The 42698-nt window shown below is 52.9% G+C and carries 41 protein-coding genes and 1 pseudogene; 31 read left to right on the forward strand and 11 right to left on the reverse strand.

Features of this window, described 5'->3' with window-relative positions:
* The 4 genes from ACESNI_RS11775 to ACESNI_RS11790 all read left to right on the forward strand — a co-directional run.
* Nucleotides 1-1579: acyl-CoA dehydrogenase (locus ACESNI_RS11775; RefSeq protein ID WP_373086914.1), on the forward strand; the 1579-nt coding region annotated here is incomplete at its 5' end.
* Nucleotides 1580-1671: 92 nt separating this feature from the next.
* Complete coding sequence (locus ACESNI_RS11780) at nt 1672-2730, forward strand: MBL fold metallo-hydrolase (protein ID WP_373086916.1); 1059 nt, start codon at nt 1672-1674, stop codon at nt 2728-2730.
* A gap of 51 nt (nt 2731-2781) precedes the next feature.
* A complete protein-coding gene (locus ACESNI_RS11785; RefSeq protein ID WP_373086919.1) occupies nt 2782-3579 on the forward strand; it encodes an enoyl-CoA hydratase/isomerase family protein in 798 nt (265 codons plus the stop codon).
* Between the two features lie 26 nt (nt 3580-3605).
* Nucleotides 3606-4430 (forward strand): SDR family oxidoreductase, encoded by an 825-nt coding sequence (locus tag ACESNI_RS11790; RefSeq protein ID WP_373086921.1) that lies wholly within the window; start codon nt 3606-3608, stop codon nt 4428-4430.
* Between the two features lie 16 nt (nt 4431-4446).
* Here ACESNI_RS11790 and hemA read toward each other — a convergent pair whose 3' ends face one another.
* From hemA to pdxH, 4 genes are all read right to left on the reverse strand, one after another.
* Complete coding sequence (gene hemA / locus ACESNI_RS11795; RefSeq protein WP_373086923.1) at nt 4447-5661, reverse strand: 5-aminolevulinate synthase; 1215 nt, start codon at nt 5659-5661, stop codon at nt 4447-4449.
* Nucleotides 5662-5798: 137 nt separating this feature from the next.
* Entirely contained in the window at nt 5799-6683 is an 885-nt protein-coding gene (locus ACESNI_RS11800; RefSeq protein WP_373086926.1) for a universal stress protein, read from the reverse strand.
* A gap of 79 nt (nt 6684-6762) precedes the next feature.
* Nucleotides 6763-7728, reverse strand: coding sequence for a cation diffusion facilitator family transporter (locus ACESNI_RS11805; RefSeq protein ID WP_373086928.1), 966 nt, complete (start codon nt 7726-7728; stop codon nt 6763-6765).
* A 12-nt stretch (nt 7729-7740) separates the two neighbouring features.
* A complete protein-coding gene (gene pdxH, locus ACESNI_RS11810; protein ID WP_373086930.1) occupies nt 7741-8331 on the reverse strand; it encodes a pyridoxamine 5'-phosphate oxidase in 591 nt (196 codons plus the stop codon).
* 216 nt (nt 8332-8547) lie between these two features.
* On the opposite strand from pdxH, the gene ACESNI_RS11815 reads away from it, so the two are divergent.
* The 7 genes and pseudogenes from ACESNI_RS11815 (at nt 8548) to ACESNI_RS11845 (ending at nt 14629) form a co-directional block, all read left to right on the forward strand.
* Nucleotides 8548-9030, forward strand: coding sequence for an RT0821/Lpp0805 family surface protein (locus ACESNI_RS11815; RefSeq protein ID WP_373086932.1), 483 nt, complete (start codon nt 8548-8550; stop codon nt 9028-9030).
* A gap of 64 nt (nt 9031-9094) precedes the next feature.
* On the forward strand, nt 9095-10429 hold the full coding sequence (locus tag ACESNI_RS11820; RefSeq protein ID WP_373087004.1) for a hypothetical protein: 1335 nt from the start codon (nt 9095-9097) through the stop codon (nt 10427-10429).
* 106 nt (nt 10430-10535) lie between these two features.
* Nucleotides 10536-11447 (forward strand): DnaJ C-terminal domain-containing protein, encoded by a 912-nt coding sequence (locus tag ACESNI_RS11825; protein ID WP_373086934.1) that lies wholly within the window; start codon nt 10536-10538, stop codon nt 11445-11447.
* A gap of 160 nt (nt 11448-11607) precedes the next feature.
* Entirely contained in the window at nt 11608-12417 is an 810-nt protein-coding gene (gene fabI, locus ACESNI_RS11830; protein WP_373086936.1) for an enoyl-ACP reductase FabI, read from the forward strand.
* Nucleotides 12418-12448: 31 nt separating this feature from the next.
* Nucleotides 12449-13525 (forward strand): annotated as a pseudogene (aroC, locus tag ACESNI_RS11835) (chorismate synthase).
* A 36-nt stretch (nt 13526-13561) separates the two neighbouring features.
* Nucleotides 13562-14140: a peroxidase-related enzyme gene (locus ACESNI_RS11840; RefSeq protein WP_373086938.1), complete on the forward strand. Its 579-nt coding sequence runs from the start codon at nt 13562-13564 to the stop codon at nt 14138-14140.
* Nucleotides 14141-14239: 99 nt separating this feature from the next.
* On the forward strand, nt 14240-14629 hold the full coding sequence (locus tag ACESNI_RS11845) for a DoxX family protein (RefSeq protein WP_373086940.1): 390 nt from the start codon (nt 14240-14242) through the stop codon (nt 14627-14629).
* A gap of 56 nt (nt 14630-14685) precedes the next feature.
* Here the strand turns inward: ACESNI_RS11845 and ACESNI_RS11850 are convergent, their stop codons facing one another.
* The 3 genes from ACESNI_RS11850 to ACESNI_RS11860 all read right to left on the reverse strand — a co-directional run bounded on the left by ACESNI_RS11850 (nt 14686) and on the right by ACESNI_RS11860 (nt 16786).
* On the reverse strand, nt 14686-15468 hold the full coding sequence (locus tag ACESNI_RS11850; protein ID WP_373086942.1) for a thermonuclease family protein: 783 nt from the start codon (nt 15466-15468) through the stop codon (nt 14686-14688).
* 95 nt (nt 15469-15563) lie between these two features.
* Nucleotides 15564-16526: a tRNA dihydrouridine(20/20a) synthase DusA gene (dusA, locus tag ACESNI_RS11855; RefSeq protein WP_373086945.1), complete on the reverse strand. Its 963-nt coding sequence runs from the start codon at nt 16524-16526 to the stop codon at nt 15564-15566.
* A 29-nt stretch (nt 16527-16555) separates the two neighbouring features.
* Nucleotides 16556-16786, reverse strand: a complete 231-nt coding sequence (locus tag ACESNI_RS11860) for a hypothetical protein (protein WP_373086947.1) — start codon at nt 16784-16786, stop codon at nt 16556-16558.
* A 1-nt stretch (nt 16787) separates the two neighbouring features.
* Here ACESNI_RS11860 and metG point away from each other — a divergent pair, with 1 nt between their 5' ends.
* The 3 genes from metG (at nt 16788) to ACESNI_RS11875 (ending at nt 19865) form a co-directional block, all read left to right on the forward strand.
* Nucleotides 16788-18479 carry a methionine--tRNA ligase gene (gene metG / locus ACESNI_RS11865; RefSeq protein WP_373086949.1) on the forward strand — a complete coding sequence of 564 codons (1692 nt, stop codon included), beginning with the start codon at nt 16788-16790 and terminating at the stop codon, nt 18477-18479.
* 109 nt (nt 18480-18588) lie between these two features.
* Entirely contained in the window at nt 18589-19206 is a 618-nt protein-coding gene (locus tag ACESNI_RS11870; protein ID WP_373086952.1) for a TadE/TadG family type IV pilus assembly protein, read from the forward strand.
* A 29-nt stretch (nt 19207-19235) separates the two neighbouring features.
* Entirely contained in the window at nt 19236-19865 is a 630-nt protein-coding gene (locus ACESNI_RS11875; RefSeq protein ID WP_373086954.1) for a TadE/TadG family type IV pilus assembly protein, read from the forward strand.
* A 499-nt stretch (nt 19866-20364) separates the two neighbouring features.
* Here the strand turns inward: ACESNI_RS11875 and ACESNI_RS11880 are convergent, their stop codons facing one another.
* Entirely contained in the window at nt 20365-21981 is a 1617-nt protein-coding gene (locus tag ACESNI_RS11880; RefSeq protein ID WP_373086957.1) for a pilus assembly protein TadG-related protein, read from the reverse strand.
* A 483-nt stretch (nt 21982-22464) separates the two neighbouring features.
* Here ACESNI_RS11880 and ACESNI_RS11885 point away from each other — a divergent pair, with 483 nt between their 5' ends.
* The 9 genes from ACESNI_RS11885 (at nt 22465) to ACESNI_RS11925 (ending at nt 31417) form a co-directional block, all read left to right on the forward strand.
* A complete protein-coding gene (locus tag ACESNI_RS11885) occupies nt 22465-22692 on the forward strand; it encodes a Flp family type IVb pilin (RefSeq protein ID WP_373086959.1) in 228 nt (75 codons plus the stop codon).
* Nucleotides 22693-22802: 110 nt separating this feature from the next.
* Nucleotides 22803-23021 (forward strand): Flp family type IVb pilin, encoded by a 219-nt coding sequence (locus ACESNI_RS11890; protein ID WP_373086962.1) that lies wholly within the window; start codon nt 22803-22805, stop codon nt 23019-23021.
* A 242-nt stretch (nt 23022-23263) separates the two neighbouring features.
* Complete coding sequence (gene cpaB / locus ACESNI_RS11895; RefSeq protein WP_373086964.1) at nt 23264-24151, forward strand: Flp pilus assembly protein CpaB; 888 nt, start codon at nt 23264-23266, stop codon at nt 24149-24151.
* 11 nt (nt 24152-24162) lie between these two features.
* Entirely contained in the window at nt 24163-25587 is a 1425-nt protein-coding gene (locus ACESNI_RS11900; RefSeq protein ID WP_373086966.1) for a type II and III secretion system protein family protein, read from the forward strand.
* Between the two features lie 5 nt (nt 25588-25592).
* A complete protein-coding gene (locus ACESNI_RS11905) occupies nt 25593-26270 on the forward strand; it encodes a CpaD family pilus assembly lipoprotein (protein WP_373086968.1) in 678 nt (225 codons plus the stop codon).
* Nucleotides 26271-26283: 13 nt separating this feature from the next.
* The gene (locus ACESNI_RS11910; RefSeq protein ID WP_373086970.1) at nt 26284-27528 is read left to right on the forward strand and encodes an AAA family ATPase; all 1245 of its coding nucleotides are present in this window, start codon (nt 26284-26286) and stop codon (nt 27526-27528) included.
* On the forward strand, nt 27525-29417 hold the full coding sequence (locus ACESNI_RS11915; protein ID WP_373086973.1) for a CpaF family protein: 1893 nt from the start codon (nt 27525-27527) through the stop codon (nt 29415-29417). Before ACESNI_RS11910 ends, ACESNI_RS11915 begins: the two co-directional genes overlap by 4 nt.
* Nucleotides 29414-30424, forward strand: a complete 1011-nt coding sequence (locus ACESNI_RS11920) for a type II secretion system F family protein (protein ID WP_373086975.1) — start codon at nt 29414-29416, stop codon at nt 30422-30424. Before ACESNI_RS11915 ends, ACESNI_RS11920 begins: the two co-directional genes overlap by 4 nt.
* Nucleotides 30425-30433: 9 nt before the next feature.
* Nucleotides 30434-31417 carry a type II secretion system F family protein gene (locus ACESNI_RS11925; protein ID WP_373086977.1) on the forward strand — a complete coding sequence of 328 codons (984 nt, stop codon included), beginning with the start codon at nt 30434-30436 and terminating at the stop codon, nt 31415-31417.
* Between the two features lie 204 nt (nt 31418-31621).
* Here the strand turns inward: ACESNI_RS11925 and ACESNI_RS11930 are convergent, their stop codons facing one another.
* Nucleotides 31622-33379 carry a tetratricopeptide repeat protein gene (locus ACESNI_RS11930; protein WP_373086980.1) on the reverse strand — a complete coding sequence of 586 codons (1758 nt, stop codon included), beginning with the start codon at nt 33377-33379 and terminating at the stop codon, nt 31622-31624.
* Between the two features lie 227 nt (nt 33380-33606).
* Entirely contained in the window at nt 33607-33990 is a 384-nt protein-coding gene (locus ACESNI_RS11935) for a hypothetical protein (protein WP_373086982.1), read from the reverse strand.
* Between the two features lie 184 nt (nt 33991-34174).
* On the opposite strand from ACESNI_RS11935, the gene ACESNI_RS11940 reads away from it, so the two are divergent.
* The 8 genes from ACESNI_RS11940 (at nt 34175) to phoB (ending at nt 42424) form a co-directional block, all read left to right on the forward strand.
* The gene (locus ACESNI_RS11940) at nt 34175-34921 is read left to right on the forward strand and encodes an NAD-dependent deacetylase (protein ID WP_373086984.1); all 747 of its coding nucleotides are present in this window, start codon (nt 34175-34177) and stop codon (nt 34919-34921) included.
* Between the two features lie 66 nt (nt 34922-34987).
* Nucleotides 34988-36364: an ATP-binding protein gene (locus ACESNI_RS11945; protein WP_373086986.1), complete on the forward strand. Its 1377-nt coding sequence runs from the start codon at nt 34988-34990 to the stop codon at nt 36362-36364.
* 133 nt (nt 36365-36497) lie between these two features.
* Nucleotides 36498-37538: a PstS family phosphate ABC transporter substrate-binding protein gene (locus ACESNI_RS11950; protein ID WP_373086988.1), complete on the forward strand. Its 1041-nt coding sequence runs from the start codon at nt 36498-36500 to the stop codon at nt 37536-37538.
* A gap of 76 nt (nt 37539-37614) precedes the next feature.
* Entirely contained in the window at nt 37615-38856 is a 1242-nt protein-coding gene (pstC, locus tag ACESNI_RS11955) for a phosphate ABC transporter permease subunit PstC (RefSeq protein ID WP_373086991.1), read from the forward strand.
* Nucleotides 38849-40156 carry a phosphate ABC transporter permease PstA gene (gene pstA / locus ACESNI_RS11960; RefSeq protein WP_373086994.1) on the forward strand — a complete coding sequence of 436 codons (1308 nt, stop codon included), beginning with the start codon at nt 38849-38851 and terminating at the stop codon, nt 40154-40156. The genes pstC and pstA overlap by 8 nt, the downstream gene beginning before the upstream one ends.
* An 18-nt stretch (nt 40157-40174) precedes the next feature.
* The gene (gene pstB / locus ACESNI_RS11965) at nt 40175-40975 is read left to right on the forward strand and encodes a phosphate ABC transporter ATP-binding protein PstB (RefSeq protein WP_373086996.1); all 801 of its coding nucleotides are present in this window, start codon (nt 40175-40177) and stop codon (nt 40973-40975) included.
* Between the two features lie 31 nt (nt 40976-41006).
* Nucleotides 41007-41732, forward strand: coding sequence for a phosphate signaling complex protein PhoU (gene phoU, locus ACESNI_RS11970; RefSeq protein WP_373086998.1), 726 nt, complete (start codon nt 41007-41009; stop codon nt 41730-41732).
* 11 nt (nt 41733-41743) lie between these two features.
* Nucleotides 41744-42424 (forward strand): phosphate regulon transcriptional regulator PhoB, encoded by a 681-nt coding sequence (phoB, locus tag ACESNI_RS11975; RefSeq protein WP_373087000.1) that lies wholly within the window; start codon nt 41744-41746, stop codon nt 42422-42424.
* A gap of 57 nt (nt 42425-42481) precedes the next feature.
* On the opposite strand, the gene ACESNI_RS11980 is transcribed toward phoB, so the two are convergent.
* Nucleotides 42482-42698, reverse strand: a 217-nt coding sequence (locus ACESNI_RS11980; RefSeq protein WP_373087002.1) for a phospholipid-binding protein MlaC, incomplete at its 5' end; no start/stop codon positions are given.

The raw sequence follows: 42698 nt of genomic DNA on the forward strand, positions 1-42698 counted from the left end.
CCCGGATGGCTGGACGGAGGCCTATGCCCAATTTGTCGAAGGTGGCTGGAACGGGATTTCCGCACCAGAGAAATATGACGGCGGTGGACTGCCAAGCGCGGTGGCACTGGCAACCGTGGAGATGTGGAACTCGGCCAACCTCGCATTTTCGCTATGCCCGCTACTGACGCAGGGCGCGATCGAATCCATTCTGGCCCATGGCACGGCAGAACAACAGGCGACCTATCTTAAAAAACTGGTGAGTGGCGAATGGACGGCGACCATGAACCTGACTGAGAGTCAGGCCGGGTCTGATGTCGGCGCGCTCCGGACCAAGGCGGAACCGGCTGAAGACGGCAGCTGGCGTATTTCGGGTCAGAAAATTTTCATTACCTACGGCGAGCATGAGCTAAGCGAGAATATTATTCATCTGGTCTTGGCGCGCACACCGGGCGCCCCCGCTGGAACCCGGGGTATATCGCTGTTTATCGTGCCCAAATATCTCGTCAATGAGGATGGGACGCTGGGTGCGCGCAACGATCTTAAATGTGTGTCGCTCGAAGAAAAAATCGGTATTCACGCGAGCCCGACGGCAGTGATGTCCTATGGCGATGACGGAAATTGTATCGGCTACCTGCTGGGCAGTGAGAATAAGGGCATGGCCTGCATGTTTACAATGATGAACAGTGCCCGGCTCAATGTCGGGGTGCAAGGTTTGGCGATTGCCGAGCGCGCCTATCAGCAAGCGGTCGATTATGCCCGCGACCGGCGGCAGGGACAGGCCCCGGATATGCCCAAGAGCGAAATGACGACAATCGTCCATCATGCGGACGTGCGCCGGATGCTGATGACCATGCGCGCGAATATTGAGGCAATGCGCTGCCTGATCTATCTGAACGGTGAATGTCTCGACAAGGCCCATAACCACCCGGACGAAGACGTCCGCACTAACAGTATGGGGATGGCGGAACTCCTGACACCTTTGTCCAAGGCCTGGTCGACGGATTTGGGCGTTGAAATGGCGTCCCTCGCGGTGCAAGTTCATGGCGGCATGGGATTTATCGAGGAAACCGGCGTCGGGCAATATTATCGCGATGCCCGCATCCTGCCGATTTATGAGGGAACCAACGGCATTCAGGCGCTTGACCTTGTCGGACGCAAGCTGTCCTTGCAGGGCGGTGCCCCGGTCCGCCAGCTTTTCGCCGATATGGAGCAGACGATTGATCAGTTGCGACAGGATGGCGATGATCTTGCGGCCGTCTCGCGCCAGCTGAGCCTTTCCCTTGGTGCGCTGAAGGAGGCAACGGATTGGCTCTATAGCAATGCGCCGAATGACCCGAACGCAGCGCCCGCGGGGGCCACGCCCTATTTACGGATGTTCGCGACGACGGTGGGCGGATATCTTTTGGCCAAATCGGCACTGAAAGCCAGGAAAATGATCTCCGCCGGGGGCGGGGATACGGATTTCCTTGAAGCAAAAATAATTACATGCCGGTTTTTTGCGGCCCAGATCCTGCCCTCCGCGACGGCATTGCTGGCGGCGGTCACAGATGGCCCGGAAACGCTGTTCGCCATTGCTGAAGAGCGGCTTTCTGTCTAAAAATCAAGGCAATGTTTGACGTTAACGTAAACGTTAAATAAAATAGGTCACAAAGGATATTCTTTTCCTTTGTGAAATCACTAGGGTTCATAATGAAAAATCAAGAAATAGAATACCCGCTTGGCGCCAGACCTGGCGATGGCGAAATGCTAAAAATCCGCGACGGCCTGTACTGGGTTCGTATGCCGATCCCGATCGAAGGACTCGATTATATCAATCTCTACCTGATTGAGGACGATGACGGATGGACCATTGTTGATTCCGGGTTTAAATCTGAAAAAATCACGGAGCTATGGGAAATTATATTTAAGAAATTTCTTAAAGGAAAGCCTGTAACCAGATTAATTTGTACACATTTTCATCCCGATCATATGGGGCTTGCGGGATGGGTTACAAACCGCTGGAATATCCCGCTGACTATGACGTTCGGAGAATGGACATTCGGACGTATGCTGTATCTGGAGGCCTCGGAGAAAACCCCGGATTTCGTGGTCGACTTCTATGCTTCTATCGGCTTCAGTGAAAAGATGCTGGACAAAGTCCGAGCTCGTGGATTTAATCATTTCGAGCGTGCAATGACGCCCGTCCCCATGGGATTTAGCCGGATTGCCGACGGAGACGTGATCCGGATCGGCAAACGTGACTGGCAGGTCATCGTCGGTACAGGCCACGCGCCGGAACATGCATGCCTGTATGCGGCCGAGGAAGGTATTATGATCTCCGGCGATCAGGTGCTGCCACGCATTACACCGCATATCGGAGTATATCCGGCGGAACCGCTCGCTAACCCGCTTAAACAATTCATGCAATCTATTGATAAGCTGTCTAAATTACCGCGCGATACGCTTGTCCTTCCGGCCCATAATGACGTTTTTACCGGACTGCATAATCAGCTTGATTATTACAAATCACATCATACTGACAGGCTTAAAAAATTACTTGAAGCCTGTGATTCGCCGAAATCCGCCATCGACCTGTTGCCGGTTCTTTTCGATCGGGAGCTGACGGAATCGGATGTGAGACTGGCGATTTCCGAAGGGTTGGCCCATTGCCATTACTTGGTTGAGGAAGGCGATCTTGATCGCATCTGCGGCGAGGACGGCGTCTGGAAATTCCAGCGCCACGGGGCAAGACACAGGGCCGTTGCGTAAACAGGCGTAATTGCCGCTACTGAATTAAAAGCAAAAAGAAAGAATACTATCATGTCCAAAGATCTGCTCGTCACCCGCGACAACGGAATTGCCACGCTGACCATGAACCGCCCGGAGGCGCGCAACGCTCTCTCGCTCGATATGCGCGAAGGGCTGTTTCAGGCAGTGACTGAACTTGAGGTCGATGACGAGATCCGCTGCGTCGTGATCAAGGGCGCGGGGGAGCATTTTATGGCTGGTGGCGATGTCAAAGCCTTCAAGGACTTTGTCAAGATGGCCCCGCAGGAACGCCGTCAGAATTTCGAGCGACGCATTCACGGTTTGCATCCGACGATGTTTACACTCAGCCGCATGAAAAAGCCTGTGATTGCCAGTGTCCAGGGGGCCGCGGCGGGCTTTGGCCTTTCCTTGATGATGGCCTGTGACATGGTGATTGCCGCCGAAGATGCCTTTTTCACTCTCGCCTATATCAACATTGGCACGACCCCGGACGGGTCGGGGACCTACACCTTGCCGCGGATCGTCGGCATGAAAAAAGCCATGGAAATTGCGATGCTGGGGGATCGGATCAGCGCCCAGGAGGCGAAGGATATTGGGCTTATCAATTTTGTCGTCCCGACATCGGATCTTGCGGCAGAGACAGAAAAGCTCGCAAAGCGGCTGGCGAACGGACCGACGGTTGCTATCGGCCTGACAAAGCAACTTCTCAATACCTCCTTGAATAATGGAATGGAAGCGCAATTATCATTAGAGGCACAGAATTTTGCTGCCTGCGCTGCCAGCGACGACTGGGTGGAAGGCGTGACGGCCTTCGGTGAAAAAAGACGACCTGAGTTTAAGGGGAAATGACCAAAACTCTATAGGAGGAGATGGTGATGACTGATTTGAAAGGTAAAACGCTTTTTATTACCGGTGCGAGCCGGGGTATCGGTCTCGCCATCGGCAAACGTGCCGCCCGAGATGGCGCCAATGTGGTGGTTGCCGCGAAGACGGCCGAAGCGCATTCGAAACTCGCCGGCACCATCTATAGTGCGGCTGAGGAAATCGAGGATGCCGGGGGAAAAGCACTTCCCATAGTGGTTGACGTTCGGGATGAAGATACGGTCACAGCCGCGATTGAAAAGGCTGTTGAGACCTTTGGTGGCATTGATATCCTGATTAATAATGCCTCTGCTATCAGCCTGACCGGGACCCTGCAGACTCCGATGAAACGCTTTGACCTGATGCATCAGATCAATGTGCGCGGGACCTACCTCTGCTCGCAGAAGGCCATTCCATACCTGAAAAAGTCGAAAAATCCACATGTTCTCAACCTGTCGCCACCGCTGAATTTTGAAACTCGCTGGTTTGCGCCACATGTTGCCTATAGCATGGCGAAATATGGCATGAGTCTCTGTGTTCTCGGCATGTCGGAAGAATTCAAGCGCGACGGTATCGCCTTCAACGCCCTATGGCCGCGCACGGCGATCGCGACGGCGGCCATGGACCTGATCGGCGGCCCGGAGGTGCGGCGTAAATGCCGGAAAGTTGAGATCATGGCCGATGCAGCGCATATCATTCTTACGCGGCCAGCCCGGGAATTCAGCGGGAATTTCTGTATTGATGATGAGGTGCTGGCGTCAACCGGCGTATCCGACCTCGCTCGCTATCGCTTCGACAATGTCACCGAGCGTGAATTACTGCCGGATTTCTTTGTCTAAATGACGGGCTTCTCCGTCAGGCGGCCTGACGTAGGTCAAGCCGATGCCAGACATCTTTCAGGGCATTCACAAGCTCTGCCATCATGGCATCGTCATGGAATGGGGTCGGGGTGAGACGTAACCGTTCCAGACCACGAGGAACCGTCGGGTAATTGATCGGCTGGATATAGATGCCGTAATCATCGAGCAGCATATCGCTCGCCTGCTTGCAAAGCTCTGCGTTATATACCATCAGCGGTACGATATGAGTGACGGACGGGAGGATCGGTAGTCCGGCATCTGTCAGCAGGGATTTGAGGGTGGCGGCGCGCTCCTGATGCATGGCCCGCTCAAACCGGCTGGCTTTCAGGTGACGCACGCTGGCGAGCGCACCCGCCGACATCACCGGCGACAGTGTTGTCGTAAAAATAAACCCCTTGGCGTAGGAGCGAATGGCATCAATGATATTGCTGCTCGCGGTGATGAAGCCGCCGACGACGCCATAGGCCTTACCCAGGGTACCTTCGATGATATCGATACGGTCCATCAGGCCCTCCCGTTCTGCAACGCCGCCTCCCCGCAGGCCATAGAGGCCAACGGCATGAACTTCGTCAAGGTAAGTCATCGCCTTGTACCGATCTGCCAGATCGCAGAAATCACGAATGGGCGAGATATCGCCATCCATCGAATAGACCGATTCAAACGCAATGATTTTCGCGCGGGCCGGATCGATGGATTTTAGTTTGTCTTCGAGATCCCGCGCATCATTATGGCGGAATATAACCTTCTCACAACCTGCATGGCGCATCCCGTCGATCATTGACGCGTGATTAAGCTCATCCGACAGGATCACGCAATCGGGCAGTAACTTACCCAAAGTTGACAGAGTGGCGTCGTTGGAGACATAACCCGAAGTGAAAACGAGAGCGCTCTCTTTCATGTGTAGATCAGCGAGTTCCCGTTCCAGTTCGCAAATCATGCGGGTATTGCCCGAAATATTGCGGGTCCCCCCTGCACCGGCGCCGTAGGTGTCCGCGGCGTTCTTGATTGCCGCAACTACATCCGGGTGTTGTCCCATACCGAGATAGTCATTGGAACACCAGATGGTCACCTTCTGCTCGCTGCCATCTTCAAGAAACCGGGTTGCCATCGGGAAGTCGCCAGCATGGCGGCGGATTTCGGTGAAAACGCGATAACGGCTCTCGTCTTTCAAAGACTGAATGGCTCTTTCGAACATCCGTTCATAATTCATCGCGGTCACCTTACTTTTTGCGTTACATATACCGTTCTTTGCCAAGCTTGTTAAATATCCAAAATAACCATTCTCTGACAAGGGACAAATGGTCGCATTTATGCTTTCGCCGTCTGGATGGCGAGTCGTTTGGCCGCTTAATGGGCTAGCAGAACGGGAATAGGACAATGAGCAAGGATCTCCTCAGTCACCGCGCCAAAGAATAGTCTTCTCAGCCGACTCCGTGTATAGGCCCCCATGACAAGGAGGTCCGCATCACATTTTTTCGCCTGTGCCAGCAATGATTCGGCAGTCGATTTGCCGTTACTACCGGTTATTTCACACCTGTCCGCAGTTATGCCATGCATGGTCAGGTAGCGCAGAACGGCTTCAGGATGAATGTCCTCGTGCAGATCGTCGATGGCGGAAACCAGCATGACTTTTTCCGCTGCCTTTAAAAACGGCAATGAGTAGGTGAGGGCCCGGCTGGATTCGACCGATCCATTCCACGCAAGCACAACCCGTTTCCCGCAGTCCGCAGCAATCGCCTTGTCCATAAGAAGAACGGGCCGGCCAGTTTCGCGAAGGGCCGTGTTGATGATGAGGTCGTTGTTGATTTCCTCTTCGTCATTTTGTTTGCAAATGACAATGAGGTCGAACAATCGGCCATAACTATGCAGGGTATCCTCACGGTTGCCCTGCTTCTCGACAAAGCGGGCCGTGGCGCCGCCGGAGACCGGGCGGTCGGCAATGTCGTTAATCGCCGGGATGCTCATCCTGCTCGACATTTCATTGAACAGGGCATGGGCGCGTTGCCGGCGTTCTTCGCCGTCCTTTTCCGCCATTTCGATGACACTTTCAATCATTGTCGAGGTCATGCCCTCGCCAACGAAGGCCGCGGCAGTCCGCGGATCAATCTTGATATGCAGGGCATTCACATGGGCGCTGAAACGTGTTGCCAGATGGAAGGCACTCTCCAAGCTCTGTGCATCCGAATTATTTGCAGCGCCCGAAAGGGGAACGAGAATATTTTTAAAAGGCATATATTGTACTAACCTCCAAAGTTCCTTTTAAGTATAATGCTAACACCCTCATATTCAAAGAGTTCTTATTGAAAGACTGTCAATCGTCTTTTTCTTTTACACGCGGTACCTGTATGGGGTCCTGATGCACGATTGCCTCGGCTTCCGGATATTCCGCCATCAATCGGGTCTCAACCGCTTCCGAGATGGTATGGGCATCGCGAAGGCTGATCGAGCCATCCATGTCGATATGCATCTGAATGAAGACATGCTGGCCCGACCGGCGGGTTCTGAGGTCATGGAGACCGAAGACTCCTGCCTGTGCCATCACCAGGTTGGAAATATTGGCGCGTTCCTCCTCGCCCAGTTCCTCATCCATTAGCTCGGCAAAGGACGCGCGAATGATCAGAAAAGAATTATAAAGTAAAAACAAGGAGATGCCGACAGCAAATAATCCATCAACATAGGGTAAGTGAAAAATTAGATCGAGGATCAGGGCAACCATGACGCTGCCATTGATCAGGACATCGCCGAGGTAATGCAGGGAATCGGCGGTGATAGCCACGGACTTGGTGCGCCGGATGACATACCGCTGGTAACTCACGAGACCAATTGTCAGCAGGATCGAGATAACCATCACGATAATCCCGACATCGCTGGATTGAACCGTTTTAGGATTGTAAAGCCTTTCGGCGGCCTGAAACAGCAGAAAGACCCCAGACCCGGTAATCACTGCTGCCTGGAACAGCCCGGCGAGGGCCTCCGCCTTGCCATGACCATAGCGATGCTCCCGGTCGGCGGGGACGAGCGCATGGCGAACAGCAATCAGATTTATGAAAGAGGCGGCAAGATCGAGCATTGAATCGACAAGTGTCGAGAGTATTGCCACCGAATTGGTCATAAAATAGGCGACAAGTTTTATAGCAATCAGGACAATCGCCACAGCGACCGCGACCACCGTCGCCGAGCGCATCAATGCACCATTTTCGGTGGCCGTGTCATTGAGTGTGGCTTTCTCGAGCGTCGTGGTCACAGTTTCTGTCTTTCTGGTTTCGAACGCGGTCATTATGTTGGCATTTTAGGGGTAAAGAATGCTTTCTGTCCAACCTTCCGGCGTTTGCCGGTAAAGCCGCCGCTCATGCAGTCGGAACGGCCGATCGCGCCAGAATTCCATACGCGCCGGGATAACCCGAAAGCCGGACCAGTAGTCGGGCCGCGGGATTGAACTGACGCCGAATTTTGCCGCGTATTTAGCGACCGCCGTTTCCAGGGAAAACCGTCCGGCCATCGTCCGGGATTGCTGGCTGGCCCAGGCGCCAATGCGGCTGTCCCGCGGGCGGCTGTCAAAATATGCGTCGGCTTCGGCGTCACTGACCTTTTCGACGGTGCCCTGAATGCGGATACTCCGGCGCAGGGATTTCCAGTGAAAACACAGGGCTGCCTTGGGGTTTTCCTGTAACTCCGTCCCCTTTTGGCTTTCATAGTTCGTATAGAAGACAAATCCCCGTTCATCGGCATTTTTAAGCAACACCATCCGGACCGACGGCTGCCCGTCCTTATCTGCGGTTGCTAGCGACATGGCGGTTGGATCGTTGGCTTCGCTCTGCTCTGCTTCTGCCATCCAGCGCCGAAATTCGTCCAGCAATTCAGGGAATTTTTTCACAGTCATTTCAGCTTACTCGTCCTTAACCTGTCTCAGCACGTGAATTCGAATGAATTTAGACTGCTCCGACGGAATTGTCGATAAGGCTCGTATAATGGTCGTTATGAAAATATTCTGAAATTTAATGTGAACTGTGTTTTGCTATCATAGTTCATGTTGACCATATATACTGTTTTAAAAGTCTGTATTGGCATTTGCGTACAGGAAATGGATAAGGACGAGATGATGAAACGTGCGAATTACTTGGTAATGATCGTAGCCACGGCTGCCTTGGCGCTTGCCGGTTGTGCGGATCAGCAAAATAACCCGAAAACGACCGGTGGCAGCATTATCGGCGGTATTGGCGGTGCGTTGCTGGGGTCGGCATTTGGCAGTGGTACTGGACGGCTTGTTGCGGTTGGTGTGGGCACATTGGCCGGCGCCATGATCGGCCGCGAAGTCGGCAAGTCACTTGACGCAGCGGACCGCGCACAAATTGACCGTGCTGAAAACCAGGCAACGACGGCGCCGATCGGCCAGACAATTAACTGGAATAACCCGGACAGCGGAAATTCCGGCTCGATCACACCGGTTCGGGATGGAAATGCCCTAGATGGCCGTTATTGTCGGGAATTCCAGCAGACCGTTGAAATTGGCGGGAAACTCGAAAAAGGCTACGGCACCGCCTGTCGCCAGCCGGACGGGTCCTGGCAGATCATGAGCTAGAAAACCGGGTGACGAAACAGAGTATCCCTCACCACCAGCATATAGGAACCCGTTAACTATTGTGATGATTAGAATTAAAAGGTTAATAGGAGCCTCGACGCTCGGACTGTTGGTGTCGCTTGGCACTGGTCCGGTCGTGCAGGCAGGTTTCGGTGAAGGTGTTACGGCCTATGAAACGGGAAACTACGCCGCCGCTTTCGAGGAATGGTTACCACTGGCAAAGGCCAACGATCCGGCAGCAATGCGAAACGTCGGGCATTTATACCGTCGCGGCCTTGGCGTGGATCAGGACTATAAGAAGGCCTTTACCTGGTATATGCGGGCGGCAACTCTCGGCTTTGACCGGGCGCAGGCAAATGTCGCGGGAATGTATCTTGCCGGGGAAGGGGTCAGCCGCGATTACGGGTTGGCAGCCAACTGGTTTGCTAAGGCAGCCCAGCAGGGCCATGTCCTCTCCCAGTATCAACTTGGCTTGATGTTTGAAAATGGCGTCGGCGTCCAGAAAAGCGATGCCGCCGCGCTTGGATGGTACCGGCTTGCGGCGAAAGCAGGATATCCAGAGGCGCTTGACAAGGTTTCCCAACTGACGGCGGAACGCGATAATCCCGACACTATTGAGGCTAAACCAGAGATTGCCGCAGCGGAAGATACTGTAAAAACACCGACAAAAGCCGCCCCCGCCTCCGCTGCCTCTACCGCCTCCGCCAACTCCGCCGCCTCTACCGTTTCCACTGCGAGGGCCGCAACGCCTCCTGAAACGTCCGCTGCACCTGACACATCGAAAACATCGGTGACCGCCCCGACGAAAAAACCACAACCGATCCAGAAAAAGGGATTTTATGACGCCCTCAAATCCTTGGTGGTGACATCGACGGCAAACTCGGGCAAACCGGACGCGGCCACGGTGGATAGTGGAGAAGCGGCGACATCAGAAAACGAAGCGACGACCTCGCTGCAGAAGTCGCAAAGCCAAAAACAGGCGGCCACTACGCCCTCTGCACAAGCAACGACCCCCTCCAAGGCTGGATCAAAATCGACTGATCCGGTAAAAGTTGCTTCCGTTCCGACACCGGTGCAATCAGTGAAGGCGTCGGGCGGCGACGCAGGCCTCACCACGGCGGAAAGGCTGGAAATGGCGGATCTTTCCTATACCCTGAAGGAATATCAGCAGTCGCTGGCAATTTGGGCAAAACTCGCGACAGAGGGAAATGCTGAGGCCCAATACAGGCTGGGCATGCTGTTTGACAACGGGTTGGCCGTCCCTCTGGACCGTGTGCGGGCTCATTATTGGTGGGAAAAGGCAAAAGATAATGGATCGTCTGAAGCCGCGCTGGCGCTCGCTAGTCTCGAAAAATCCCTGACCTATGTAGAAAAAAGACAAATAGATAGGACAGATTAGTTAAATCCTGGGTGAAAAAGCATATATACTGGAGTAGATTGGTATTGGCGCCCGAGGGCGACGAGCTAAAAATTGAGTCAGATTTCAGGATCCAGTACGGCATAGAATGAAAAATTTATATAGCATTTTGGAAATAGAAAAGGGCGCAAGCCAGAAGGAAATAAAATCTGCTTATCGCCGTTTGGCGAAGAAGCATCATCCTGACGCTAACCCCGGCGACACCAAGGTTGACGAAAAATTTAAGGAAATATCCGCCGCCTATCACATTCTGAGCGACGAGACACAACGGGCGCGGTATGACCGCGGCGAGATTGACGAAAGCGGACAGGAGAAAATGTCCGGATTTGGCGGCCGGCGCCAGACCTCCGGGTTTGACCCAAGCAATGGGGGCGGTTTTGAAGGTGGCGCGGAAGACATTTTTTCCGAGATTTTCGGTAATTTTCGCGGTGGTAGCTTTCGTGGGCGCATGCCAGAACGAGGTCAGGACCGGAAGTTCGCTATTGAAATCGAGTTTGTTGAGGGCGCACTCGGCGGCAAGCGGCGCCTGACCATGGGCGATGGCGGTCGTACGCTCGATGTTAACATCCCGGCAGGTGTAACCGACGGTCAGCAGATACGTCTCAAAGGCCAGGGAGAGGCGGGCAGTGGCGGGGCGCCGGCGGGGGATATCCTCATAAATGTCTCGGTAAAAAAACACAGCCTGTTCAAACGTGAGGGCAAGAACATTCTTGTGGAACTTCCCATAAGCCTGCCAGAAGCCGTTCTCGGCGCAACTGTCAAGGTTCCCACAGTCGACGGCACCGTCAATCTGAAAGTTCCTGCAGGCTCGAACACGGGATCGGTTCTACGGCTGAAAGGCAAGGGAGTCGGCTCGCGAACCAAGGATCAGCGCGGCGATCAACTCGTAAAATTGAAGGTTGTTCTGCCGGAGAACCAGGATACGGAACTTCAGGATTGGGTGACAAAATGGTCCGAGACCCATGACTATGACGCGCGCTCCAAACTCAAAGCGAGTTAGGGGCTGGACCCCTGAACACAAACATATTTTAGAGTAATGTAACGGTCCTGATCTCAAGTGTTAAAAGGAAATCAGGGAATAAGTCTTTTGACTGCATTTGTCAGGCGGGATAAAAAGAATTAACTAGCGTAATTATACGTAATGAGTGAGGGGGTTGTGTATGGCGCAGCAGAACGGTCTGATGACAGGCAAAAGAGGGCTGATTATGGGGGTCGCTAATAATCATTCCCTCGCTTGGGGAATTGCCCAGTCATTACATGAACACGGGGCGGAGATTGCCTTCACCTATCAGGGAGAGGCCCTTGGAAAGCGGGTGACCCCGCTGGCCGAAAGTCTTGGCTCCGATACCGTCCTCGAATGCGATGTGACCGACGACGCATCAATGGACGCGGTCTTCGCAGCATTGAAGGAGAAATGGGGAAAAATTGATTTTTTCGTCCATGCCATCGGCTTTTCTGACAAGAACCAGTTACGCGGGAATTTCTCGGATACGACGCGCGAAAACTTTGCCCTGACTATGGATGTCTCCTGCTTTTCCTTTATAGCGCTGGCAAAGCGGGCTTCCGCCCTGATGACCGACGGGGGCAGCATGGTAACGCTCACCTATTACGGAGCGGAGCGGGTCATTCCGCATTACAACATCATGGGCGTCGCCAAGGCGGGACTTGAGGCGGCAGTCCGCTATCTTGCGGTGGAAATGGGCAAGAATAATATTCGCGTCAATGCGCTGTCCGCCGGACCGATCAAGACGCTGGCCGCCTCGGGCATTGGGGATTTCCGCTATATCCTGAAATGGAATGAGTATAATTCACCGCTGAAACGCAACGTCACTATTAACGACGTCGGCGGCTCAGCGCTGTATCTGCTCAGTGATATCGGGGCCGGTGTCACCGGGGAAACCCATCATGTGGACGCAGGGTATCACGTGGTCGGCATGAAGGCTGAAGATGCGCCGGATATTACAAAATAATTCAGTTACAATTTGTTAGGCGGTAGGTCTCATGTCCCACAATAGCTTTGGCCATCTGTTTCGGGTGACCACCTGGGGAGAAAGTCACGGCCCAGCGCTTGGGTGCGTGGTTGATGGCTGTCCGCCGCTGCTTGAGGTGAGCGAAGCAGACCTGCAGGGCTGGATGGACCGTCGCAAGCCTGGCCAGTCGCGTTTTACCACCCAGCGGCGCGAACCTGACGAAGTTGAAATCCTTTCCGGCGTTTTTGAAGGCAGGACCACCGGGACTCCCATTAGCCTGATGATCAAGAATGTGGATCAGCGATCGAAGGACTATGGTGACATCAAGGAAAAGTTCCGTCCGGGCCATGCTGATTTTACTTATCAAACGAAATATGGCATCCGCGACTACCGCGGCGGGGGGCGATCCAGTGCCCGTGAAACCGCCGCGCGCGTGGCAGCAGGGGGAATTGCCCGCAAGGTGCTGGGAAATAGCGTAAAAATTAAGGGCTATCTGACGCAGATCGGGGATCGGCAGATTGATCGCAACCGCCTCGATATGGCGGAAATCGACAACAACCCATTTTGGTGCCCGGACCCAGGCATGATCGAAAACTGGACTGTCTAGCTTGATGCGATCCGTAAAGCTGGCTCGTCGGTGGGCGCCGTGATCGAGGTAGTGGCCTCCGGGGTCCCTGCGGGCCTCGGCGCGCCTATATATGGAAAGCTTGATTCTGATCTTGCTGGTGCCATGATGACCATCAACGCGGTTAAGGGCGTTGAGATCGGCGACGGTTTTTCGACGGCAGCGCTTACGGGCGAGACGAACGCCGACGAAATGCGCTACAGTAACGAGGGCACTCCCCGATTTACGAGCAACCACGCGGGCGGGGTATTAGGCGGCATTTCGACCGGGCAGGACATTGTCGTTCGCTTCGCCGTCAAACCGACCTCCTCCATCCTGAAACCTCGCGATACGGTTGATCTTCAGGGAAACGACACCGAGATCCAGACCAAGGGCCGTCATGACCCTTGTGTTGGCATACGGGCCGTTCCGGTGGGAGAGGCGATGATGGCCTGCGTCCTCGCCGATCATCTGTTGCGCCATCGCGGCCAGAACGGTACATAACGAACAGCCCTTAGCGGGAATGATTGGAGAGACCCCATGTCACAGCCTAAATATATTCATGCCCTTGATATCCCGGTTCCGGTGCGCGCGGAACTGGACGCCGGAACACAGAAATATTTCGCTCTATGCGATGAGAAGCTGGGCATGGTGCCGAATGTTCTCGCCTCCTACAGTTTTAATGCGGCAAAGCTGCGGGCCTTCTCAGATATGTACAGCGAACTGATGCTGGGCGAGTCTGGCCTTACCAAGCTGGAACGGGAAATGATCGCGGTTGCGGTTTCTTCCGTCAATAACTGCTTTTATTGCCTGACCGCACATGGCGCGGCGGTACGGGAACTTTCGGGCGACCCCATCCTTGGCGAGCTCATGGTGATGAATTACCGGGCTGCTGAGCTCTCGCCGAAACAAAGGGCGATGCTCGATTTTGCTTATAAACTCACGAAATCCCCGAATGAAATAGAAGAAAGTGATCGGCAGGCCCTCCGCGATGCGGGCTGGCGCGATCACGATATCTGGGATATATCAGCGGCCGCCTCGTTCTTCAATATGAGTAATCGGATGGCCTCGGCCATCGATATGATGCCGAACGAGGCCTATCACAGTCAGGCCCGATAATTTCGGGGACCCCCGCAATGATGTTTGGTTGGCGGTGAAATTCTTTCTGCCTTATACTGATCTTGGCGCGAAAAATACATTCTCTGAGAGGCTGACACCATGGAAAAGTTGAACCCCGTCTTTGACCTGGTTGGACGGATTTTTATTGCATTGTTGTTTATTCCTGCGGGTATAGGCAAGATTAACAGCTATGCAGGCACCCAGGGCTACATGGAATCCGTCGGGACACCGGGAATCCTTCTGCCCCTCGTCATCCTTGTTGAGCTTGGAGGCGGAATTGCCATTCTCCTTGGCTGGCAGACGCGGATCGCGGCCTTTTTACTCGCCGGTTTTTGTCTGGTGTCGGCTGTATTGTTTCACTACCACCCCGCAGACCAGATGCAGATGACCAACTTCATTAAAAACATTGCCCTCGCAGGTGGGTTGCTCTTTCTCGTCGCCAATGGCGCCGGCGCCTGGAGCCTGGACAGATGGCGTAGCCGCGTCTGAAATATTTTCCGCATCGAAGAAAAAATCCCGCTGTAAAAAGCGGGATTTTTAATAGCCTAGTCATATGATCTCTGGTGTCGCCATCCGGCGGCCACAGCCTCTTTTTCTGAACAGAACCACCGTTCTCCCTTGCTCATATTAATTCCGGTTTCCTCGTACCAGCGCTCGCCGGGTAAATGATAAATATTCCCATTCTCACTTATATTTCCCTTGATATTGCAATTGCGCGTGCCTCTGGCGGCGGTACTGATATTGTCGGATTCATGATCGCGGCGCCAAACCCAAGGGATTTGAAAACTCCCGTCCCATATTCCTTTCTCGGCTTGTTTCGCAATATCTTCTTTTGCCGCATATTTGTCGCTGTAGTGGCGGTAGGCGACGGCCCATCCTGCGCTTACCATCTCGGCGTTGATATCGCGGGTTCCGATGTAACAGGTCGCCAGTAGCCGCCCATATTTGTCCATTGACCTACTGTCACATTGCACAGGCTGATCGGCGATAAGGTCTTTCAGGAAATTGCGGGCGGCTATGCCGCATTGATATCGGGACCGGCTGGTGGAAATACAGGTTTGCTGGCTTTCCGGCGCATCTATGCCAGCCAGGCGGATCTTTTGACCCTTCATCCACAACGTATCGCCATCAACGATATGGACCGAACCGGCAATTTTCATCGGCGTCGAATAGTCGTTGGTGCGGGATAAAATCTGGGGGGCAAGGGAAATCACCACGCCGAGACTGACACTTGTGCCCGCAACCAAAAGTATCGTCAGGCAGTTTTTCTTGACGACTCTTAATTTTCGGGCGGCAAGATAACGTTTTAGGTCAGTGACAACAGACAAAACTTGCTCCAGTTTAAACGGACTTAAAGTCGCCGTTCAATTCTGGGCTGTAGATATTAAGAAATCGTAATATCCAGCATGGTATTTTGTCTGTATTAACGGGTTTTGGCCGCGGCTTCATTCAACAGGTCGGGAGTCGCCCCTTTCAGATGAGCGTTCTCGGAGATATGGCGGCGCCAGGCGCGGGCGCCGGGGCGGCCCTGAAACAATCCGAGCATATGGCGAGTGATCGATTTGAGAGGGACGCCCTGTGCCATTTCCCGGTCGATATAGGGCAGGATTTTCTCGACCACCTCGCGTCGTTCCGGTGTGTTTTCGTCCTGGCCATAATAACGCTTGTCGATTTCGGCAAGAAAATAGGGGTTCTGGTAAGCCTCCCGTCCGATCATGACGCCATCAACATGCGCGAGATGGTTGTCGATTTCCTCGCATGTCTGAATGCCGCCGTTCAGGATAATCTCAAGCTCGGGAAAGTCTTTTTTAAGCTGGTAGACACGGTTGTAGTCGAGAGGTGGAATGGTCCGGTTTTCCTTGGGGCTGAGCCCGGTCAGCCAAGCCTTGCGGGCATGAATGATGAAGGTTTCACAGCCTGCGGCCTGAACGGTTCCGATAAACCGGGTCAGATGCTCATACTGATCGAGATCATCAATGCCGATCCGTGTCTTGACCGTGACGGGCAGGGAGGTCGCCGCCGACATGGCGGAAACACAGGCGGCGACCGTTTCCGGCTCCGCCATCAGGCAAGCCCCAAAGCGGCCGGTCTGCACACGATCTGAGGGGCAGCCAACATTGAGGTTTATTTCCTGATATCCGTAGTCTTCGGCAATCTTGCAGCATTTAGCGAGCGCCTCCGGCTCACTGCCGCCAAGTTGTAGCGCCAGCGGTTGTTCCGCCGGGTGAAAGCGCAAATGCCGGTCCGCATCCCCAAACAGGATCGCTCCGGTCGTCACCATCTCCGTATAAAGCAGCGCATGGGAGGTGATCAGGCGCAGAAAATACCGGTCATGCCGGTCCGTCCAGTCCATCATGGGCGCAATACTGATTATGCGATCGGGCATAGGGGCGGTGTTTCTGAATATCCTGTGCGTCATGATTGTAAGTGACGGTAATCTATCCAAAAAGCATCGGGGATGCTATAAGAAACGCTGCTTTTTGCAGTTGTTTCAATATCGGGCTCCATTCTGCCCCGAAAGCCGCATACCGGGATTTTTCGTCGATAAATGGCGATCGCCTTATTGTTTGCTTTGCCCCGCTTCGCAAGTTCCTGTAAAAGAAGCACAAATATCAACAAGTCGCACGTACAGGAATCAACAGCCATAATGACACGCCATCTTATCACGTCAGCTTTGCCTTATATCAATGGTGTTAAACATCTGGGAAACCTGATCGGATCGATGCTGCCGTCGGACTTGTATGCGCGCTATCTTCGGGCGCGGGGGGAAGAGGTCCTGTTTATCTGCGCGACAGATGAGCATGGAACGCCCGCAGAATTGGCGGCCCTGGCCGCCCATCAGGACGTAGCAGAGTTTTGTAAGGAGCAGCATAAGGTGCAGGCCGATCTCGGGGCGGCATTTGATCTGTCTTTTGACTATTTTGGCCGGTCATCCTCCCCGCAGAACCGGGAGTTGACCCAGCATTTTGGCCGCAAGCTTCTGGAAAACGGGTTTATAGACGAACGGGTGACGCGGCAGGTCTATTCCGTCGGCGATGGTCGTTTTCTGCCGGACCGCTATGTCGAGGGAACCTGTCCGCATTGCGGGTATGACAAGGCGCGGGGGGATCAATGCGAGAACTGCACCCGCATACTTGACCCGACCGACCTCCTGGATCCACGCTCGGCTATTTCGGGCAGCACCAACCTTGAAGTGCGCGAGAGCAAGCACCTTTTTCTTCTGCAATCAAAACTGGCCGGCGAAATTCGCAACTGGGTCAACCGTCATCAGGATTGGCCGGTTCTGGTGTCCTCCATTGCACTCAAATGGCTGGACGAGGGGCTGCATGACCGTGGCATTACCCGCGATTTGAAATGGGGTGTGCCGGTGGACCAGCCCGGACTGGAGGACAAGGTTTATTACGTCTGGTTTGATGCGCCCATTGAGTATATCGCGGCGACGAAGGAATGGGCGGATGTGGACCCGGACGCCCGCGACTGGAAATCCTGGTGGTATGAGGCGGAGGATGTCCGCTACGTTCAGGTGATGGCAAAGGACAACGTTCCTTTTCATACAGTGACCTTTCCGGGCACCTTGCTGGCCAGCCGCGAGCCTTGGAAGATGGTTGATTACATCAAGGGGTTTAACTGGCTGAACTATTATGGCGGCAAATTTTCCACGAGCCAGAAGCGCGGTGTCTTTATGTCCGACGCTATCGAGCTGCTGCCCTCGGATTACTGGCGCTATTACCTGTTATCAAATGCACCTGAAACCTCGGATGCCAGTTTTACCTGGGATGGTTTTGCCGGTACGGTTAACAAGGATCTCGCAGATACGCTCGGTAATTTCGTCAACCGTACGCTTAAATTCTGTTCGTCTAAATTTGGCGATGCTTTGCCGGCAGGCGGTGAAATCGGTGAGCGGGAGCAAACTCTCGCCACGGTACTTGACGGCCGGTTAGCGGCCTATAACATCCATATGCAGGATATGCAGATCCGCAAAGCCATGCAGGAACTCCGCGCCATCTGGGTCATGGGCAATGAATATCTGACGGATGCTGCACCTTGGACAGTATTTAAGACTGATCCTGAAGTGGCCGCGCAAACTCTGCGCATTGCAATTAATTTGATCCGCATCTTCGCCATTTTAAGCGCGCCGGTTATCCCGAACGCGGCGGAGAAGATGGCGGCGGCACTCGGTTTGACGCTCTCACAGACAGACTGGGTTGAGGGCGATTTTCTGAATGAATTACAAATTCTTAAAGCCGGCCATGGGTTCGAGATCCCGGCTGTCCTGTTCCGCAAGATTTCCGATGACGAAGTCGCTGCCTGGGAACAGAAATTTGGCGGCGAAAGTTAATTTTCCAGCTTTGAATTGCTTCAGATTTTCCCTAATTTCGCGGCAGATCTTAACCGCACCTTAAGGGCTATGGGATATTCTTGCACAAAGATTTGTGGAAGGATCGACCATGATTTTACGCGCACTTCTAAAACGCCGGGTCCTAAAAGCATTTGCACAGGATACTCTTGGCGCGACCGCTGTTGAACTGGCGATGATCGCGCCTGTGCTGATCCTTGTTCTGGTGGGCATTATTGAGGTTAGCATGGCGATGTTCATCAATACCGTGGTGGAGGGAAGTCTCAAAGACGCCTCCCGCCTCGGGCTTACAGGGCAAATCCAGGAAGGTTCGAGCAATACACAGGCGTTGGTCGATATGCTCAATGACGCTTCTCTCGGCCTTTTGGGGCTGACGACCGCGGATGTGACAACGCTGGTATATGAGAATTTTGCCTATGTGGGGCAGGGCGAGGAATATATTGACCTGAACGGTGACGGCAACTGGACGCCGGGTCCCTTTACGGATACAGACGGCACCGTCTATCCCGCTGGCGAGCCTTGGGTGGAGGTCAACGGCAATGGTGTCTATGATGCGGATTTCGGCGTCGCCGGGCTCGGTGCGCAGGGGGATATTGTGCTTTACACTGTTAAATATAACTGGAATTTCCTAAGCGGACAGGTCATCCCGATCTTGAGCGGGATAATTCCAATGCATGCCTCCATCGTGGTGCGTAACGAGCCTTATTAATGCGCTATTACCTTCAATTGAGGTTTAAAATGAAGCGTTTACTTAAATCTACAGGCAACCGGATGTTAGGTCACATCTGTGCCTTTATCCGCAATCATCGCGGCGTGGCCATGACGGAATTTGCCTTGATGCTGCCGGTCCTGATGCTGCTCACCGCCGGCAGTTTTGAGGTTGCCCGCTACACCCTGATGACACAGAAAATGGATCGGATTGCGGCGACCCTATCAGACCTCATTGCCCGCTCCAATGTCGAGACTATTACCGAAACAGAAATCTCGAATATTATTGATTCTGCTCTTTTTATGGCGCAGCCGTTCGATATCAGCACGGGTAATATGATTATTCTGACCTCCGTTCAGGGCCGAACCGGACAGGCGCCGGAAATTCTGAGCCAGCGGGTCTCAGGGTCGATTTCCGGAGTCAGTAGCCCTATCGGTAGCACTGTCGGTGGCAACGCAATCTTGCCGACGGCCTTTCCAGATACGGGGTCGGGGGAAACGCTCGCCAATGGTGAGACGTTGATTGTCGCTGAAGCTTACTTTAATTATAGCCCGTATCTCACTGGCGGTATTGGATTTTTTGGTAACATGCTTATTCGCGGTCGGGCCTATTTCCGTCCCCGCTTTACCGACACTATCACCTTCCCCGCCGCGCCATAGATAATCATGTCGCGAAACGGTGGCGGCTCTAAGCAGGCATCTTTTCTATTTCATGTGCCCGACGGCGGCACACGGGGGTGGCAGAGTGCGGTTCCGGCGGGCTGACATTTCCAACTTATGATAACGCGATTAAGCTGTAATTACTGCCGGTGAAGAAATGCGCGCATCGGTAAAGATGTGGGCACTCATGTCTGCGTAGGAAACGCAGACCCGATCAAAGAGGTAATGGAGACGACGCCGGACCAGGATGAGGACAAAATTCTCTCGTCCCAGGCGGGTTGGGTGAAGGGTTTTGCCGAGCGATGCCTGACCGGAAGCCCTGTTTCTTCTCAAATAATCCAGCGGCGTCAACGAAGCACCTAATCTAGTTGATATATTGCTTCTTTGCAATATGCAGCCCTAGGAGGATTCTTCTAGGAGAGGTTGGGGGAAAATTGCTATGGAAAAAAGAGCAGTGGTAAAAACCACCGCTCTTTATCTGTTAGATATCGTGTTCTGCCTATTTCGAGATACGCAGATTACTAAGCTCTTCGCCGATGGTGTTAAAATGGTCCTCCAGATCGTCGGCAGACAGAGCGACAAAGGCATGTTTCGGCGACGTTGCACAGCTTTTCATCATACTGGAATTGCCGTCGACGAGCAGGATCGTATAGATGATGATCCCGGCACTTTTCATAGCCGCGCAGGTGGCCAAAACTTTAGCATCAGAAATAGCAGCATAGTTAGAGTATCCGTCTTTGCTATAAGTTGGGCGGTCGCTTCTCATAAAACCCGTAGTGCCGTCGTAAAGAGAGCCGTACGGCTGAGATACGCCTTTTTTCTTCTGACGTGCATAAGCATTATAGCGGCTGCTGCCGATCGTATTATCGCCGTCAGTCATCAGGATGACGACTTTATCCATATAAGTTTCGTTATAATTGAGCGGCAGCGTCGTATAAGGAACTTGCGGGCTGACCTTGGTGTTTGTCGGCATATTGAGCGTCGACGATCCATACCAAAGCCCATTCCAGCGCGGCGACACCGCGCGCCATCCCCAGACCATTCCGATATTGACGGCGGTGTTGCCCTGGGCGGTCATATCATCGATATGTGCGTCGATTGTTGATCTTTCCGCCGTGAGTGGCAAGACAGAGGTAAGTGGGCAATTGTAATTCGGACCTTTTGTATCGTTAATACTGTAGCTTGTTGTTGTGTTGCCCCATTTTGTTGTCGTGGTTATCCAGTTATTTGTACTATGATCGTTGCCGAAATAAGGGACAAAGTCTTTCGCTGGCGGGTCATCTGACACGTCGACGGTACCGTCAATCAGGTCGTCCCGCATTTCAACACAGCCGCGCCAGCCGTAGACGGTATCACTAATGCCGTCGCCCGTAACATCCCGTCCAAGGGCTGTATTATCGCTGTCCTGAGTATAAATACTGCTACTATTACTGAGAATATTATTACGATCGGCGTTGCTTAAGAAATTGATGTTTTGCGGACCGATATTTACAGTAACGTTATAAGGGACGATACCAACCCAGAGTTTGTCCTGGGTTTCCTCATCGCCATAAAGGATTTGGATCAGGTTATGTGAGGCAGATTTTAATTCGGCCATCCGAGTACTACCCCCGAGGCTGTAATCCATGGACCCCGTGTTATCGAGAACCAAAACCAATTCCATGCCGCGGTTATCGCGTTTGATCTGTGTGCTGGCGCCGACGGTCAGTTCCGGTTGACCGAGAACATTCATAAACGTCGTCCCCATATCCGCGCGCACGTTCAGCGTGATATTTTGCCTAGTTGCATCCCACGACACAGTAGATGCGTTCATGGTGATGGCGGCAGTGCCCATAAAGCCCGGCGGAAAATTGGCGTCGAAGTATTTCTGCGCATCCGCGTAGATTTCAGAGTTAGGCGAAAAAATATTACGTCCTACTGCGAGCCCGGCCGCATCCAGCGCGGTGGAAAGCTTGCCCTTTAAAACATAGGCGCGTCCAAGATCAACCGAAAGACCGACCGCTCCAAAGAGGGGAATCGCAAGAAAAGCGACGATCACGGCCGACGCACCATGATTATTTCTGATAAATTTCTTAAGGGTCTGGCGAAGCAGGCCTGAAGCAATTTTCTTGTTCATGCGGCACCATATATTGAATATGACAAATCTTTATGCCGCTAATATCCCTCAAAAAGCTTAACGTTGATTAAAGAACAGGCCAAAATTTCCCATAATTTATACGAAAAACAATGACAAAGTAAAAATAAGTATAAAATAAATATACTTTAAATAAATACATAGTTATTAAAATAATTATGTATGTAAATAATGAACAAAAATAAAAAATATCTATTTTATAAAATTTTAGTAATATTATCACTCTCCATTACATGAAAAAAACTCGATCCTTTTAACTATTGATTAATCAATTCCGGTTTAAATGCTGTTCAAGGCGCGAGGCAAGACGAACTTGGGAAGCGCTTTATGATGTTAAGGGGCTTTGCAGGTTGCGGTTTACGCGGGCTAAAAAGTCTAGACGCCAAGGGGTAAGAAAGCCTTGCGGGGTTGAAAACCAAGTTTTGTTTAGTGTCAGGAAAAATTCCTGATTTTTAGGAGACTCAAATGATTAAAGTAATCCGTTCTTTCGTAAACGACGAGTCTGGTGCGACGGCCATTGAATATGGCCTGATTGCCGCCCTCGTTGCTCTTGTCGGTGTTGTCGCGTTCACGGCTCTTGGTGACACAATTGTCGGCGCATTCGATGACATTGCTTCTGCTTTGTGTAATGGTACAGGTGGTAACTATACTGTGTCTAACGCTGCGGCTGGCACTGCTGGTTCATGCACATAATACTTTTATTCGGAACGGGGCGCCCATCAACCGGCGCCCCTTTCACCTCTCCTAGTCAAAACATGTAAATTATTCCCGGATAAAGTCACTTAATCGAGCTGGAGGTTGCCATGTTGTGGTTTTCAAGTTTTCTTAAAGATGAAACCGGGGCCACAGCCATCGAATACGGGCTTATTGCATCTCTCGTCGCTATTGCTGGCATCGTCGCTTTTACGGCCACGGGTAACACAATCCTGACAGCCTTCACAAATATCTCTGACGACTTTTGCACAGCTGTCGGTGGAAATTTCACGATAACCGCGACGGGCGAGGATAGCTGCACATATTGACCCGTGTTTTTTCACGGTAGCCTGCACTATTAATTCTGATAATCCTGAAAATTTCGGCCCTTGTCCGCAGCTTTTGCAGCATTGGAAAATCCCTGCGTTATCGCCAGGTACCGGCGCTTCCGCTGGTTTATGGCGTCAGTGTATTTAATTTTAAATCCCACAAAATACTCCCAAATTTAACCTGAAATTAAGGTCTTGCCGGCTACTGTCATAATTAATTTAAACATGATGGATTTAGCACCATGGCGCGAAAAATTGTTTTAATCATTTTTGCATTGCTTATCACCGGAGCAACCGTTTTGTTTGTCCGCAGCTGGGCCGGGCATCAGAATAAAGTTGAAACCGCCGCCGTTAAGGTCGTGCCGGTTGAAACAAAAACCCAAATCCTGGTTGCTGCCGCAGATCTGCCGGCGGGAACCTTGGTTCAGGAACAGGATGTCAAATGGCAGGCATGGCCTGAAACCGATGACGTTGAAGACATGTATGTGGTAAAGGACGTCCGGTCTTTGGATGAATTTATCGGAACAGTTGTAAGGCAGGGGATTACTGCCGGTGAGCCAATTACCGATGCCCGCATGGTACATCCTGGTGAAAGAGGATATCTTGCGGCTGTTTTAAGCCCTGGTACACGCGCCGTATCCATTCCCTTAGATGCGACTTCAGGTATTTCCGGCTTTGTTTTTCCGGGGGATCGGGTTGATGTCATTCTGACCCACGGTATTGTCAAGGAAACCGAAGCTGAAGGCGACAGCGGAGCCCGGCGGGCTAGCGAAACAATTTTGACGGATGTCCGGATTGTTGCCATGGACCAGTCGACCAACGACCAGCAGCAGGAAGCCTCCGTTCGACGGACGGCAACCCTTGAAGTTTCTCCCAAGGGCGCAGAAATCATTGCCGTCGCCTCTGAGCTGGGCCATTTGAGCCTGTCATTGCGCAGTCTCGCCCGGGAAGAAGATCCACGGAAAAGTACAGCCAGCAAAACAGTCTTCAAGGCGGAACGCGGACGCGGTCATACTTGGGACAGTGAGGCGAGTGCCTTGATTACCGGCGGCTCACGCCGCACGGGAATACCCACAACCGTCATTAATGTCGTAAGAGCTGGCAATGCCAAGCAGAAGCTGTTCGACTGAGGAGTAGTTAAATGCTGACGACCTATGCGAAATCAATAGCGGCTGTCGGGCTCGGCTTGATGTTGGCTTTTACCGCTCCGTCCATTGCTGGTGCGGCGCGTGTCATAAATTCCAAAGGTGACATTCTGGCGCTCACCCTTAACTCGGGGAAGCTGGTTCAACTGGATCAACCGGCAACGTCCGTTTTCATTGGTAATCCCGAACTGGCGGACGTTCAGATTCAGTCTCCGACGATCATCTATGTTTTCGGAAAGGCGACCGGCAACACGAATTTGTTTGCCCTTGATAAACAGGGCCGTGTTCTTCTCAATTCTCCGGTATCGATTACTCATGACGTGACCTCATTAAACGAGGCGCTTCAGGAAATCAGCCCCAACGGCGGCCTTAAGGCGCGATCAACACCGACCGGAATTATGCTGACTGGTAAGGTTAAATCAGCAGCACAGTCCGAAGATGCCCGCCGGATGGCGGCGCTCTATCTTGGCGGGGGCACGGTTTTCAACCGTATTGCTGTTCAGGGCGCGATGCAGGTCAACCTGCGGGTTCGCGTTGCCGAAGTCAGCCGCTCAGTCACCAAACGTTTCGGCGTTAATTGGGAAGTGTTCGGGCAAATCGGCGACGGGGTTCTCGGTTTTGCACGCGGGCCCGATATTGTGACCAGTGCCTTGACTGGGTCGGTTCTCCGACCGGCTGGAGATAATTCATATGTGTTTGGTGGGTATAACGATCAAAATGTAAACATTAACAGTTTGGTCGATGCGCTGGATGATGAGGGGTTGCTGACGGTTCTTGCGGAACCGAATCTGACAGCGCTTTCCGGCGAGTCAGCGGATTTCCTGGCGGGTGGTGAATTCCCCGTTCCGGTTCCCCAGGAAAACGGTGCCGTGACCGTCGAATACAAACCATTCGGTGTTTCTCTTCAATTCACGCCGACAATTGTCGATGGCGATCGCATTAATCTGAGGGTCAAACCTGAGGTCAGCCAATTATCCTCTAATTCCGCCATTAACATTGGTGGCGTCTTCGTGCAATCACTGCTGACCCGACGGGCTGAAACAACCGTCGAGCTTGCCAGTGGCCAGAGCTTCGCTATTGGCGGTTTGCTGAATAACGATGGCAATAACAACGTGTCCAAAACACCATTGCTGGGAGATATTCCCATTCTCGGCGCTTTGTTCCGTTCCTCTTCTTTCCAGAGGAATGAAACAGAACTTCTGATCATTGTCACTCCCTATCTCGTCAAACCCTCTAATTCCCGCATAGCGGAGCCGACCGACGGATATATTCCGCCAAATGACAATGATCTGTATCTCGACGGAAAACAGTTCAAACCGACATATGGCGACCAAAAATCGCCAACAGCCAGGGCTCCCGCCGCGACAACCGCGAATAATGACGTAAAACTCGTCGGGCCTGCCGGCTTCATACTGGAGTAGACCAAATGCAGCAAATTTTTTTCAAAAGAACTGTTTCCTGGGCCGGCCTTCTGACGATAGGCGCCGCATTGGTGGCCTGCGCCCCTGTAAATTTCGATGAGGGAGGATTTCAGGAAACGGCAACAACTCGAAATGCTCAACTGGAAAAATCCATTCAGGTCAATAAAGTGACGCCGACAGTTGTTGTTGATTTTGACCCGGGCCGATCCGGGCTTGATGACCTCGACAAAGGCAGGTTGCTTGGCTTTATCGAGGCGCAGAATATCGGGTTTGGCGAAAAGGTTGAAGTTGAGCTTCCGCCCTTCGAAGGCGCCGATGGCATTAACGAACGCCGCTTTGGTGAGCTTGCCGGCTTTTTGCAGGACCGTGGATTTGAGGTGACGCCGAAAATTACGAATGAACTCGGGACAAACTCCTTGCGGGTTTATTTTGTTAAATATGTCGCAACCGTCGATCCGGTTTGTGAAAAAGGCTGGTATAAGCCGCGCGGGCTTGGATACGAGAACCTCCCATTACCGTTCCTGGGATGTGCGACGGCATCGGCCTTCGCCGGAATGGTTGCGGATCCGAAAGATCTGGTCGATCCCTCACACGGGAGCGCGGCCGATGGTGAACGTGCTGCCAAGGCAGTGGAACAATACCGTGCCGGGTCAGCCGGTGCCAGTGGCGCTTCGAGCCAATAAGGGAGAAATTTGTATGGGCAAGACAGCATCAAACTTAAGCACGCTCTTCGGAACGCAAATCTGCGCGGACTTCATGGCATTTGTTGACGATGAGCAGTCCCTAACGGTCAGCCGAGAGGTTTGTTCCGCGCTGGATCTGTCAAATGATGCCACGCAGGACGGCGGCATAACGGCCGCATTGAACCGGATTGAGCCAGGTAATTCGCCAAAAGTTGTTCTTGCTGACATTAGTAGCAGCACTGACCCTGATGGCGAAATCACGCGTCTCATCCGTAAAATTGGGCCGCATAATACATTGATTATCGTTGGTGATTCAAACGATGTCGGTGAATTCCGAAAAATGATCGCTCTCGGTGCCAAGGATTATCTGGTAAAGCCGTTGACAGTTGAGGTGCTGAAAGATGCGGTTGAGAATATAGATCGCCAGTCGCAGGCATTGCAGACCGCCCAGAGCGGTCGGCTGACTGTTCTTGTCGGTGTACGCGGGGGTGTTGGCGCGACGACGATTGCGACGAACCTGGCCTGGATTATGGCCAACGAAGAAAAGCTTTCAACCGCGCTTCTGGACCTTGATTTACATTTCGGCACAACTACTCTGTCGCTGGATATCGAAACGGGCGGCGGGTTTCGCGAGGCGCTGGAAAACCCGCATCGCCTCGACAAGCTGTTTCTCGATAGCGCCCTTGTCAAAGACGGGGATTATCTTGCGGTGCTGGGCACCGAGGAGCCGATCGATGAGCTGGTTGACATCAGCGAAGAATCGATTGACGCGCTGATCGGCGAAATCAGTCAGGATTACAATCAGGTCATCGTTGATCTGCCGCGGCATCTATTGCCGACGCAAGGGGCCTTACTGGCATCTGCAGATACAGTTATCCTTGTTTCCGATCAGTCACTTGCCGGCATCCGGGACATTAATCGAATCACCCAGGCGATGACCTCACTATCGACCAAAGGCCGTATCATAAAGCTTATTAGTCGGGTTGGTGTCGATCGTACCGCGCAGGTCAGCAAGGCCGATTTTGAACGCGGGCTGAACGAAAAAGTGGACTATGTGATTCCTGAAGACTCTAAGACCCTGACGGTCTGTGCGAATGCGGGCAAGGCAATCGGTGAGATTGCGGCCAAATCGGCGATTGTCAAGATCATGCGGGCGTTGTCCGCCGATGTCTCAGGCTATATTCCGCCCAAGAAGAAAGGCCTGTTTACAATGGTTCAGGGCGGGAAAAAGAAAAAGGATGGGAGTCATAAAAGGTGAGTTTATGGAGGACATCGTCGGACCAAAAGGCTAAACCCGCATCTGCCATCACGGCTGCGGCAGGTCCAAATGCGGCTGATCTTCTGGCAAAATATTTACCGGAAGTGACCGATAAGCTGTTGCCCAATCTGTCTACGCACGAAAACCGGTCTGTCGTTGTGCAACTGGTAAAGTCATACCTGCGCGATGCGATGAAGCGCGATAAAATAGATGTCAACGTTTTGGAACAGCGAAACCTGGTCAACGACCTGGCGATGGGTTTATGGACAGAGATCGAAAAAAAGAAAAAATCCGAGAATGAAATCCAGCACACTCCGATGGAGAAATCGCCGGTGGAGGAGCCGGAGGGCTCTATCGTAAACGAGATGCCTGTCGAAGCCCTTTACACGCAAACTGTTGAAGAAGGCGTAACGGTTTTTGGGATGGAACCGGAAATTCCAGTGACGGAGGGTGCAGATTTTGACCTCTCGACCGATGCCTCGTCTGCAAGTAATCCGGCCCTGATGAATGAGGGCGAAAACGATAATCCCATTATTCCGATTGCGAAAAGCCATTTAGAGAAAGCTGAGGACACCAGGTCTTCGTCCCTGTTAAACCTGTCCATGGCGCCGGAGACGACGGGCGTTAAAATTAACGCCCATCTTGAAAGTATCAAAACGGTTATCCAGCCATTGTTGATGGAGCGCATTGATATCAGTGCCGCGGTCACCATGGACCGGCTGGATCTTGCCCGTGATATTTCTGATATCATTACGGACATCCTCATTGAGGAACGTATCCAACTTAACCAGCGTGAACAGCGTGAACTCACTGAAAGCCTGATGCATGACATGCTTGGGCTCGGACCGCTTGAGCCCTTGCTCGCAGACGATTCGATTACCGATATCATGGTCAATGGCCCCAAGCAGGTCTTTATTGAACAAAAGGGCAAGCTGGTGCTGTCAGATTGCCAGTTCCGCGATAATGCCCATGTTCTGAGCGTGGCAAGCCGGATTGTCAGCCATGTTGGCCGCCGGGTGGACGAATCCAATCCGCTCGTGGATGCGCGCCTCGCCGACGGCAGCCGTGTCAATATCATTATTCCGCCGCTTGCCATTGACGGCCCGTCGATTTCCATTCGTAAATTTGCCAAGCAGAAAATTACCCTGGACGTCATGGAACGACAGCAGAATCTGTCGGCTTCAGCGGCGACGGTTCTGCGGGTGGCCGGTCGATGCCGCCTGAATATTCTCATCTCCGGTGGTACCGGCTCCGGTAAAACAACCATGCTGAATGCCATTTCGCAGTTGATTGACCCCGGTGAACGCATTGTCACCATTGAGGACGCGGCGGAGCTGCAATTGCAACAGCCCCATGTCGTTCGACTTGAAACGCGGACCGCCAATCTTGAGGGTGGGGGTGAAATCTCCATGCGGGATTTGTTGAAGAATGCCCTGCGTATGCGCCCGGATCGTATTATTCTCGGCGAAATTCGCGGTAGCGAGGCAATTGACATGTTGCAGGCCATGAATACCGGCCATGACGGGTCGTTATCAACAATTCACGCCAACCGCCCGCGCGAAGCCCTTACCCGACTTGAGAATATGGTCGGCATGTCCAGCGTAAATCTGCCCGCGAAAGCGGTCCGGACGCAAATCGCCTCAGCGATTGATCTGATCGTGCAGATCAGCCGTATGCGCGACGGAGTGCGACGGGTCACCTATATTTCCGAGGTGGTGGGCATGGAAGAGGACGTGATCACTATGCAGGATTTATTCTGGTACGAATTTCATAGTGAAGATAAGGGCGGGCGGTTGCTGGGCGACTTCAAGTCAACCGGATTGCGGCCACATTTTGCGCCACGCGCGGCGTATTTTGGTCTCGAAAAAATGCTACTGGGAGCCATATGATGTTTGGAACTTTTGCCCCTGCAGATCAAATTACGGTAATGCTTGTGGTCGGAGGGGCGACCCTCCTCATTTCCTTGCTGTTGTTTTTTACCTTCGCTGGCGGCGAAAGCTTTTCGCGCCAGTCTAAACGCCGTCTGATAGAAATCAGTCAGGGCGAGAAAACCATGAGCAAACCGAAATCGGGCACTTCTGCCCGCCGATCCCAGGATACCAGCGGTATCAAGCTCCTCGATGCTCTTTTGAAGCGACTTATCCCCAATCCGGATTTGCTGCGGAGTCGGCTCGAAAAAACCGGGTTCAAGATCACCGTGTTCAAATATGCGACGGCGACAGTTCTATTCATCGCAAATATTTTCGTTTTTTGTTATTTCCTCTACGGATTGCCGCTCATGCTTGCGATTCCGATCAGCATAGCGTCCGGCCTGTTTTTGCCGCATGTCATCGTTGGTTACCTGGGGGGCAGGCGAATTAAGAAGTTCATGAAAACTTTCCCCGAGGCCATCGAGCTTCTATGCCGGGGCTTGCGCGCTGGTCTTCCCATCAGCGAGGCGATCGTGACCGTCGGTCATGATGCCCCGGATCCGGTCGGCGCGGAATTTCGCGGCGTTGCTAATGCCATGCGGGTCGGACAGAGCATTGAGCAAGGCCTGTGGAATGTTTCCAAGCGAATCGATTTGCCGGATTTCAAATTTCTGATAATCGCCATTTCCATTCAGCGTGAAACCGGGGGTAACCTCGCGGAGACATTGGGCGGGCTTGCCAATACCTTGCGTAAACGCCGCCAGATCAAGCTCAAGATCAAGGCAATGTCGTCGGAGGCCCGGGCCAGTGCCTGGATTATCGGTTCGTTGCCGTTTATCATGTTCTTCCTGCTGTGGCTGGCCAATGGCAGCTATGTAATGACACTGCTCGAGGATCCGCGCGGGATGTACATGATTGGCGTTGGTTTGACGATGATTGCCTCGGGTGTTGGTGTCATGGCGAAAATGGTCCGGTTCGAGATATAGGAGTCAAAGATGATCGATATCGTCACTCTATTGCCGGACTGGCTGCGCTCTGCGGATATTCTCGCAATGATCGCGGGGGGAGCGACACTTGCCGTCATTTTAATGATGTGGAATGCCTTTCTGGTCAAGGATGCCTTGCCCGGTCGCATTAAAAATCTGGAAAAACGACGGACACACCTGAAAACCACGCTCGCCAATGAAACAAAGCAACGCAGCAAGCTGATTGTCCGCGAGAACATAATGCACCAGGTCGTCAAAAAGCTGCAACTTATGCGCGGCGAACGGGCCAGGATAATGGCGGCAAAACTTGCCAAGGGCGGCTGGCGGTCGAAGGACGCGCTGGTCGCATATCTGTTTGCAAAAATTTCCGTACCTCTGGTATCAGGTATCCTTGCATTACTGTATCTGCTGGGCACCAATCCCTGGAAATGGAGCATTCCCGTTTGCCTTCTGGCGTCGGTGGGAGTGGGATTTGTCGGTTATATGCTGCCCGATATACTCGTCAAAAATAAGGTAGCAAAACGCTATGCTCTTATCCGAAAATCACTCCCCGACGCCCTTGATTTGCTGGTAATCTGTACGGAGGCGGGTCTTAACCTGGACAGCGGTCTTGACCGGGTATGTCGGGAAATTGCAAATTCCGCCCCAGAACTTGCGGACGAGCTCGGCCTTACCTCGATTGAAATCGGGTTTTTGCCGGACCGCAAGCAGGCATTGGCTAATCTGGCGAACCGGGTCGATATTCAAGCTATGACGACCCTCGTAAATACACTTGTCCAGACAGAAAAATACGGTACGCCGCTGGCTGTTGCGTTGCGCGTTCTGGCTGCGGAAATGCGCGAAGAGCGGCTGATGAAGGCCGAGGAAAAGGCTGCCCGTCTGCCGGCGATTATGACAGTTCCAATGATTATCTTCATCCTGCCGGCCCTGTTTATTGTTCTGATCGGCCCCGCCGTGCTCAAGGCCCTCGACGCATTTTCCAAGGGCGGCTGATCCGCGGCGCGAAGGCGACAAGGTCCTCGCTTCGATTCATTCCTCGCAAAAATCCAGACACTATCAAGTTCAGGTTCGACACTTGATGTGCCGCTGGTAGACAGGACCTGCTGCTGACATCTTTCCTGGCATATTCGTGACGGCCATTAAAAAACGGGCTCCGACTAATGCCGGAGCCCGTTTTTTTGATGATTTATTGTTGGATTAAAGTGCGTCAAAACCCTCTTTATAATCGGCAATCAGACTGCTGTCATTTTTGTTTTTAGTGCCCAGTGCCTCAGTTTGCGTTGGCTTATCCTCTGTGTTCTCTACCATCGTTTGACCCGGACCGACCTTGTCGGCTGCCGGTGTCTTCGAGGTTGACCCTGCCTTTGCAGGTATTGCCATGAAGCAATCGTAGTTGCGGTCTCTCAGGGTCCCACAGAGCGCCATGGTCTGGGTCTTGTCGGAGAACCCCCCAATCTGCAACCGGTAGAAGGTTCCACCCTTGTCGGATCCAAGATCGACTTCACTGATAAGCGGATCAATTCCCTTGAGAATATCGACATTCCGGGTTTGCAGGAGTTTCCAGCCTTTCTCAGCTTGGGTCTTTTCCTTATAGGATCCAATCTGCAAGAAGTAGTGGCCCCCATCCGCCGCATAGGCAGTGACGTCACTACTTGCCGGCAGATTGTTTGTGGCAAAAGCAACTTCAGTAGATATCGGCTTGTTCGAATTCGCGGTGGGCGTCTTCTGGGTATCAGCGACAACCGGTGTTGATGCAACGGTTATTGGGGCTGCTTTACTTTCGGCTTTCCATTCACGGAACTCCGAAATAGCAGGGGCCGGTTTGGCGGCGGGATCAACGCTGGCGACAACAACGGGCTTTTCTGGCGCCGCTTTGGCAATGGTTGGCGCGGGTGACTTTTCAACATCCGGCATCACCGTGGCAACAACGGATTTCGGCGCGCTTACCGGCGGCTTCGGAGTTTCCGATTTCGCCATCATCACTGGTGGTTTTACACGCGGCGTGAAATGCTCAAGAGGTTTGGTCGCAGCCGGCGACTTTTTGCTGGCATTGGTGCTTAGATATTCCTGTTCATGACGGGCGACGATGATGTCCGGATTAACAGGCTGCCGAGGTTCGTCATTTGTCGAATGTTCTGCGACATCAATTGTATCCGCAGAGGCCTTCATAACGCTCGCCTGCTCGATGATCGCTTCGGCATGGTCGTTTCTTTTGCTGTTTAATACCTGGAAATACTGCCCGTTGTTGCGGGCATCCGCTTCGGAAAGATCCATCCGTGAATATTTCATGGCTTCAACGGACTGTCCTGCAAGCCCGTAGGCGAGGGCCAGTGTCTGACGATGCTTTGAGGTCGCCTTGGGGTCACTCGTAACCATCTTTAAGATGGCAATTGCCTCGTCTGTATCGCCGGTAAGCGCCATCGACAGAGCAAGATTGCTTTTATAATTCAGATTATCCGGATCGGCGCTGATGGCCTGCCTGTAATATTCCTGCGCCTGCGCATGGTTGCCGGCCTTGTCATAGGCAACGGCAAGACCACCGAGCATGGCCGCGTCACCGGGGTTGACCGTCAAGGCTGCGGCAAATGTTTCAGTTGCCAGGATCGGCTTTCCAAGCTGTAGCTGGCTATAACCGATACCGCGCCGCGCTTCCCCGTTACCGGGCGCGATTCCAAGAACTTTCTTATAGACGGAAATCGCGTCCTGTGATCGTCCTGTTTTCCGGAGGATATGGGCAACTTTAAGCAGGGGTTCCGGGTTTTTCGGCTGATCTTTCGCGGCCGTTGCATAAAGGCCCATCGCCGTTCCGGGGTCGCCATTCTCCCAAGTGTGGTCCGCGACCCGCATCAGGCTTTCCCAGGAAAGGGTCCCTTCAGGATCCCTATGATCGCTGGATGCGCTGGTGGAAGACTTATACTGGCTGTCGTTCCCAGACATCGCGGACTGGTTAGACATTGAGGTACAGCCTGCGGCAACCAATCCGGTTGTAGCAAGAAGTACTGTCCGAAAACGGGCTGTAAATTTTGTATGATGCGGCACAGCTTAGGCCTCTCTTTTAAAAATAGGACGAATCTAGACCCTAAAATAGGGTCATCTTCCTTAAAAACGGTTAATGAGAGAGCAAAATTAACGTAAAATTTGGTTTTTGGCCGCGATCCGCTTCTGGTTCGATTGATGTTGTCTTACAGCCGCCGTCGCTGGATCGGCGGAGCGGCTTCCGCGGGGGCAGGGGAGCCAGTCTCTGAGACGCCATAGGGCGACACTGACACCGAGGGCAGCGGTGGTGCGGCCGGATTAACCGGCGGTATGTAGGGCTTGGTTGCCGGAACGCTGCGGGGTCTGGTCGTATCGACGAATTTGTCAAATAACCCCGACTGGATCTGTTGCGGCAGCGCCTGAAACAGGGCGATCGTGTTGTCGAGTCCTATACCATTGACAAAATTGGCAATTGTTATGGTTAGTAATCCCGTTCTCACTGTTCCGGGGTCAATGCCGTTTTGGTGACATCTTGCCAACGCTTCAGATAATTCCTTCGCAACGATATTATTCATCTTGTCCCTATCCATGATCCAATCTCCGACTTGCACGGCTTTTGCCGGCGGTTTCTGGCTTGTACAGATAACGTCTGGCACAGGTCTTTGTGAAAATGTCGGGCAGTTTCCGTGCAAAGGCTGTTAGTGCTCTGGCTTTTTGCTCTATACTGGGCGCGAAGACGAGGTAGCAGGGTCGTTCTCAATCGAGGAGGAGAACATGGCGACGGATCTGAAAAGATTTTCCGAAATGGTGCGGGAGAGTAGCCGCATTGTCATTTTCACCGGGGCCGGGATCAGCACCGAATCCGGAATTCCGGATTTTCGTAGTCCAGGTGGTCTTTGGGAAAAACACCGGCCGATCGATTTTTCCGAGTTTCTGCAGTCAGAAGAAGCGCGGCGTGAAAGTTGGCGTCGCAAGTTTGCCATGGAGTCAGTATTGTCAAAAGCAAAGCCAAATAAAGGACATAAGGCAATATTCTCACTTTATGACAGAGGAAAAGTTACGGCCGTCGTTACCCAGAATATAGACGGGTTACACCAGAGCTCGGGTATCGCAGACAAAGATGTGATCGAGGTTCATGGTAACACGACTTATGCCAAATGTCTCAAATGCCAGACCCGCATAAGCCTCGATGTTGTCCGTGAGGTTTTCTCTAATAACGAAACGCTGCCGGACTGCGGTCAGTGTGGCGGAATTGTGAAAACGGCGACTATCTCCTTCGGGCAGGCGATGCCGGTGGAAGAAATGCAGCGCGCAGATGCTGCGGCGCAAGCGGCGGAGTTGTTCATTGCGATCGGCTCATCACTGGTGGTTTACCCGGCGGCGGAGATCCCGCTGGTGGCCAAACAGGCTGGGGCGCGGCTGATCATCCTCAATCGCGAACCGACCCCTCTTGATGATTTTGCCGACCTAGTTGTCCTCGGCGAAATTGGTGAAACTCTTGATTTTGTCACAAAACTGTAAAAGAACGCTTCCATATACACGAGACGATGCCCGTAGTTGGCTAGACCTTTGATATGAGAAAACATAATGCTCAACAGTAATGGTTACTTATGGAGAATGCTGGCGTTTGTCTTGGCGATAACGCTGCCCGTTGCAATTGTTGCATTCTGGTTACTGGATCACGGTCAGCTATCGCCGGACTACATCATGTTGTTGATCGCGACACCGGTTTTGCCAGCATGCCTGCTTTACGCAAAACTGGTTCGAGATATGCGGGCCGTCGCCCTTCGCATGGAACAGGCGGCGGGTATGTCTTCTATCGAGGAAGAGCCGCGGGACGGTTTACAAGCCAGCCTGCTGCCGGTCGACAATCTGTTTCTCGCCATGCAGCAATACCGCCGAAGTCTCCAGCGTATGTTGAAGGAGGCACAGTCGCGTCAGGACGAGGCATCGCTGTTGTTCGATATGCTTCCCGATCCAGTGCTGGTTTTGGGGAGCGAGCGGCGCATCCGGCGATCGAATGCCGCTGCAAACCAGTTTTTTAATGTGAGTGAAATGGGCGGGAAACTGACGGGGTTCATGCGTAATCCTGCTTTTCTGAAGGCAATCGATGCCGCGTATGAAGGCGTAATCCCCGACCAGCGTATTGAATTTACCATTGCCGATGCCATTCCACGCCATGTTGCGGCATATATTGTGAACTTGAAAGACGAAAGCAATGAAGGGCTTCGTCTGATCGTGACGCTGCATGACCTGACCGCGTCGCGGCGGATGCAGCAGATGCGGGTGGATTTTGTCGCCAATGCCAGTCATGAACTACGAACCCCGCTGGCTATCCTCATCGGCGCGCTTGAAACCTTAATCGGCCCGGCCCGGAATGACCTTGCCGCGCATCAACGCTTTTTCACCATGATGCAGGCACAATCGCTGCGGATGTCGCAGCTGATCACCGACCTTTTGTCGTTATCACAAATAGAGGTGAACGAACATAGCAGACCCTCAGACCGGGTGAACCTCGGTGCGGTGCTGGACGGCGTGAAGGGTCTGATCAAGGCCAAATCCGTCGATCTCGGGAAATGTGTTCGTCTCGATCTGCCGGTGCAACCGGTGTTTATCACCGGCGATTTTGACCAACTTACCCAAGTATTCACCAATCTTGTCGATAATGCCCTCAAATACAGCCGGGAAAACGCTGAAATTATTGTCAGAGTCGTTACCGATGGAACCACAGTCAGGGCGTCAGTCCTCGATGAGGGCGAGGGGATTGCGGAGGAGCATTTGTCGCGGTTGACGGAGCGCTTCTACCGGGTTGACAGTGATCGCAGCCGGAAACTCGGCGGTACCGGTCTGGGACTCGCGATCGTCAAACATATTGTGAGTCGCCACCGCGGTCAGTTAGAGATCACCTCAGTGGTTGGAAAAGGTTCAGCCTTTACTGTCAAGCTGCCCCTTTCCGATAGCTAAATGCAGGATTTTCAACGCTTTTACGACCGTAACATTACTGTCATATATCTGTAGTATTTCTGTCATCGTTCAGGAGCATTGTCCGCGCGTCGGCAGGAGGATGCTGCCACATTAAATGAACGGAGAATGAAACGTGCTAAACAAAACTTTCGGTCTGGCAATTGCTGCAACGGCCGCAACCGTTGCGCTTTCGGGACAGGCCCTGGCTCGCGATCAAATCAGGATCGTTGGGTCCTCGACAGTTTTTCCTTTTTCAACAACTGTAGCTGAAACATTTGGTAACAAGGGCAAGTTCAAAACCCCGGTCGTCGAAAGCACGGGTTCTGGCGGCGGTTTGAAACTCTTTTGCGCCGGTGCCGGTGATGATACCCCCGATATCACCAACGCCTCGCGTCGCATCAAAAAATCGGAAATCGAGAAATGCGCTGCGGCCGGCATCACGGAAATAACGGAAGTTAAAATTGGGTTTGACGGGATCGTCATTGCCAATGCAAAAGAAGCAGCGCCGCTTGAATTGACCAAAAAGGAAATTTTCCTCGCCCTTGCGAAGCAAATTCCGGTTAATGGCAAGCTCGTCGACAACCCAAACAAGACCTGGAAAGATGTTGATCCGTCGTTTCCGGACACAAAAATTGAAGTTTTGGGCCCGCCGCCAACCAGCGGAACACGGGATGCCTTCGTTGAGCTCGCCATGGAGGGCGGTGCCGAAGAGTTTGATATGCTCAAAGCGCTTAAAAAATCGGACTCAAAAGCCTTCACCGTGGCCGCCCAGGCTATCCGCGAAGATGGTGCCTATATCGAAGCCGGTGAAAACGACAACCTGATTGTTCAGAAACTTGTCGCCAATCACGACGCCTTCGGCATATTCGGATACAGTTTTCTTGAGCAGAATGCCGATCACTTGCAGGGCAGCACCGTTGAGGGGGTTTCCCCGACATTCGAGAATATCTCGGACGGTAAATACGGCATTTCCCGCTCTCTGTATTTTTATGTCAAGGACGCACATGTCGGCAAGGTTCCCGGTATCATGGAATATATTGCTGAATTCACAAGCGAAGACGCCTTCGGGGAGTTTGGATACCTTGCTGAAAAAGGCTTGATCCCGCTCGCTGAAGCACAACGCGACAAGGTCCGTAAAGACGCGATGGCCCTTGCGCCGCTGAAATTGATGTAAGATCTTAAATTGGCGGATGGCCTCAGGGTCATCCGCCGCTTTGTTGTTTGCTGCAAAAACCTGAAAAGAACCCGCCATGAGCTTTTTCCCTCTTCTGATTGTCCTCTTGCTGATGTCCGCTGCCGGATATTGGTTCGGCACCAGAAAAGCACTCAGCGGTGTTCGTAATTCAGCTAAAGTCGTTACCTCTCGGCCCCACCAGTTTGGTCTCTATGTGGTCATCTGGGCGATGATCCCACCGCTCTTTCTGGGCGCTCTGTGGATCGCGCTGCATATGTCCCCTGTTCAGTTTGATGCCGGGACCACCCGGCAGATTGACAGGGTCCTGTTCCCGGTTGGTGTCATGCTGGCGGCAGGTGCAGGTCTTTATTTTTCGGTTCTCAGGATCAATCCGGATTTACGGGTTCGCAAGACAATTGAAGGGATGGTTTTTGTCCTTCTGATATTGGCCTCGGTTATTTCCATCCTGACGACGGTCGGCATTGTCCTGTCGCTGTTATTTGAAACCATTCAATTTTTCCAGAAGGTCTCTCCCGCCGAGTTTTTCTTCGGCCTGACCTGGAGCCCGCAAACCGCTCTTCGTGCCGATCAAGTCGGCTCGTCGGGGGCCTTTGGCTCGGTTCCGCTTTTTGCCGGGACATTTCTGATCACTTTCATTGCCATGTGCGTTGCCGTGCCGCTTGGTTTGTTGAGCGCGGTTTACATGACCGAATATGCTTCCAACAGGTTTCGCGCGGTGGTCAAGCCGTTACTGGAAATACTCGCCGGCATTCCGACAGTGGTCTACGGCTTTTTTGCGGCGCTCACTGTTGGGGTATTCTTCCGCGATGTGGGCGAGGCGGTCGGTCTCGATGTTGTGTCTGAAAGTGCGCTTGCCGCCGGGGTCGTTATGGGCATGATGATCATTCCTTTCGTCTCCTCGCTGAGCGACGACATTATCATGTCGGTTCCGCAGTCTTTGAGGGACGGGTCCTACGGCCTCGGAGCGACAAAATCAGAAACTATCCGGAACGTGATTCTGCCCGCTGCCCTGCCGGGGATTGTCGGCGCCGTTCTTCTGGCTGTCAGCCGGGCCATAGGTGAAACGATGATCGTGGTGATGGCTGCGGGGTTTGCCGCCAACCTCACGGCCAACCCACTGGAAGCCGTTACCACAGTAACGGTGCAGATTGTCGGCCTACTGGTCGGCGACCAGGAGTTTGACAGCGCCAAAACACTCGCGGCTTTCGCGCTCGCCCTGGTGCTTTTTGCCGTCACCCTGACGTTGAATGTTATCGCATTGATCGTTGTCCGCAAATATCGGGAAAAATATGACTGATTTAAACGAAACTGGCGATGGCACAGGCTGGCAATCCGATAAATTCATTGCCAATCTTGCGAAACGGAAACGATCGGAAAATCGCTTTCGCCGCCTTGGCCTCTGCGCAATCTTGCTTGCTCTGACGTTGCTGGCAATCCTGTTATTCAGTATTTTCAGCAAGGGATATTCCGCCTTTATCCAGACCTATGTCACGCTCGATATAACCTTCTCGGAATCGGTGCTCGATAAGGACGGCCACCGTGATCCGGCGAAGTTGCGGTCAGCCAATTACAGCAAGCTTGTCCAGAATGCGCTACGCGAGAAATTCCCGGATGTGAAAGAGCGCCAGAACCTCCGGACGCTGTTCGGCCTTGTCAGCAAAGAATCGACGAGCACGCTGCGGGAAATGGTGATGAATGATCCCGGGCTTGTCGGTAAGACAGTGCCTGTCGAATTGCTGGCCAGTGACGATGTCGATATGGTCAATAAGGGATATATAGAGCGCGATCTTCCGGAAATTGACAGGCGGGTCAAGAATAACGAGTTGGACTGGCTGGATGTGCTCGAAAGCGAAGGCGCTATCGCGTTTCATTTCAATAGTGCCTTTTTTACCAATGGTGACAGCCGCGAGCCGGAAAAGGCCGGGATTGCGGGGGCCATGGTCGGCTCCTTCTATACGTTGCTGATCGTCATCGCCATTTCCTTCCCGATCGGCGTGATGTCGGCGATTTATCTGGAGGAATTTGCGCCACGGAACAAGTTTAACGACCTGATTGAGGTCAATATCAATAATCTTGCGGCCGTCCCCTCGATTGTGTTCGGCTTGCTAGGGCTGGCGATATTCCTCAACATTGCCCATTTGCCACGATCCGCCCCGGTGGTGGGCGGTCTGACCCTTGCCCTGATGACACTGCCGACGATCATTATTGCCGCCCGCGCGGCATTACGGGCAGTTCCTGACAGTATCCGGCAGGCCGCCCTCGGCCTTGGCGCGTCAAATCAGCAAGCAGCCTTTCACCATGTCCTGCCGCTGGCAATGCCGGGTATTCTAACGGGAACCATTATCGGTCTGTCTCAGGCGCTTGGCGAGACTGCGCCGTTGTTGATGATCGGCATGGTCGCTTTTATCGCCGATATACCGGGCGGTGCTTTCGATCCGGCGACGGTGATGCCGGTCCAGATTTTTCTCTGGGCTGACAGCCCGGAACGCGCTTTTGTTGAGAAGACCTCGGGCGCCATCATGGTCCTGCTCGGTTTTCTCATATTGATGAATGCTTTGGCCATCTTTCTTCGCAAGAAATTTGAACGCCGCTGGTAAAAGGAAAAGAATGTGCTTATGTCCGCTGACGATATAACGGAACCGCAAAATGACAGGCCTGAGGAAATAATCATTTCAACCCGGAATGTGGATGTCTTCTATGGCGACAACCAGGCCTTGAAGAAGGTCAACTTGGATATACCGAAGAACCTGATTACCTCTCTGATTGGCCCGTCGGGCTGCGGTAAGTCAACCTATTTGCGCTGTCTTAACCGGATGAACGATACGGTGGAAAGCTGCCGGGTTACCGGTGAGATTTTGCTCGACGGTATCGATATCTATGGCCCTCGTGTCGATGAGGTGCTGCTGCGCGCCCGGGTTGGCATGGTTTTTCAGAAACCCAACCCGTTTCCCAAATCGATTTATGACAATGTTGCCTATGGCCCGCGCATTCACGGACTTGCCACCAACAAGGACGAACTCGACCATATCGTTCTGACCAGTCTGGAGCGAGCCGGGCTGATCAAGGAAGTTCAGGATCGCCTGCATTCCTCAGGCACGGGTCTTTCCGGGGGGCAGCAGCAGCGCCTTTGCATTGCCCGCGCCCTCGCGGTTCGGCCCGACATCATCCTGATGGATGAGCCCTGTTCTGCGCTCGATCCGATTGCGACGGCGAAAGTCGAGGAACTGATTGAGGAATTGAAGGAAAATTACACTATCATTATTGTCACTCATTCCATGCAGCAGGCCGCCCGCATTTCACAAAAGACAGCCTTTTTCCATATGGGAGAGTTCGTGGAATCAGGCGAAACCGAAAAATTATTCACTAGCCCCTCCGATGAACGTACCCAAGGGTATATCACAGGACGGTTTGGATGATCAGTACAGCCTTGAACAGGAGAACCCCAGAATGACCGGGACCGGGCATATCGTAAAGTCCTACGACGAAGAACTTGACAGCGTTCGCAATACCATCGCTGAAATGGGAGGGCTTGCGGAAGCCCAGCTGGAAGCTGCCATTCGCGCGCTGACCGAACGCAATACGGAACTTGCCTTGCGCACGATCGAGGACGACGCTGAGGTTGACGAGCTTGAACGGTCGGTGGACAATATGGCAATTCGCGTCCTTGCATTGAGAAACCCGGTTGCCGATGATCTGCGGCTGGTTATCTCGGCCCTGAAAATCGCCTCACTGCTGGAACGGGTGGCCGATTATTCCAAGAATATCGCCAAGCGCGTCATTGCCCTCAATCAGGCGCCTGCGGTGACGCCGATGTCTGCCATCCCAAGAATGGGCGAACTTGTCCGCCGCATGATTGATGATACCCTTACGGCCTATGCCAAGGGGGATTCTGAGCTTGCCTATGACGTCTGGGTGCGGGATCAGGAAGTCGATCAGCTGTATAGCAGCATGTTCCGGGAATTGCTGACATTCATGATGGAAGATCCCCGCAGCATTACGAGCTGCACGCACCTGATTTTCATGGCTAAAAATATCGAACGTATCGGCGATCATATGACGAATATCGCCGAAATTATTATATATCAGGTGACTGGCAAAGCGCCGACTGAGAAGCGCCCCAAGGGCGACAAAACAAGTGTTACGATGATTGATAACGTACCATCAGGTAAGTGAGTGAAAGATAGATGAAAGTACTTGTAGTAGAAGACGAGCCGGCAATGGTAGAGCTTTTGCGCTACAATCTCGAAGCCGAGGGTTTCGATGTGGCCTCGGCCCATGATGGCGACGAGGCGCTGGTAGTGATAGAGGAGCAAAACCCGGATATGCTTCTTCTCGACTGGATGTTGCCGAAGATCTCAGGGATCGAGATTTGCCGCCGTCTTCGTCGTGATCCTAAACATGGGAACCTTCCGATTATCATGATAACCGCGAAAGGGGAGGAGGCCGACCGTGTGCGCGGCCTTGATGTGGGGGCCGATGACTATATTTCCAAGCCCTTTTCTCCGGCGGAGCTGTTGGCCAGAATTCGGGCTGTTTTAAGACGGCGAAATCCGGATGTCAGCGGGGAGACGCTGAATATTTCAAATGTGGCAATGGATTTGGTGGCCTACAAGGTCAATCGCGGCGGGCGCGAATTGCGGTTGGGCCCAACCGAGTTCAAGTTATTGCGCTACTTCATGGAACGATCTGGCCGGGTATTGTCGCGTGAGCAGCTTCTTGACGGCGTCTGGGGACAGAATGTCTATGTCGAAGACCGCACGGTAGATGTCCATATCCGCCGGTTGCGTAAAGCCTTGAATGGCGAGGGCGAACCCGATTTGATCAGGACCGTCCGCGCCGTTGGGTATTGCTTTGAAAGGGCCTGACTCAGTGTATCGGACGCACAGGCCGTTAGCAGGGATCCATAGTACCGGACACTTCGGTTAGCCTGCGGGTTTAGTGCGTTCCTTTAGTCTGTTGATCAGCCCATCGACACCGACGCCAGGTTGATTGACGACGGAAGAAAACTCGTCACGCTGCGTTTGCGCCATGCTGATGCCCTCGATAATCACGTCGACGATCTTGTCCTCGCCTGATTTAATCTTGCGAACGCGCCAGTTAAGCTTGATGGGTGGCCCGTTGGGACGCACAATAAGGCTA

The sequence above is a fragment of the Sneathiella sp. genome, assembly GCF_041689005.1.
Taxonomy (GTDB): domain Bacteria; phylum Pseudomonadota; class Alphaproteobacteria; order Sneathiellales; family Sneathiellaceae; genus Sneathiella.

Bases quoted from the DNA above. Each gene is read 5' to 3' on its own strand.
- ACESNI_RS11940 (WP_373086984.1), top strand. From the start codon at position 34,175: ATGGCGACGGATCTGAAAAGATTTTCCGAAATGGTGCGGGAGAGTAGC.
- ACESNI_RS11840 (WP_373086938.1), top strand. From the start codon at position 13,562: ATGTCACAGCCTAAATATATTCATGCCCTTGATATCCCGGTTCCGGTG.
- pdxH (WP_373086930.1), bottom strand. From the start codon at position 8,331: ATGACTGTGAAAAAATTCCCTGAATTGCTGGACGAATTTCGGCGCTGG.
- phoU (WP_373086998.1), top strand. From the start codon at position 41,007: ATGACCGGGACCGGGCATATCGTAAAGTCCTACGACGAAGAACTTGAC.
- ACESNI_RS11885 (WP_373086959.1), top strand. From the start codon at position 22,465: ATGATTAAAGTAATCCGTTCTTTCGTAAACGACGAGTCTGGTGCGACG.
- ACESNI_RS11900 (WP_373086966.1), top strand. From the start codon at position 24,163: ATGCTGACGACCTATGCGAAATCAATAGCGGCTGTCGGGCTCGGCTTG.
- pstA (WP_373086994.1), top strand. From the start codon at position 38,849: ATGACTGATTTAAACGAAACTGGCGATGGCACAGGCTGGCAATCCGAT.
- ACESNI_RS11905 (WP_373086968.1), top strand. From the start codon at position 25,593: ATGCAGCAAATTTTTTTCAAAAGAACTGTTTCCTGGGCCGGCCTTCTG.
- fabI (WP_373086936.1), top strand. From the start codon at position 11,608: ATGGCGCAGCAGAACGGTCTGATGACAGGCAAAAGAGGGCTGATTATG.
- ACESNI_RS11790 (WP_373086921.1), top strand. From the start codon at position 3,606: ATGACTGATTTGAAAGGTAAAACGCTTTTTATTACCGGTGCGAGCCGG.
- pstB (WP_373086996.1), top strand. From the start codon at position 40,175: ATGTCCGCTGACGATATAACGGAACCGCAAAATGACAGGCCTGAGGAA.
- phoB (WP_373087000.1), top strand. From the start codon at position 41,744: ATGAAAGTACTTGTAGTAGAAGACGAGCCGGCAATGGTAGAGCTTTTG.
- ACESNI_RS11945 (WP_373086986.1), top strand. From the start codon at position 34,988: ATGCTCAACAGTAATGGTTACTTATGGAGAATGCTGGCGTTTGTCTTG.
- hemA (WP_373086923.1), bottom strand. From the start codon at position 5,661: ATGAATTATGAACGGATGTTCGAAAGAGCCATTCAGTCTTTGAAAGAC.
- ACESNI_RS11925 (WP_373086977.1), top strand. From the start codon at position 30,434: ATGATCGATATCGTCACTCTATTGCCGGACTGGCTGCGCTCTGCGGAT.
- ACESNI_RS11785 (WP_373086919.1), top strand. From the start codon at position 2,782: ATGTCCAAAGATCTGCTCGTCACCCGCGACAACGGAATTGCCACGCTG.
- ACESNI_RS11930 (WP_373086980.1), bottom strand. From the start codon at position 33,379: ATGTCTAACCAGTCCGCGATGTCTGGGAACGACAGCCAGTATAAGTCT.
- ACESNI_RS11935 (WP_373086982.1), bottom strand. From the start codon at position 33,990: ATGGATAGGGACAAGATGAATAATATCGTTGCGAAGGAATTATCTGAA.
- ACESNI_RS11845 (WP_373086940.1), top strand. From the start codon at position 14,240: ATGGAAAAGTTGAACCCCGTCTTTGACCTGGTTGGACGGATTTTTATT.
- ACESNI_RS11805 (WP_373086928.1), bottom strand. From the start codon at position 7,728: ATGACCGCGTTCGAAACCAGAAAGACAGAAACTGTGACCACGACGCTC.
- pstC (WP_373086991.1), top strand. From the start codon at position 37,615: ATGAGCTTTTTCCCTCTTCTGATTGTCCTCTTGCTGATGTCCGCTGCC.
- ACESNI_RS11780 (WP_373086916.1), top strand. From the start codon at position 1,672: ATGAAAAATCAAGAAATAGAATACCCGCTTGGCGCCAGACCTGGCGAT.
- ACESNI_RS11815 (WP_373086932.1), top strand. From the start codon at position 8,548: ATGATGAAACGTGCGAATTACTTGGTAATGATCGTAGCCACGGCTGCC.
- ACESNI_RS11825 (WP_373086934.1), top strand. From the start codon at position 10,536: ATGAAAAATTTATATAGCATTTTGGAAATAGAAAAGGGCGCAAGCCAG.
- ACESNI_RS11920 (WP_373086975.1), top strand. From the start codon at position 29,414: ATGATGTTTGGAACTTTTGCCCCTGCAGATCAAATTACGGTAATGCTT.
- dusA (WP_373086945.1), bottom strand. From the start codon at position 16,526: ATGCCCGATCGCATAATCAGTATTGCGCCCATGATGGACTGGACGGAC.
- ACESNI_RS11880 (WP_373086957.1), bottom strand. From the start codon at position 21,981: ATGAACAAGAAAATTGCTTCAGGCCTGCTTCGCCAGACCCTTAAGAAA.
- cpaB (WP_373086964.1), top strand. From the start codon at position 23,264: ATGGCGCGAAAAATTGTTTTAATCATTTTTGCATTGCTTATCACCGGA.
- ACESNI_RS11875 (WP_373086954.1), top strand. From the start codon at position 19,236: ATGAAGCGTTTACTTAAATCTACAGGCAACCGGATGTTAGGTCACATC.
- ACESNI_RS11800 (WP_373086926.1), bottom strand. From the start codon at position 6,683: ATGCCTTTTAAAAATATTCTCGTTCCCCTTTCGGGCGCTGCAAATAAT.
- ACESNI_RS11860 (WP_373086947.1), bottom strand. From the start codon at position 16,786: ATGGCTGTTGATTCCTGTACGTGCGACTTGTTGATATTTGTGCTTCTT.
- ACESNI_RS11820 (WP_373087004.1), top strand. From the start codon at position 9,095: ATGATTAGAATTAAAAGGTTAATAGGAGCCTCGACGCTCGGACTGTTG.
- ACESNI_RS11890 (WP_373086962.1), top strand. From the start codon at position 22,803: ATGTTGTGGTTTTCAAGTTTTCTTAAAGATGAAACCGGGGCCACAGCC.
- ACESNI_RS11910 (WP_373086970.1), top strand. From the start codon at position 26,284: ATGGGCAAGACAGCATCAAACTTAAGCACGCTCTTCGGAACGCAAATC.
- ACESNI_RS11870 (WP_373086952.1), top strand. From the start codon at position 18,589: ATGATTTTACGCGCACTTCTAAAACGCCGGGTCCTAAAAGCATTTGCA.
- metG (WP_373086949.1), top strand. From the start codon at position 16,788: ATGACACGCCATCTTATCACGTCAGCTTTGCCTTATATCAATGGTGTT.